Annotated in this window: 44 protein-coding genes and 2 pseudogenes (1 of these 46 cut by a window edge); 34 read left to right on the top strand and 12 right to left on the bottom strand. The window is 60.0% G+C overall.

Annotated elements, in window-relative coordinates; translation table 11 throughout:
* The 3 genes and pseudogenes from tnpA to AGR2A_RS16150 all read left to right on the top strand — a co-directional run.
* The coding region (gene tnpA / locus AGR2A_RS16160; RefSeq protein WP_353615850.1) for an IS66-like element accessory protein TnpA at nucleotides 1-393 on the top strand (393 nt) is incomplete at its 5' end.
* The gene (tnpB, locus tag AGR2A_RS16155) at nucleotides 390-743 is read left to right on the top strand and encodes an IS66 family insertion sequence element accessory protein TnpB (protein ID WP_080823176.1); all 354 of its coding nucleotides are present in this window, start codon (nucleotides 390-392) and stop codon (nucleotides 741-743) included. The genes tnpA and tnpB, both read left to right, overlap by 4 nt.
* 69 nt (nucleotides 744-812) lie before the next feature.
* Nucleotides 813-1,286, top strand: a pseudogene (locus tag AGR2A_RS16150) (IS66 family transposase zinc-finger binding domain-containing protein); the annotation flags it as partial.
* 37 nt (nucleotides 1,287-1,323) lie between these two features.
* Here AGR2A_RS16150 and AGR2A_RS16145 read toward each other — a convergent pair.
* On the bottom strand, nucleotides 1,324-3,390 hold the full coding sequence (locus AGR2A_RS16145; RefSeq protein WP_080823175.1) for an ATP-dependent helicase: 2,067 nt from the start codon (nucleotides 3,388-3,390) through the stop codon (nucleotides 1,324-1,326).
* 412 nt (nucleotides 3,391-3,802) lie between these two features.
* Here AGR2A_RS16145 and AGR2A_RS16140 point away from each other — a divergent pair, with 412 nt between their 5' ends.
* The 7 genes from AGR2A_RS16140 (at nucleotide 3,803) to AGR2A_RS16110 (ending at nucleotide 11,583) form a co-directional block, all read left to right on the top strand.
* Nucleotides 3,803-4,540 carry a prolyl oligopeptidase family serine peptidase gene (locus tag AGR2A_RS16140; RefSeq protein ID WP_080823174.1) on the top strand — a complete coding sequence of 246 codons (738 nt, stop codon included), beginning with the start codon at nucleotides 3,803-3,805 and terminating at the stop codon, nucleotides 4,538-4,540.
* A 199-nt stretch (nucleotides 4,541-4,739) separates the two neighbouring features.
* Nucleotides 4,740-5,810: a LacI family DNA-binding transcriptional regulator gene (locus AGR2A_RS16135; protein ID WP_080823173.1), complete on the top strand. Its 1,071-nt coding sequence runs from the start codon at nucleotides 4,740-4,742 to the stop codon at nucleotides 5,808-5,810.
* A 5-nt stretch (nucleotides 5,811-5,815) separates the two neighbouring features.
* Nucleotides 5,816-7,417, top strand: coding sequence for an FAD-dependent oxidoreductase (locus AGR2A_RS16130; protein ID WP_080823172.1), 1,602 nt, complete (start codon nucleotides 5,816-5,818; stop codon nucleotides 7,415-7,417).
* A gap of 49 nt (nucleotides 7,418-7,466) precedes the next feature.
* Nucleotides 7,467-8,738: an ABC transporter substrate-binding protein gene (locus AGR2A_RS16125; protein ID WP_080823171.1), complete on the top strand. Its 1,272-nt coding sequence runs from the start codon at nucleotides 7,467-7,469 to the stop codon at nucleotides 8,736-8,738.
* A gap of 10 nt (nucleotides 8,739-8,748) precedes the next feature.
* Nucleotides 8,749-9,681 (top strand): carbohydrate ABC transporter permease, encoded by a 933-nt coding sequence (locus AGR2A_RS16120; RefSeq protein ID WP_080823170.1) that lies wholly within the window; start codon nucleotides 8,749-8,751, stop codon nucleotides 9,679-9,681.
* Nucleotides 9,671-10,513: a carbohydrate ABC transporter permease gene (locus tag AGR2A_RS16115; RefSeq protein WP_006697331.1), complete on the top strand. Its 843-nt coding sequence runs from the start codon at nucleotides 9,671-9,673 to the stop codon at nucleotides 10,511-10,513. The genes AGR2A_RS16120 and AGR2A_RS16115 overlap by 11 nt, the downstream gene beginning before the upstream one ends.
* Before the next feature lie 17 nt (nucleotides 10,514-10,530).
* Nucleotides 10,531-11,583 carry an ABC transporter ATP-binding protein gene (locus AGR2A_RS16110; protein ID WP_080823169.1) on the top strand — a complete coding sequence of 351 codons (1,053 nt, stop codon included), beginning with the start codon at nucleotides 10,531-10,533 and terminating at the stop codon, nucleotides 11,581-11,583.
* Between the two features lie 60 nt (nucleotides 11,584-11,643).
* On the opposite strand, the gene AGR2A_RS16105 is transcribed toward AGR2A_RS16110, so the two are convergent.
* From AGR2A_RS16105 to AGR2A_RS16090, 4 genes are read right to left on the bottom strand one after another with little or no spacing between them, the layout of a single operon-like run.
* The gene (locus AGR2A_RS16105) at nucleotides 11,644-12,381 is read right to left on the bottom strand and encodes an ABC transporter ATP-binding protein (RefSeq protein WP_080823168.1); all 738 of its coding nucleotides are present in this window, start codon (nucleotides 12,379-12,381) and stop codon (nucleotides 11,644-11,646) included.
* Complete coding sequence (locus AGR2A_RS16100; RefSeq protein ID WP_080823167.1) at nucleotides 12,378-13,223, bottom strand: ABC transporter ATP-binding protein; 846 nt, start codon at nucleotides 13,221-13,223, stop codon at nucleotides 12,378-12,380. Before AGR2A_RS16100 ends, AGR2A_RS16105 begins: the two co-directional genes overlap by 4 nt.
* Nucleotides 13,210-14,109, bottom strand: a complete 900-nt coding sequence (locus tag AGR2A_RS16095) for an ABC transporter permease (protein ID WP_080823166.1) — start codon at nucleotides 14,107-14,109, stop codon at nucleotides 13,210-13,212. Before AGR2A_RS16095 ends, AGR2A_RS16100 begins: the two co-directional genes overlap by 14 nt.
* On the bottom strand, nucleotides 14,106-15,134 hold the full coding sequence (locus tag AGR2A_RS16090) for an ABC transporter permease (protein WP_080823165.1): 1,029 nt from the start codon (nucleotides 15,132-15,134) through the stop codon (nucleotides 14,106-14,108). The genes AGR2A_RS16095 and AGR2A_RS16090 overlap by 4 nt, the downstream gene beginning before the upstream one ends.
* 206 nt (nucleotides 15,135-15,340) lie before the next feature.
* Between AGR2A_RS16090 and AGR2A_RS16085 the strand changes: the two genes are divergently transcribed.
* The 9 genes and pseudogenes from AGR2A_RS16085 to ligD all read left to right on the top strand — a co-directional run.
* Complete coding sequence (locus tag AGR2A_RS16085; protein WP_080823164.1) at nucleotides 15,341-16,054, top strand: FadR/GntR family transcriptional regulator; 714 nt, start codon at nucleotides 15,341-15,343, stop codon at nucleotides 16,052-16,054.
* 67 nt (nucleotides 16,055-16,121) lie between these two features.
* The gene (locus AGR2A_RS16080) at nucleotides 16,122-17,102 is read left to right on the top strand and encodes a mannonate dehydratase (RefSeq protein ID WP_004444768.1); all 981 of its coding nucleotides are present in this window, start codon (nucleotides 16,122-16,124) and stop codon (nucleotides 17,100-17,102) included.
* 124 nt (nucleotides 17,103-17,226) lie between these two features.
* A complete protein-coding gene (locus AGR2A_RS16075) occupies nucleotides 17,227-18,765 on the top strand; it encodes an ABC transporter substrate-binding protein (protein WP_286079595.1) in 1,539 nt (512 codons plus the stop codon).
* 262 nt (nucleotides 18,766-19,027) lie between these two features.
* The gene (locus AGR2A_RS16070) at nucleotides 19,028-20,131 is read left to right on the top strand and encodes a hypothetical protein (protein WP_139786405.1); all 1,104 of its coding nucleotides are present in this window, start codon (nucleotides 19,028-19,030) and stop codon (nucleotides 20,129-20,131) included.
* Between the two features lie 185 nt (nucleotides 20,132-20,316).
* Nucleotides 20,317-22,656, top strand: coding sequence for a bifunctional diguanylate cyclase/phosphodiesterase (locus tag AGR2A_RS16065; RefSeq protein ID WP_080823162.1), 2,340 nt, complete (start codon nucleotides 20,317-20,319; stop codon nucleotides 22,654-22,656).
* A 245-nt stretch (nucleotides 22,657-22,901) separates the two neighbouring features.
* Entirely contained in the window at nucleotides 22,902-23,795 is an 894-nt protein-coding gene (locus AGR2A_RS16060; RefSeq protein WP_080823161.1) for an SDR family oxidoreductase, read from the top strand.
* A 41-nt stretch (nucleotides 23,796-23,836) separates the two neighbouring features.
* Nucleotides 23,837-24,124, top strand: a complete 288-nt coding sequence (locus AGR2A_RS16055; protein ID WP_004444758.1) for a hypothetical protein — start codon at nucleotides 23,837-23,839, stop codon at nucleotides 24,122-24,124.
* A complete protein-coding gene (locus tag AGR2A_RS16050; protein WP_034497990.1) occupies nucleotides 24,121-24,948 on the top strand; it encodes a Ku protein in 828 nt (275 codons plus the stop codon). Before AGR2A_RS16055 ends, AGR2A_RS16050 begins: the two co-directional genes overlap by 4 nt.
* A gap of 64 nt (nucleotides 24,949-25,012) precedes the next feature.
* Nucleotides 25,013-25,942, top strand: a pseudogene (gene ligD, locus AGR2A_RS16045) (non-homologous end-joining DNA ligase); the annotation flags it as partial.
* Nucleotides 25,943-25,951: 9 nt separating this feature from the next.
* Here the strand turns inward: ligD and AGR2A_RS16040 are convergent.
* The 3 genes from AGR2A_RS16040 to AGR2A_RS16030 all read right to left on the bottom strand — a co-directional run bounded on the left by AGR2A_RS16040 (nucleotide 25,952) and on the right by AGR2A_RS16030 (nucleotide 28,479).
* A complete protein-coding gene (locus tag AGR2A_RS16040) occupies nucleotides 25,952-26,743 on the bottom strand; it encodes a Ku protein (protein ID WP_080823159.1) in 792 nt (263 codons plus the stop codon).
* An 87-nt stretch (nucleotides 26,744-26,830) separates the two neighbouring features.
* A complete protein-coding gene (locus AGR2A_RS16035; RefSeq protein WP_080823158.1) occupies nucleotides 26,831-27,835 on the bottom strand; it encodes an inorganic phosphate transporter in 1,005 nt (334 codons plus the stop codon).
* Nucleotides 27,835-28,479, bottom strand: coding sequence for a DUF47 domain-containing protein (locus AGR2A_RS16030; protein ID WP_080823157.1), 645 nt, complete (start codon nucleotides 28,477-28,479; stop codon nucleotides 27,835-27,837). The genes AGR2A_RS16035 and AGR2A_RS16030 overlap by 1 nt, the downstream gene beginning before the upstream one ends.
* Nucleotides 28,480-28,592: 113 nt before the next feature.
* On the opposite strand from AGR2A_RS16030, the gene AGR2A_RS16025 reads away from it, so the two are divergent.
* Nucleotides 28,593-29,135, top strand: a complete 543-nt coding sequence (locus AGR2A_RS16025) for an NUDIX hydrolase (protein WP_022563806.1) — start codon at nucleotides 28,593-28,595, stop codon at nucleotides 29,133-29,135.
* A 19-nt stretch (nucleotides 29,136-29,154) separates the two neighbouring features.
* Here AGR2A_RS16025 and AGR2A_RS16020 read toward each other — a convergent pair whose 3' ends face one another.
* Nucleotides 29,155-30,063 carry a hydrogen peroxide-inducible genes activator gene (locus AGR2A_RS16020; RefSeq protein WP_037092575.1) on the bottom strand — a complete coding sequence of 303 codons (909 nt, stop codon included), beginning with the start codon at nucleotides 30,061-30,063 and terminating at the stop codon, nucleotides 29,155-29,157.
* A gap of 205 nt (nucleotides 30,064-30,268) precedes the next feature.
* Between AGR2A_RS16020 and katG the strand changes: the two genes are divergently transcribed.
* Nucleotides 30,269-32,440: a catalase/peroxidase HPI gene (katG, locus tag AGR2A_RS16015; protein WP_080823156.1), complete on the top strand. Its 2,172-nt coding sequence runs from the start codon at nucleotides 30,269-30,271 to the stop codon at nucleotides 32,438-32,440.
* A 126-nt stretch (nucleotides 32,441-32,566) separates the two neighbouring features.
* On the opposite strand, the gene AGR2A_RS16010 is transcribed toward katG, so the two are convergent.
* The gene (locus AGR2A_RS16010) at nucleotides 32,567-32,743 is read right to left on the bottom strand and encodes a hypothetical protein (RefSeq protein ID WP_004444725.1); all 177 of its coding nucleotides are present in this window, start codon (nucleotides 32,741-32,743) and stop codon (nucleotides 32,567-32,569) included.
* A 222-nt stretch (nucleotides 32,744-32,965) separates the two neighbouring features.
* Here AGR2A_RS16010 and AGR2A_RS16005 point away from each other — a divergent pair, with 222 nt between their 5' ends.
* Nucleotides 32,966-33,859, top strand: coding sequence for a helix-turn-helix domain-containing protein (locus tag AGR2A_RS16005; protein WP_022563809.1), 894 nt, complete (start codon nucleotides 32,966-32,968; stop codon nucleotides 33,857-33,859).
* 132 nt (nucleotides 33,860-33,991) lie between these two features.
* Here the strand turns inward: AGR2A_RS16005 and AGR2A_RS16000 are convergent, their stop codons facing one another.
* Nucleotides 33,992-36,112, bottom strand: a complete 2,121-nt coding sequence (locus tag AGR2A_RS16000; protein WP_080823155.1) for a TonB-dependent siderophore receptor — start codon at nucleotides 36,110-36,112, stop codon at nucleotides 33,992-33,994.
* A 221-nt stretch (nucleotides 36,113-36,333) separates the two neighbouring features.
* On the opposite strand from AGR2A_RS16000, the gene AGR2A_RS15995 reads away from it, so the two are divergent.
* The 6 genes from AGR2A_RS15995 (at nucleotide 36,334) to AGR2A_RS15970 (ending at nucleotide 40,935) form a co-directional block, all read left to right on the top strand.
* Nucleotides 36,334-37,341, top strand: coding sequence for an iron-siderophore ABC transporter substrate-binding protein (locus tag AGR2A_RS15995; RefSeq protein WP_080823412.1), 1,008 nt, complete (start codon nucleotides 36,334-36,336; stop codon nucleotides 37,339-37,341).
* A gap of 62 nt (nucleotides 37,342-37,403) precedes the next feature.
* Complete coding sequence (locus AGR2A_RS15990; RefSeq protein WP_435653675.1) at nucleotides 37,404-38,381, top strand: FecCD family ABC transporter permease; 978 nt, start codon at nucleotides 37,404-37,406, stop codon at nucleotides 38,379-38,381.
* A 2-nt stretch (nucleotides 38,382-38,383) separates the two neighbouring features.
* On the top strand, nucleotides 38,384-39,418 hold the full coding sequence (locus tag AGR2A_RS15985) for a FecCD family ABC transporter permease (protein WP_080823153.1): 1,035 nt from the start codon (nucleotides 38,384-38,386) through the stop codon (nucleotides 39,416-39,418).
* Entirely contained in the window at nucleotides 39,415-40,221 is an 807-nt protein-coding gene (locus tag AGR2A_RS15980) for an ABC transporter ATP-binding protein (protein WP_080823152.1), read from the top strand. Before AGR2A_RS15985 ends, AGR2A_RS15980 begins: the two co-directional genes overlap by 4 nt.
* Nucleotides 40,222-40,298: 77 nt before the next feature.
* Nucleotides 40,299-40,580 (top strand): type II toxin-antitoxin system RelE/ParE family toxin, encoded by a 282-nt coding sequence (locus AGR2A_RS15975; RefSeq protein WP_004444715.1) that lies wholly within the window; start codon nucleotides 40,299-40,301, stop codon nucleotides 40,578-40,580.
* A 55-nt stretch (nucleotides 40,581-40,635) separates the two neighbouring features.
* Nucleotides 40,636-40,935, top strand: a complete 300-nt coding sequence (locus AGR2A_RS15970) for a HigA family addiction module antitoxin (RefSeq protein WP_004444714.1) — start codon at nucleotides 40,636-40,638, stop codon at nucleotides 40,933-40,935.
* Nucleotides 40,936-40,954: 19 nt separating this feature from the next.
* On the opposite strand, the gene AGR2A_RS15965 is transcribed toward AGR2A_RS15970, so the two are convergent.
* Entirely contained in the window at nucleotides 40,955-41,827 is an 873-nt protein-coding gene (locus AGR2A_RS15965) for a helix-turn-helix transcriptional regulator (RefSeq protein ID WP_080823151.1), read from the bottom strand.
* 132 nt (nucleotides 41,828-41,959) lie between these two features.
* Here AGR2A_RS15965 and AGR2A_RS15960 point away from each other — a divergent pair, with 132 nt between their 5' ends.
* From AGR2A_RS15960 to AGR2A_RS15935, 6 genes are all read left to right on the top strand, one after another.
* The gene (locus AGR2A_RS15960) at nucleotides 41,960-43,174 is read left to right on the top strand and encodes an amino acid ABC transporter substrate-binding protein (RefSeq protein WP_080823150.1); all 1,215 of its coding nucleotides are present in this window, start codon (nucleotides 41,960-41,962) and stop codon (nucleotides 43,172-43,174) included.
* Between the two features lie 70 nt (nucleotides 43,175-43,244).
* Nucleotides 43,245-44,117, top strand: coding sequence for a branched-chain amino acid ABC transporter permease (locus AGR2A_RS15955; RefSeq protein ID WP_080823411.1), 873 nt, complete (start codon nucleotides 43,245-43,247; stop codon nucleotides 44,115-44,117).
* On the top strand, nucleotides 44,114-45,022 hold the full coding sequence (locus AGR2A_RS15950; RefSeq protein ID WP_080823149.1) for a branched-chain amino acid ABC transporter permease: 909 nt from the start codon (nucleotides 44,114-44,116) through the stop codon (nucleotides 45,020-45,022). Before AGR2A_RS15955 ends, AGR2A_RS15950 begins: the two co-directional genes overlap by 4 nt.
* A complete protein-coding gene (locus AGR2A_RS15945) occupies nucleotides 45,019-45,747 on the top strand; it encodes an ABC transporter ATP-binding protein (RefSeq protein WP_080823148.1) in 729 nt (242 codons plus the stop codon). The genes AGR2A_RS15950 and AGR2A_RS15945 overlap by 4 nt, the downstream gene beginning before the upstream one ends.
* Nucleotides 45,740-46,462 carry an ABC transporter ATP-binding protein gene (locus tag AGR2A_RS15940; RefSeq protein ID WP_080823147.1) on the top strand — a complete coding sequence of 241 codons (723 nt, stop codon included), beginning with the start codon at nucleotides 45,740-45,742 and terminating at the stop codon, nucleotides 46,460-46,462. Before AGR2A_RS15945 ends, AGR2A_RS15940 begins: the two co-directional genes overlap by 8 nt.
* A 16-nt stretch (nucleotides 46,463-46,478) precedes the next feature.
* Nucleotides 46,479-47,793: the 5' portion of an aldehyde dehydrogenase gene (locus AGR2A_RS15935; protein WP_080823146.1), read on the top strand. It continues 137 nt past the right edge of the window; 1,315 of the gene's 1,452 nt are visible here — the first part of the coding sequence; its start codon is at nucleotides 46,479-46,481; the stop codon falls past the right edge of the window.

Raw genomic sequence — 47,793 nt, 5'->3', positions numbered from 1 at the left:
TCCATGGAGACTACGTTGGAGGTTCTCACGACGCGGCGGAGCCGACGTGATGCTCACCGCCAATGGCCGGATGAGGTCAAGGCACGGATCGTGTCGGAAAGTTTGCGGCCGGGTGTGACGGTGAATGAGGTCGCGGCCCGCCATGGGCTGAAGGCCAATCACCTGTCGACCTGGCGAACGCTGGCACGAGATGGCAAGCTGGTTTTGCCTGAGCCGGAAGACGCCGTCGAATTCGCGGCCATGGTCGTTGAGACACCCCCGCCGGAGCCGCTGAGTGTCAAGACCGCCACGCGCGCCGAGATTGTTGTCGGCCCGGTCACAATCCGTCTTGAGGAGGGTGCGTCTGCTGCCAGGATCGCTGCCATCGCTCGGGCCCTGGCGGCAGCGACATGATCTTCCCCTCGAACCGCGTGCGGATCATGGTGGCGACCAAACCCGTAGACTTCCGCAAGGGGCATGACGGATTGGCGGCACTGGTGAAGAACGAACTGCACAAGGACCCGTTCACAGGAGCGGTCTTCGTGTTCCGGTCCCGCAAGGCGGATCGGCTGAAGCTGATCTACTGGGATGGCACCGGTATCGTCATGGCCTACAAACGGCTTGAAGAGCACAGCTTTACCTGGCCGGGCATCAAGGATGGACTGATGACGCTGACCCACGCCCAGTTCGAAGCCCTGTTTGCGGGCCTTGATTGGCGGCGGGTTCGGGCGGTCGAAACGAGAGCGCCGGTCGCTATCGAATAGCTGCGACACGATGACTCAGCACAATAGATTCCGAGGGTAAATCGGCACAGAATTTGGTAAGTTCCAGTCATGCTGGACACCGCTGATCTTCCCGATGATGTTGCTGCGCTGAAGGCGATGCTGATCGCAGCCCAGGCACGCGAGACGGCCAAGGACGTCGCGATAGCAAGTAAGGACGAGCATATCGCCCGCAAGGATGAGCGGATCGAACGGCTTGAGAAGCTCGTCGCGGCCTTCAAGCAGGCAGCCTTCGGACGCAAATCTGAGAAGACCGATCCCGAGCAATTCGACCTGGCGCTGGAGGACCTGGAGACGGCGATGGCCGCGATCCATGCCGAGGACGAGGCGGACGCTCCTGCTGGCAACAGGGCCACCAAGCCACGGGCGATCAATCGCGGCTCCCTTCCAAAACATCTTCCGCGTGTCGAAGAGGTGATTGAGCCAGAAAGCCTGATCTGCGGCTGCGGCGGTTGCCTGCATTGCATTGGCGAGGATGTCTCAGAGCGACTGGACATCATCCCGGCGCAGTTCCGCGTGATCGTCTTACTTCAACGGGGCAACCTAGGACTTTCGTCACTGACTACTTCCACATCGCCCGCATTCGCGCACCCACATCGATGCGGATCTGCTGCGCGCTGCGTTCGGAAGCGGCAGCCGATACCAGTGGCCAGGTCATCGTTTCGAAAAATTGCAACAGCGTCGCCGGGATGAAGCGGGTTCTGGCGGCGTAAACATGCCGGTCACCCTGCTGACTCTGCCCACCAGTGAAGAAGCGTTGGGGCGTGATCAGCGACAGGCTGTCCTTGGCGCGCGTCATGGCGACGTAGAGCAGCCGGCGTTCCTCCTCCAGTTCCTGGGTGGTGCCGACGCCGAGGTCGGAGGGGATGCAGCCGTCGACCACATTGAGGATGAAGACGGCGCGCCACTCTTGGCCTTTGGCGGAATGGATGGTCGAGAGGCTGAGATAATCCTCGTCAAGCAGCGGCACGCCGGCCTGATCGCTGGTGGCGTCCGGCGGATCGAGCGTCAGTTCAGTCAGAAAGCGCTCGCGCGATGGGTAGCCTCCAGCGATCTGCTCTAGCTGCAGCAGATCGGCCTTGCGGGTGTCCGCATCTTCGTGGATGCGTTCCAGATGCGGCTCATACCACATCCGAGCCTGCCCGATCTGGCCGGGCCAGTCATTCGGCGCCTGCCGCAGGCCCACAAGCATTTGTGTAAAGGCTGCCCAGTCATCGCCGGTCTTCGGCGGCGACGGAATTTCGGCGAGGGCAAGCAGCGGCTCGGGGTCTGTCGCAATCGCATCGAGAATGTTGCCAGCCTTCTTCGGTCCGATGCCTGGCAGCATCTGCAGCAGCCGGAAACCGGCGACGCGGTCGCGCGGGTTCTGTGCGAAACGCAGCACGGCCAGCATGTCTTTCACATGGGCGCTGTCCAGGAATTTCAGGCCGCCGAATTTGACGAAGGGGATGTTGCGGCGGGTCAGTTCCACCTCGAGCGGGCCGCTATGGCTGGAGGTGCGGAACAGCACGGCGTGCTGTTTCAAAGTCATGCCGGTTTCGCGATTGGCGAGGATCTGGTCGATGATGAAGTTCGCCTGCTCGGTTTCATCCTTCACCGTTACGAGCCTTGGGCGCTCGAGCGACACCCGCTCGGTCCAGAGGTTCTTGGTGAAGCGCTCGCGCGCGAGATCGATGACCCCGTTGGCGGCAGCAAGGATCGGCTGCGTCGAGCGATAGTTGCGGTCCAGCGTGATGATATCGGCCGCCGGGCTGAAGGAAGCCGGAAAATCGAGGATGTTGCGAACCGTCGCCGCACGGAAAGAATAAATCGACTGCGCATCGTCACCCACCACGGTCAACCCGCGGCCACCGGGCTTCAGCGCCATCAGCACCGATGCCTGCAACCGGTTGGTATCTTGATATTCATCCACCATCACATGGTCGAAGCGGTTGCCTATATCGTCAGCCAGAACGGGGTCGCTGACCATCTGGGCCCAGTAGAGCAGAAGATCGTCGTAATCGAGCACGTTCTGGATCTGTTTGGCCTCGACATAGGCAGCGAACAATTCCCTGAGTTCGCTTTCCCAGTTGGCAACCCATGGATAGTGCTGGCGCAAGATGTCCTTGAGTGGTGTCTGGGAATTCACGACGCGCGAATAGATCGCAAGACAGGTGCCCTTTGTCGGAAAGCGGCTTTCGGTTTTGGAGAAACCCAGCTCGTGCCGGGAAAGATTCATCAGGTCGGCGCTGTCTTCGCGGTCGTGGATGGTGAAATCGATGTTGAGGCCGATCTGCTCAGCGTAGATGCGCAACAGCCGTGCACCAATGCCGTGAAACGTGCCGGACCACGCCAATGCATCTGTCATGATTGCCGAATTTGCCCCTAGGACCTGCTTGCATATCCGTTCGACACGGCGCGCCATCTCGGAGGCTGCGCGCCTTGAGAACGTCATCAGCAGGATGCGGCGGGGATCGGCGCCATTCACGATCAGATGCGCAACACGGTGAGCCAGCGTATTGGTCTTTCCCGAGCCGGCGCCGGCGATGATCAGAAGCGGACCGGCGACATGTCCATCCACCAGTCCAACACCATGTTCCACAGCCTTGCGCTGCTGCTCGTTCAGTTTTTCCAGATAGGCAACCGCCATCCTGCATTAATCCTCGATATTTGCCCCAGGCGAAGTTGCCTGCCCGAAAACGGCGGGCGACTGAGCCTGCGCCGCCATGTCGCCTTCGTGCCGCAATGATTAGCAAAGACTCAAACAGCAAGCCAGAACAAATGCTGAACGCAAAAGCCTTGCTGCGCAAGTCCGGTTGGAGCCATCACCTGACAGCTCGATTTCTGCAGTCTCTTCCTCGAATGTTGCCTCAGGAGCGGAAGCGGATATGCTGTCGTCGCATCGCCGGAAATCGGATGAGGCAGTTGTCTCATTGGTTTGAAATGATGAGATATTTCATGTGTTCCGAGGCGCTTTTTCTGCTTTTTCCGGGAGCGTTGAACCCGATCGGGTTTAACGGTCATTACCACGGAAGAGCCTTATTCACTGGGAGGAAAAAATCATGAGACGACTTAAATTCTGCCTGATCGCTCTGGCTGCAATCACTGCCTCGACATTTGCACAGGCCGAACAGAAAGCGATGAAATCCGATGTCACCATCGCTTCTGACCTCAACTACCTGCTTTATACGCCCAAGGATTACGCGGGCTCAAACAAGACCTATCCCCTTGTCGTCTGGCTGCATGGCGGCGATCAGGGCGGTAGCGACGTCGAAAAGCTACGGTCGAGCGGCTTACCGAAAATGATTGAGGACGGACGTGAGTTTCCCTTCCTGGTGTTTTCACCGCAAAATCCGAGTGAGGAACTACTTTACCCGATCGAGCGTGTTGCAAGCGTTCTTGAGGCGGTGGTGGCCAACCATCGGGTCGACCGGGAACGGATCTATCTGATCGGCTATAGCCGGGGAGGGTTCGGCGCATGGTCCATGGCAGAGCAGTTTCCTCAAACTTTCGCCGCAGTGATTCCGATTGCCGGCGGCGGCATTCGGCACTACCTCAATCGAACAAACGAGAAGGCGGCTTTCTGGGCCTTTCATGGTGCAAATGACGAGGTTATCCCGCTGTCCGATACGGTGGTGCTTGTGCAACGTCTTAAGGAGCTGAAGCGCAATGTCCGGCTCACCGTGCTTGAGGACACGGACCATCAGGCGGTCGAGGGAAAGGTGCTGAACGAAGAGGCGATGTGGACTTGGTTGCTTGAGCAGAAGCTTGCGGGCGAAAAAGCATCCTCGAATCCGTAAATACGGGCCGACCGCTGCTTTTTACAGCTGCCATTGCCGTTTCTGCCGCGTTTTGCCATTGCAGCGCAGGCTTTCGATAATCTGCGACCTTCGTCAGCGAACGCACTTTATCGCTTGACTCCCTACGTGGAGATGGTGCTAATACGCATTAGCTGTTAATGCGTATTAGCAGGGAGCGAATGCTGGAGGAGGGCATGGCGTGTCCAGTCACAGACGTCTCACGCAGAACGATATTGCCAAGCTTGCCGGCGTCAGCCAGGCAACGGTGTCTCTTGTTCTGAACGGCGCGCCGGCAGCGGTCGCGCGCATCCCGGACGAAACCCGGGAAAGGGTGCAGGCCGTCATTCGCCAGACCGGTTATGTTGCCGATCCGATTGCGCGGCGCATGGCCAAGGGGCTGAACCGGATCCTCGGCGTTTTCACCTATGAACCAGCTTTTCCGAGCGCTCAGGCTGACTTCTTCACGCCCTTCCTGCTGGGCATCGAAGAAGAGGCACAGCAGCAGGCTTATGATCTTCTGCTGCTGACGAGCGCCGGTGTCGGCGATAACCGCAAGATTTTCTCGGAAGGCAACAGGCTTCGGATTGCGGACGGCTGTCTGGTTCTCGGCCGCGAGTTCGATCGCAAGGAACTCGCCCGGCTGGTTTCGGAAGACTATCCCTTCGTCGCGATCGGCCGGCGTGAAGATGCCGGTGGGCCGGTTCCCTATGTCGGCGGTGACTACGCCGCGGGAACGCGTCAGCTTGTCGAAGACGCCATCGCGCTGGGACACACCAGGCTCGCCTATATCGGCCCTCAGGGTCCGGCAGAATCGATTGCCGATCGCTGGCAAGGTTTCAGCGCGGCGCTCGCAGATGCGGCCACGATTGCCCTGCATATCAAGGCGGTCAACCGCCCGGCCGAGAAAATACTTGATGCCATCATTGAGAGCGGGGCCACAGTCGCCTTCTTCATAGAATTGGCCGATGCCGTGCGCGTCGAGGCGCTGGCGCGGGCGAGGGGACTTGTCGTACCCGACGCATTTTCGATGATCGTGCTTGGCAGCCATATCAGGGCCGCTCGCAGCCCCGTGCGCTTCACCTCCTATGAAATTCCGCGCGAGGAGATGGGGCGGCAGGCAACCGCCATGCTGGTCAACCGCATCGAGACCGGCAGCGCCGGTGGGCAGATCCTTCTCAAATGTGAACCCGTCAAGGGAGAGACGTTGGGGCCGGCCCCGACCGGCTCGGCAAACAAGTCCTCAGTCAACAAAACGGATGTGACGTCGTGAAAGACATGAAAGCAGATATTCTCGTGGTCGGTGGCGGCCTTGGCGGCGTAGCGGCGGCACTGGCGGCCGCACGAGCGGGCAAACGCGTGATCATGACCGAAGAATACGACTGGATCGGCGGCCAATTGACCAGTCAGGCCGTTCCCTCGGACGAGCATACATGGGTTGAACAGTTCGGCATCACCCGGTCCTACCGGGCGCTGCGCAACGGTGTGCGGCAATATTATCGAGACCATTATCCGCTGACGGAAGGCGCGCGCGCTTGGGGCGACCTTAATCCGGGCGGCGGATGGGTGAGCCGCATCTGCGCCGAGCCGCGTGTCAGCCTCGCGGTCATGGAAAGCATGCTGGTGCCCTATATTGGCGCAGGTCGCCTGACGATACTCAAGCCCTGGCGTCCCGTCGGGGCCGATGTGGACGGCGACTTGGTTCGCTCCGTGACCCTCCGCCATCGCGACGGCGGCGCTGAAATCGTCATATCCGCCGATTACGTACTCGACGCCACCGAACTTGGCGATCTGCTGCCGATGACCGGCACGGAATATGCCAAGGGTTTTGAGGCGCAGTCGGACACGGAAGAACCGAGCGCGCCGGAGCACGCTCAACCGGACAATGTGCAGGCTGTCTCAATCTGCTTTGCCATTGACCATGTCGATGGCGACCAGACGATCGACAAGCCTGAGAACTACGACTATTGGCGCTCTTACCAGCCGCATTTCTGGGGTGGTCCGCTCCTCGGCTTCACCGCGCCCCATCCGCGCACGCTGGAGCATACCACCCGCTCCTTCACGCCAAATCCTGATGATAATCCGCTGCTGGTCGATGCCGACCAGCGCAAGGGCGGCGGTGATGAGAATCTTTGGATCTTTCGGCGCATCGCGGCGCGGAAAAACTTTGCGCCCGGCTTCTATCAGTCGGATATCTGCCTCGTGAATTGGCCGATGATCGATTACATGGATGGCACGATCATCGATGTGACCGAGGGAGAAAAGGCGCGCCACCTGAAGGCGGCGGCAGATCTTTCTTATTCGGTCTTTTACTGGCTGCAGACGGAAGCGCCGCGTCTTGATGGCGGGCAGGGGTTCCGCGGGCTTCGGCTGCGTGGCGATATCACCGGTACCGACCATGGGCTCGCCATGGCGCCCTACATTCGCGAGAGCCGCCGTATCAAGCCGGTGACGCGCATCGTTGAGCAGGATCTTTCCTACACGGTTCGCGGTGAAAGGGGCGCGGTCCGCTATCGCGACAGCATCGGTATCGGCATGTACCGCATCGACCTGCATCCATCCACCGGCGGCGACAACTACATCGACGTGCCATCCTGTCCGTTTGAAATTCCGCTCGGTGCGCTGATCCCGCAGCGGGTGAAAAATCTCATCCCGGCCGGCAAGAACATCGGCACGACGCATATTACCAATGGTTGCTACCGCCTGCATCCGGTCGAATGGAACATCGGCGAAGTGGCCGGGATGCTTGCGGCGCACTGCCTGGAAAATGGCGTCACGCCGCATCAGGTGCAGGAAGACGATGACCGCCTGGAAGCCTTCCAGACGCAGCTGACCCGTGAGGGCATCGAAATACGCTGGCCTGATATCGCGGCCTATTAGGACGGCGGTTTGCCGTCTCATCGAACCCATCTTTGGAGGAGGACCGGGAATGAACAATCATTTTAAACTGAAATCCATGGCCTGTGCGCTTGCCCTGGTCGGCTCGCTTGCGCTTGCGGGCGGAGCGGTTGCGCAGGATGCGGTTAATCTGCGCATGACGATCTGGAGCGCCAACGAGGCGCATCTCAAGCTCTTCAACGAGATCGCAGCCGGTTTCAAGAAGGATCATCCAAATGTCAGCGTGGCTTATGAGTCGCTGCCTTTTGATACCTACACGACTGCACTCACCACACAGATCGCGGGCGGCAACGCACCTGACATGGCCTGGATTTTCGAGACGTCGGCTTATGATTTCGTCAAGTCCGGGGCGCTCTACCCGCTGACGGACACACTGAAGGCTGCGCCGGGATATAATCTTGAAGAGGTGGGTGCCGGCGCCACGGAACGCTGGTCGCAGGACGGTACGCTTTACGCCTATCCGTTTTCGACCTCGCCCTTCGCCGTCTTCGTCAACAACGACCTTATCAAGGCTGCCGGTGCCAAAACCCCTGCCGACATGATCGCTGCCGGCGAATGGACGTGGGACAACGCCATCGCAACCGCGTCGGCTGTCGCCAAGACCGGAAAGGGCGGGCTTGTCGTCCGCGATTTCAATTACCAGAACTGGCAATATCTCACTTCCGTCTGGAATGGCTGGGGGGCTTCACCCTGGAGTGCTGACGGCGCCACCTGCACCATGGCGGAAAAGCCGATGGCGGATGCCATTTCGTTCATCCACGACGCCATCTTCGACAAGAAGGCCATTCCGGGCCCCGGCGAGACGGTCGATTTCTTCGCTGGCAATGGGGCGATGACGATTACGCAGATCAGCCGCGCCTCGCTTCTGCCGAAGGACAAGCCATTTGGCTGGGACCTCGTGCCTCTTCCGAAGGGCCCTGCCGGCGATTATGCGCTGATCGGCCAGGCGGGTATCGGCGTCATGCAATCAGGCAAGAATGCCGAGACCGCGGCGCAATTCGTGGCTTACATGACCAATCCGGAAAATTCCGCCAAACTCAGCCAGTTCTTCCCTTCAGCGCGCAAGTCTTTGCTGAATGCGCAGGTGCTGAAAAAGACGAACCCGCTCCTCAGCGAGGAGCAGATCGAAAAGGTTGTCATCTCCGGCATCGCGACCGGCAAGGTCATGCCCGGCCATACCGGTTTTGCCCAGATCCAGCAGATCGTGCGTTCGAACCTCGACGCCGTCTGGCGGCCGCAGGCCGATGTGGCCGGTGCGCTTCAAAAAATCTGCGGCCAGATCGGGCCGCTCTTGAAGCGCTGAGGAGAAAACCATGGCTGTCGCGCAGGATATTGCCCGTACTCAGGATCGTCCGGCCCCGGCGTTCTGGACCATCGCGCGGCGCGACAGCCTTGCGGGATTCCTGTTCATCGCCCCGCAGCTGATCGGCATCGTCATCTTCGTTCTGATCCCGCTCGGGCTGGTGTTCTGGTATTCGCTGCATGAATGGAATGTGCTCGCCAACACCTTCACCTATACGGGTGCGCAGAACTACCGGATGTTGGTCGAGGACAGCAATCTTCGCGACGTCCTTGGCGCGACGGCGATTTTTTCGGCCGGGCTCGTCGTGTTCAACCTGTCACTGGCGTTGCTTCTGGCCGTATTGCTGAACCAGAAACTGGCTGGCATTGCGATATTCAGGACGCTGTTCTTCTCGCCGGTTGTCGTTTCGCTGGTTGCCTGGACGATCGTCTGGGGGTTCCTGTTGCAGAAAAATGGCGGCATCAACGGCATGTTGCTGATGGTCGGCATCGAAGGCCCCAACTGGCTGCGCGAGGAAACGACCGCGATGATTTCAGTCATCGTCGTCCAGGTCTTCAAGAATGTCGGGCTTAACATGATCCTGTTTCTGGCAGCACTTCAGGGTGTGCCGAAAGAACTTTACGAAGCCGCCCGCATCGATGGCGCGCCCGCCTTCAAGCAGTTTCGTCGCATTACCCTGCCGCTGATCAGCCCGACGATCCTGTTAACCTCGATCATTACGATTGTTGGCTCGCTGCAGGTTTTTGCGCAGATCGCAGTTCTGACCCAGGGGGGGCCGGGTCTCTCGACCACGGTGCTGGTCTATTACCTCTATCAGCAGGCCTTCCAGTTTCATTTCTTTGGCTACGGCTCGACGCTGTCCATCCTGCTGTTTGTGATCGTCGCCGTACTGACCTTCGCCCAGTGGCAGATGCGCAAGAGGATCGTCTTTTATGAAAGCTGACCTTTCCCCCCGCATGCAGGTCGCTCTTTACGGGGTGTTGTGCGTGCTCCTGATCCCGTTCGTCTTTCCGACATGGTGGATGGTGACGTCATCGATCAAGCCGATCAGCGATATCTTCGCCTTCCCGCCGCAATTCTTCCCGCAAAACCAGGACTGGACGAGCTATTCCAAGGTCTTCGAGTTGCAGCCTTTCGTGCGGCAATACTGGAATTCCGCCTATATCGCAGCTGTCGTGACGGCAGGAACGATGATCATATCGTCCATGGCAGGCTATGCTTTTGCGCGGATCCGGTTTCCGGGCGCAAATCTCATTTTCATGGTCGTGCTGCTTGGCCTGCTCATTCCGTCGGAAGTCACGATCGTGCCGCTGTTTCAGATGTTTCTGAAGGCGGGCATGGTCAACACACACTGGCCGCTCATTCTGGTGCCGATCTTCGGTGCGCCCAGTGTTTTTGCCACTTTCGTCATGCGGCAGTTCTTCGTGACGCTGCCCGCCGAGCTTGAAGAGGCGGCGCGCGTCGATGGTCTCGGGCGCTTCAAGATATTCCGCAAGATCGCGCTGCCGCTGGCAAAACCGGCGCTGGCCTCGGTTGCGATCTTTACCTTCCTGCACTCCTGGAACCTGTTCCTTGAGCCCATCGTCTTTCTCTCCAGCGCAGAGATGTTCACGCTGCCACAGGCGCTGACCCAGTATACCGACGCCTATGGCGGACCGATGTGGAATATCCAGCTTGCCGCAGCGACGCTGACGGCGCTGCCCGTGCTCATCGTCTTCGTGATTGCCCAGAAGCAGTTCGTCGAAGGCCTCGCCCATACCGGCCTCAAGGGCTGAAGAACCGGATTTAATCGATGGCTAACGTAATTCTGTCCGACATCCGCAAAAGCTATGGCGCGGTAAAAACCATTCACGGCGTCGATCTCGATATCAGGGATGGCGAATTTGTCGTCCTCGTCGGACCCTCCGGCTGCGGCAAGTCGACCCTGCTGCGGATGGTCGCCGGTCTCGAAACGATCACGGGTGGCGAACTCAAGATCGGCGAGCGGATCGTCAACGATCTCGATCCCAAGGACCGCGACATCGCCATGGTGTTCCAGTCATACGCTCTTTATCCGCATATGACGGTCGCAACCAATATGGGCTTTTCGCTGGAACATCGCGGCTCAAGCAAACAGGAAATCGCCGAGAAGGTGAACTGGGCGGCGGAGATCCTTGGTCTCACCGCATTGCTCGACCGTTATCCCCGCCAGCTCTCAGGCGGTCAGCGCCAGCGTGTTGCAATGGGTCGCGCAATCGTTCGCAATCCGCAGGTGTTCCTGTTCGACGAGCCCCTCTCAAACCTTGATGCCAAACTGCGCGTCGTGATGCGTGGCGAGATCAAGGCCTTGCATCAGAAACTCAGGACCACCACGATCTATGTGACGCATGACCAGGTGGAGGCGATGACGATGGCTGACAGGGTCGTCGTGCTGAACGCCGGCCGTGTCGAGCAGGTCGGCACGCCGCTCGAACTTTACGACCGTCCGGCAAACCAGTTCGTTGCCGGCTTCATAGGCTCACCTTCCATGAATTTTCTGCCCGGCGTGATATCGCAAGCCGGTTTTGAAACCGGCGGTGTGGTCTTGCCATTGCCGGCCGCTGCCGCCGCTCTTGCGGGAAAAGGGGCGACTTATGGCATCCGGCCCGAGCACCTCGCCCTTGATCCCTCCGGCGTACCGGCCGAGATCCTGCTCGTCGAACCGCTGGGATCGGAAACGCAGGTCACCATGACACTGGGTGGTTCGCGGGTGCTCGGCGTTTTTCGCGAACGCATAGGCCAGGCGGTCGGCGAGGAGATAAGGATATCCCCGTCTTTGGACGGCATTCATCTGTTTTCGGACGAGAACGGCAATCGGCTGAACTGAGCCCCGGCGCGCGTCCAGACAGGTCCGGCCGCGGCATTGCCAACTCCGCGACCGATCATCTCAAAGAAAGCTGCTTTCGAACAGCTCGCCTGAATAGGCGGCATGGGTAACGCCTGCTTCAAGGTCGGCCTTGGTCAGCTCATCCACAAAAACGCCGTTCTGCATCACCAGCACGCGGTCGCACATATGGGCGATGACAGCCAGATCATGGCTGACGAGAACAAAGGTCAGATCGCGTTCTTCGCGCTGGTCGGCAAGAAGGTTGAGGATTTCGGCCTGAATGGAAACGTCGAGCGCAGAGGTCGGCTCGTCGAGCAGCAGGATAGGTGGTTCGAGGATCAGCGCGCGGGCGATTGCCACGCGCTGTCGCTGACCGCCGGAAAGTTCATGCGGGAACCGCTCGGCAAAATGCGCAGGCAGGCCAACCTGTTGCAGGGCGGCGGGAACCTTCGACCAGCCGTCGCCAAGCCCCATGGCGCGGATGGGCTCGGCCAGAGCCCGACCGATGCGGTGGCGAGGATGCAGCGAACCGTAGGGATCCTGAAACACCATCTGGGCCAGGTTCAGTTCGTCGCGGCTGCGGGTCTTGCCGACCGGTTTTCCATTAAAGCTTATCGAGCCGGTCCAGCCACCCTCCAGACCTGCCAGCGAGCGCAGCAAGGTCGATTTGCCGCAGCCGCTTTCGCCGACGATTCCGAGGGTTTCGCCTTTGTTGACCGTAAGGCTGACGCCGCGTACGACGTGGTTACGTTTTTCCTTGGCGCCGTAGACGACGTCGAGCTTGTCTACCGTGATCATCGCATCACCTCCGCATCGATTGCCTGACGATCCAACACCTTGAGGCGCCTGACCGGATTGCGGGGATCGGGCATGGCCGCGATCAGGCCGCGCGTATAGGGATGCCGCGCATCTTCAAGCTTCGTCAGCGTTTCCACGACGCGCCCGCCATACATGACCAGCACGCGTTCGCAGAACGCCGCCACCATGCGGATGTCGTGGCTGATGAGGATAAGGCCGGAATTGTTCTCGCGCACCATCTCGTCCAGAAGCAGAAGTACATCCTTGCGCACGCTGACATCGAGGGCCGCGGTCGGTTCGTCGGCGATGACAAGCTTCGGCTTGGCGAGCAGCATCATGGCGATCATCACCCGCTGCCCCATGCCACCCGATATCTGGTGTGGATAAAGCGCCATGACGCGGTCGGGATCGTTGATACGTACGCGCAGCAGCATGTCGCGCGCGGCAGCCCTTGCCCCCTGGCCGGTAAGCGCCAGATGCAGTTCGGCGGCTTCCGCCACCTGTTTGCCGATGGGCAGCACCGGGTTCAGCGAATAACGCGGGTCCTGCATGATCAGCGCCATCTCGCTGCCGCGGATCGCGCCCATCTGCCGTTCGGTTTTTGTGAGCAGCGGTTTGCCGAGAAAATCCATTTTCTCCGCCGTCACCGTCGCGCTCTTTGGCAAAAGGCGCATGGCGGCCCGGCCGGTGGTGGATTTGCCGGAACCGGACTCACCGACGATACCGACCCTTTCGCGGCCGACGTCGAAATTGACGTTGGAAACGGCGGAAATGGCATTGCGCCCAAAACGGACATTGAGGTCGCGTACCGAGAGTATGGGAGTGCTGTCAGGAACGGGCATGACGCGGATCCAGAAGGTCGCGCAGCGTATCGCCGGCGATGTTGAAGGCAAGGCTCGTCAGGAGGATGGCAATGCCGGGCATGACGGCGACCCACCAGTAATCGAGCATGAATTTGCGGCCGCTGGAGATCATCGCACCCCATTCAGGCAGCGGCGGCTGCGCCCCAAGGCCGAGAAAGCCGAGCGAAGCAGCCGTCAGGATGATGCCCGCCATGTTCAGCGTGAGGCGAACGATGACCGAGGGAATGCACATCGGCGCGATATAGAGAAACAGGATGCGCAGCGGCGAGGCACCGCAGAGGCGGGCGGCGGCCACATAATCGGTGTTTCGCACCACCAGTGCTTCCGCGCGGGCGAGACGCGCAATCGGTGGCCACGCCGTCAGCGAGATCGCGATGATCGCTGTTCCGAGACCGGCTCCCATCGCTGCCGCAAAGGCAAGTGCGAGCACGAGCGAGGGGAAGGAGAGGACGATATCGGTCGCGCGCATTAAGATGGCATCGGTGCGCCCGCCGAAGAAACCCGCCATGACACCAATCGCAAGGCCGATCGGACCAACGATGACCGAGACCGACAGGACGGTCTGGATGGTGATGCGGGTGCCGTAGACGAGCCGGCTGAAAATATCGCGGCCAAATTCGTCGGTTCCGGCCAGATGCGCCCAGCTTGGCGGCTGAAGCGCGTTTTCGAGCGCCTGACGGGCAGGATCGTAAGCCGCAATGAGCGGAGCGAAAATGGTGACCAGAACCAGAACCGCCAGAATGGCGAAGCCGAACATCCCAAGTGGCTCGTCTGCGAGCTTCCTAAGTGTCCGCACGGTTGTGGTCGACAGTCGCGACAGGACGCCGGGGCGATCGACGGTATTGTTTTGCGCGATATCGGTCATCGTGCGGCCTCCCGTGTACGGGGATCAAGCGTGGTGTAGGCCAGATCGGCGAGGAAGTTGAGCAACATGAATATGACGCCGATGACGATCGTGGCGGCGAGGATTGCATTCATGTCGCCGATGAGCAGCGCATTGGTCATATATTGGCCGATGCCCGGCCAGGAAAAGACGATCTCGGTCACCACGGCGCCTTCCAGCAGATTGCCGTAGGAAATTGCCAGAACGGTGATGAGCTGCACGGCGATATTGGGCAGTACATGGCGGGTTATGGTGCGTGCGGGGCTGACACCTTTGGCCCGCGCCGCGATAACATAGTCCTGGCTCAGCTGTTCGAGGGTGAAGGCCCTCGTCATGCGGGTGATATAGGCCATGGCCATATAGGCAAGGATTACGGCCGGCAGGATGATGTGTCCGAGCGCGTTCCAGAAGATTTCCGTCTCGCCCGCAAGCAGGCTGTCGACCAGCATCAGGCCGGTTCTGGGTTCCACAAGACCCTCGTAGAACACGTCCACCCGGCCGGGCCCTCCGACAAGATTGAGACTGGCATAAAAAATGACGAGCCCGACAATGCCGAACCAGAAGACAGGTATCGAATGTCCAACCAGCGCAAAGACGCGCGCGAACTTGTCGATGAACGTATCGCGAAACAGGGCTGCTGCAAGACCGAGGGGAACGCCGATGATCGTCGAGATGATGATCGCCAGCGTCGCGAGTTCGAAGGTTGCGGGGAAGGCCTGCGCCAGATCGCGCGTCACGGGATTGCCTGTCAGGATCGCGATACCGAAATCCCCATGCAGCAGACCACGCAAGTAAATGAAGAACTGCTGATAAAGTGGCAGATCAAGGCCAAGCCGCGCCCTCATGGCCTCATAGGCCTTTGGATCGGCAAGCTCGCCGACGATTGCTCCGACCGGATCGGTCGGCATCACACGGCCTATGATGAAGGTGATGCAGAGCAGGATGAAGAGGCTGACGATCAGTTGCAGAAAACGATGCCCAAGCCCGCGCAGTGAAATCTCCGTCATTGCTGGCCGCGCTTCCTTGAGAGAAATCCGTCAGGGGCCGGCCCTTTGCCCGCTGCTCGCCGCAGACGCGCAATTCTCTTTTGTAAAAACTCTTGATGGTACTTCATCCCAACCCCTCCCTGAGTTAACATGAAAACATATGACGTGCCGCCACGTCATCATATGAGTAACGAAGGGATTCGTATTCTGCAAGAGGGAAGACTGGCATGATTGGCGACAAAGCGAGGCCGCGGGAGAGGCGGGCGCAACAGATCATCGATAATCTCAGCGCAGAAATTCGCAGTGGAAAACTGAAAAATGGCGACCAGCTTCCCACGGAGCCGCAATTGGAACGCGCTTATGGCGTGAGCCGGACGGTGGTCCGCGAAGCGATTGCCGATTTGCGTTCTGCCGGTTACGTCGTGCCTATCCAGGGTAAGGGGGTTTTTGTCAGTAGCGACAGTGAATGGGCCGGCGTGAAACTGACGCAGTCTGATGTTGGAACCATTGCCGAGACGCTGGAAATGCTGGAGTTCCGCCTGGCAACGGAAGGGGAGGCGGCGGCGATCGCAGCCTATCGCCGGACGGCCCAGCAGGAAGCGGCAATCTCGGCGGCGCACCGGAAAATGGCCCGTGCCATCGGCGCTGGCGAATCGACCGTCGATGCGGATTACGAATTCCATTCGGCCATCGCGACCGCAACCAATAACCGCTTCTATCTGGAGGCATTGCGCCAGTTCGGTTCACGCTCGATACCGCGTGGGCAGTTCCCAACGCTGCCTGAAACCGGCGACGCGAATTATCTTCGCAAAGTCCAGGCCGAGCACGAGGCAATCCTGCGCGCCATCGTCGAGCAGGATCCCGATGCGGCCCGAAAAGCCATGCGTGAACACATGCTGGCTAGCCAGCGGCGATACAGGCTGCTCTCGGAGGCGCAATAGCATCTCGACACTCATCTTATTTCATGCGATGTCATATGATGACTTGTATGGAGAGAGGAGAGAATCGATGTATGTCGGCACCCAGGTTGCTGCGCGCGATGACGAGGATTACAAGGTCTGGGCGCAGCTCGGCGTCAAAAACATCAGCGCGGATCCGCCCGGAGCACCCGCGAGCTGGACTTTCGAGGATTTCGAGCGCCACCGTGACAAGGTCGAAAGCTTTGGCCTTGTCCTCGATATGGTGCAACTGCCGTTGCCGTCCCGGCCCATCGAGCAGGCGTCATATCCCGATATCCTGCTTGCCGGCCCGGACCGCGACCGGCAGATCGATGCCGTCTGCGCGATGATCGAAAATATCGCGAGGGCCGGAATTCCTGCCGCGAAATACAATCTCAACCTCATTGGCATTCCGCGCACGGAGATGGAGCGCGGCCGTGGCGGTTCGCTCAACGAGGCATGGCGCTGGGACAAGGCTGACCATGATGCCGCACCGGGCCTCGCCGGCGTTCTGTCAGAAGACGAGAACTGGGAACGCATCGACTACTTCCTCGAGCGCGTCGTGCCGGTTGCTGAAAGCAACAGGGTGCGTCTCGCCTGCCACCCCCATGATCCCTATACACCGCCAGGCTACAGGGGCGTCACCCGTGTGCTCGGCACAGTCGATGGGCTGAAGAAGTTCGTGCAGATGCGCGAGAGCCCCTATCACGGCCTGAATTTCTGCCAGGGGTCAATCGGCGAGATGCTTGATGATCCGCGCGAGGAGATCGACGACATCATCCGCTGGTTCGGCAGCCGCGACAAGATTTTCAACGTCCACTTCCGCAACATCAGCGGCGGGAAATTGTCCTTCATGGAGACTTTCCCCGATGAGGGGGACATGGACATGGTGCGCTCGCTGAAACTCTATCACGAACTCGGTTATCGCTACATGATCATGCCGGACCATGTGCCGACGATTGCCGGACGCGATCCCGTCGGCGTCGCTTTCGCGTTCTGCTACGGCTACATCGCAGCCTTGATCGAAGCACTTGATAACAAACATCTTTGACCGCTTTGGCCCGCGACGCCCCGCTGCGTCGCGGCTTTTCCCGAACATCAATTACCGATCTGTAGGAGGAGCAGGTATGAAAAAAACATTGATCCGTCTCGCATTCACCACCGTTCTTGGCGCTATGCTCGTGCAGGGATCGCCCGTCGCGGCCAAAACCCCCAACGACCAGCTGGTTATCGGCACGTCGCTGGCCCAGGTGCTGTCACTCGACGCCCATCAGGCCACCGAGGCAAAAGCCAACGAAATCATGGCCAATCTTTATGATCGCCTGATCTCGGTGGACGGTTCCGGCAAGGTTTCGCCACAGCTCGCCGAGCGCTGGGAAACGGATGAGAAAGGCATCACCTTTCATCTTCGCGAGGCGAATTTCGCCTCCGGTAACCCGGTGACCTCGGCCGATGTGGTTTATTCGCTCAGCCGCCTTCTGAAGATGAACCAGGCGGCCGCAGCTAACCTCAAGCGCGTGGGCTACAATGCCGACAATATCGACAAGCTGGTAAGTGCTCCGGATGAAAAAACGGTTCGCGTCGATCTTTCGGGTGAAACGACTTCGGAATTGCTGCTCTATCGCCTCGCCATGGTCATTGCCAGCGTGGTCGACAGCAAGGAACTGAAGTCCCACGAGGTCAATGATGACTGGGGGAATGCATGGCTGAGAACGAATTCGGCCGGCTCCGGCCCGTTCACCCTCAACCGCTGGTCGCCGAATGAGATCATCATTCTGGAGGCGAATAAGGACTATGTGGCCGGTAGCCCCAAAATGCGCCGCGTCATCGTGCGGCATGTGCCGGAAAGCCAGGTTGAGCGCCTGATGCTGGAGCGCGGCGATATCGACATCGCCAGCGCGCTGACGGCTGCGGATCTCGCGACCTTCAACAACAAGGACGGTTTCCAGATCCAGCGTGTGCCGACGGGCGGTTTTTACGTCCTGTCCATGAATGCCGGCAAGGAGCCCCTGTCCAACCCCAAGGTCCGCGAAGCGATCGCCTACGGCATCGACTACAAGGGCATGGAAAAAACCATCATGGGTCCCTACGGGCGGGCGCGCACGGTGCCGGTACCAGAGAATTTCGAATATGCCATTCCGAGCCCGGATTGGAAGCTCGACGTGGAGAAGGGAAAAGCGCTCCTCAAGGAGGCCGGCTACGAGAACGGTTTCACGCTCAATCTGAAGACGATCGCGCAGACGCCGCGCATCGACCTCGCCACTGCGATCCAGGCCACGCTCAGCCAGATTGGTATCAAGGTCAATATCCAGCAGGGTAACGGCTCGGACGTGATTGCCGCGCACCGCGCGCGGGATTTTGATCTGCTCATTCCGCAGACCGGAGCCTACATGCCGAATGTTCTGGGCTCGATGGAACAGTTCTCCAGCAACCCGGACAACTCGCTTGCCGCCAACAACGCCGGCAATTTCGTCTGGCGCTCGGCCTGGCATATTCCGGAACTGACCGCGCTCACGGCAAAGGCGTCGCTCGAGCCTGATGCCAAGAAGCGCGGGGAAATCTACACCCAGATGCAGGAAATGTTCGTCGCGCAGAAGCCGGCGGTGCTGCCGATGTTCGAGAGATTCGAGCCGATCGTGCTGAATGCACGCGTCAAGGATTATGTGGGCCACCCCAGCCAGACGACCCGGCTTGAAAAGGTCACGAAGGACTGACGGCAAAGCATAATTTGCGAAACAGGTGACGGGCGGTTTTACCGCCCGTTTTTATGCGTGACTGGGCCCATGCGCCAGAGTCTTCTCCCGCACATTGACCAGGAATACAGCGCCTGTACGGGAAATAGTCGCGCACCATCCCGTAATTTCAGGGGGTTTTCTCAAGGACTTCATCGGTTTAGACCGTGCGGCAACTTTTCCTTCCGTCGGGCGAGAGTCGCGAACTCCGCTCACCTACCTCCCGAAGAATGCGTTGACGACTATGAACCTTGCACAGATAAAACTTCCGTCTCGGCCACTCAGCCTCAAACGCGGCGTCATTTCGGTGCCGGCAGCCTATTATTTCTCCGTTCCCGTGCTTCTCGTAATCACGATTGTCATGCTGGTAGCCGAAGGCCCGGGCGTTGTGCGTGACTACAAGATCAGCCAGGATCCGCTGGAGATTGAAAACGGCGATATCAGCGGCAGCTGCAAGACACGCAAGGCGATCTTCACGACCTGCAAGGCCGATCTTTCCTACGACCATGCGGGCGTGAGCTACAAGAAGGATGTCGAGGTCATGTTCGTCGATCTCCATTCCGGCGATTACGAAACCGGGCTGGTCATCTCCGCGAAGAACCCGGAACTCGCAACGATTTCGCTGGGTCTGGACATGCTCTGGAACCGCATCATTACACTCGGCGTGTTCGTCTTTCTGCTTGGTTTCGGCAGTCTCGCCATGCTGTTCACACTTGTCCGCATGCTGCGGGTCCGCCTGCAGCTACGCAACCCGGCCCCTTTGACCGTTATTCCGGTGGCGCTGACGGCCGTTGCAGAAAAACGCAGCCGTCTTTTCGTGACCTATGCCGATACGGTCAGAGACGATAAAACCAAGCGGCAATCCTTCACGCATCTGGAACGGGGTCGCATTCCAGTTGTCATCGGCAATACCGGCAAACAGGATGTGGCACTTGCAGTCCTGCATGGTAACGGCGCCTTGCCTGTCCTGCTTGACGATCAGCTGGAGCGGATCGACCTGACGGAACAGGAGCGGGCGGAAGCTCTCGCATCGCTCGCCCCGATGGTCGCGCACGAGACACAGGAGGCTGCCGCCGCCCAGGCCGCGTCGATGAACAAGGGGCCCGGTCTCCTGCGCCGGCTCGGGACTTTCGTCGCCATCCTCGCCGTCATCATGGTGGCGGTGATGGGCTACTGGCTGTGGTATGTCACAAGCGCTCCGTCGCAATTCAATTCCCCCGGCATGGACATCAACAACATGCTGCCGGCGGCACTCAACGAGTGGGGCTGCGCCCGCCTGCAAGAACGCTTCTCTGACGGCCGGGCTCCGTTTGGCTGCGCCGCTGCGGATTATCAAAGCTGGAAATAAAGGGTTTTCCTTTTTGCCGTCGGGTCGGTTTGCCAAAAGCGTTACAGCCTGGCACACCGGCCCGGACTCTACTCAGGATTCTTGTTGAGAAGAGGCAGATATCAATAGTTGCATTAGAGATTTATAAATAAACCACTTTCATAGTGCCATCGTGAGCGGTTCTTCAGAGGCTGGGAGAGTGCATCATGTTCACGGTGCTGGAATGCGTTGCCGTCCAACACGATTGGGAGATCGTGCTTCTTGCGGCATTGATCTGTCTGCTGGGAATGCTCGCCTTTTTTCACCTCTTGTTGCGCGCTGAGGAAAGTCCTTCCGGCCGAAAGCCCTATTGGGTCCTGGTTGCCGCCTTTGCGGCGGGGCTCAGCGTCTGGGCCACCCATTTTGTCGCCATGCTCGCCTATAAGGGCACTGTTCCCATCGGTTTCGATTTTTCCTTCACCGCTCTCTCGGCCGTTCTTGCCGTACTCGGCTTCTGGCTGGCGCTCAATGCCCGCACGCAGGCAATCTACGGCCCGGTGATTTCTGCCACCCTGGTGACGCTGTCCGTTGCCGTCATGCATTTCGTCGGAATGGCGGGAATAGATGTCGCCGCCACGGTCAGCTACGAATGGGGGGCTGTTCTTGGCGGTTTTGCCGTCGCCTGGGCGTTTTTTCTTCTGTCCTCCTGTCTGTTTCACCGCCTCGGCTCCTGGAAGCGCATCGTTTTTCCCGCCGCAGCGTCGATCCTTGCAATCTGCGCGCTGCATTTCACTGCGGTGTCGGCCACCGTTCTCTCACCCGATCCCTCCATTTCCGGACCAGACCCCGACAATCTCGGCCGGCTGATCATGATCGGCGCGGTTTCCGGCGTGACATTCCTGATCCTTTCCGCAACGGCGACTGCGGCGCTCGTGGACCGGTATCTCGTCGACCTCAAGGGTCTCGTCGACGCGACACTGGACGGCCTTGCGGTCGTGCGCGATGGCCGCATCGTCGAGCTGAATACGCGTTTCGCAGGCCTGCTGGGGCGCGGTGAAACGTCGCTGGTCGGAAAGAATCCCGATGAACTTTTCCGGGCCGCGGATGGGCAACCCGTCTATGTACCCCGTAATGCGCCCGTAGAGGCCATACGTGAGCGCGCCGACCGCGCGCAGGTGTTCGAACTCGCCGTGCGCACCATCGAATACCGAGGTCGTCCCTGCGAGGTCATGGCCATTCGCGACCTGACGGAGAAGCGTGAGGCGCAGCGGGAGATCGAATATCTTGCCCGCCACGATGTGCTCACCGGCCTTTCCAATCGCACCATGTTCCAGACGCGGCTGCGCCAGCAGATCGAACATTGCGGCGAGGGCGACGAATTTGCGCTGCTCGCGCTCGATCTCGACCGCTTCAAGGCGGTCAACGATATATTCGGCCACGCCGAAGGCGACAGGGTTCTCAAGAAAGTCGCGGCGATTCTCGATGAATGCGCGAGATCTGGCGATGTGGTCGCCCGGCTCGGTGGTGATGAGTTCGTCATTCTGACCGCGCGGCATACCAAGGCGGAAGAAGCGCGCCTGCTTGCCGAGACGATCCTCGCCATGTTCGCCCTGAAAATGAATGCCGCCAATGATCCGACCGCCGTCGGTGTCAGCATCGGTATTGCCGTCTTTCCACGCGACGGAAAGGATGACGAAAGCATCCTGCATGCCGCCGATCTCGCGCTTTATCGGGCCAAGATGGGCGGCCGTGGCATATTGGCCTTTTATGACCCACTGATGGATCAGGAGGCGCGCGAGCGTCGCCAGCTCGAGACGGATCTGAGGCTGGCAATCAATCGTGATGAGCTCGTGCTGAATTACCAGCCGGTCCTTTCCGTCGAATGCGGTGAGGTCGTCGGTTATGAGGCGCTGGTGCGCTGGCAGCATCCCACAAGAGGCGTGGTGCCGCCGGACGTGTTCATCCCGATCGCCGAGGAAAGTGGTATCATCATCTCGCTCGGCGAATGGGTGCTGCGCGAGGCCTGCCGTCAGGCGAACACCTGGGCGCCGCATCTGAAAATCGCGGTCAATGTGTCGCCGCTGCAATTTTCCCTGGCCAATCTGGGCCATGTCGTCTGCACCATCCTGATGCAGACCGGCCTTTCGCCCAACCGGCTGGAGCTGGAGATCACCGAAGCTGCCCTGCTGAAAGACCGCAAGGCGACGCTGACAATTCTGACCCAGCTCAAAGCGCTTGGCGTTGCCATTGTCATGGACGATTTCGGTACGGGTTATTCTTCGCTCAGCAACCTGCAGAGCTTCCCTTTCGACAAGATCAAGATCGACCGCAGCTTCATTGCCGCCATGAGCGATGACGACAATGCCCGCGCCATCGTGCGCGCGGTTATCGGCCTCGGCCGCAGCCTCGATCTGCCGGTAACGGCGGAAGGAATCGAAACCGATGCGCAATATCGCATGGTCGTCGATGAAGGATGCGCGCAGGCTCAGGGCTATCTCTTTGGCAAGCCGGATGTGGCGCCGGCACAGGCCGCGGGCACAACCACCCGGAAGAAATATACCGTTTGAAGAAGGCGCGGCAGCGTGTGGGGCGCGCTGCCGGCCATCTCCATGTCGGCCTCCACGCTCGGCCATTCATCCTCCCAGCCTGATTTCATGGAACGAGAGCCTGCGCAGATCGTTAGGATTGCGTGTGGCGCGCCGTGTTGTCGCTGCCACTTCCGGCGCCGGACAACCGCCCGGACAAAGCTGTCGGATCAGCTTTTCCCGGGCCGCGCGCGACGAATAGACACCTTTTATTGGGAGAGCCCGCAATGACAGACCGCCTCGAGCCCCAGGATCCGCGCAGCCAGTATCCGCGCCCGCCTTTTTCCACGCCGGAGCAGGAGATGCCGGGTCTCGTGACCAACATGACGCCCCTGCCGGATCATGGGGAGAAGAGCTACAGGGGCTCGGGAAAACTTGCCGGTCGCAAGGCGCTGATAACGGGCGGCGATTCCGGCATCGGCCGTGCGGTGGCAATAGCTTTCGCACGAGAAGGAGCGGATGTCGCGATCTCCTACCTTCCTGAAGAGGAATCCGACGCCGAGGAGGTGGTCGCGCTCATCGAGGCAGAGGGCCGTCAGGCGGTGGCGTTACCCGGCGACATTACCGATGAAGGGTGGTGTCGCGAACTGGTCGAAAAAGCGGCTGGCGATCTGAACGGCCTGGATATTCTGGTAATCAATGCCGCAAGACAGCAATATCGCGAGAATATCGAGGAGCTGTCGACCGAAGATTTCGACCGCACAATGAAGACCAATCTCTATGCTCTTCATTGGATTGCGCAGGCCGCCGTTCCTCATCTCAAGCCAGGCGCTTCCGTTATCACCACGGCCTCGATACAGGCCTACGAGCCTTCTGCAATCCTGCTGGATTATGCGACCACAAAAGCGGGCATCGTGGCCTACACCAAAGCGCTCGCGAAGCAGCTGATAGACAAGGGTGTGCGCGCCAACGCTGTCGCACCGGGCCCGTTCTGGACGGCGCTGCAACCGAGCGGCGGCCAGCCCACCGAAAAGGTGCGCAATTTTGGCAAGGATAGCGATTTTGGCCGCCCCGGCCAGCCGGTGGAGCTTGCGCCGGTCTATGTCCTGCTCGCATCGCAGGACGGCAGTTTTATCAATGGCGAGGTTTACGGCGTGACCGGCGGCAAGGGTATTGCCTGAGGCAATGACTTTGTCGCCAGCTGGCTGGTCGAGGAGCAGACATGAAAAGGCACGAACGACGTTCACAAACGGACGCAAAACCCTTCGATGTACGCGACCGGCTGATACTGGCCCTTTACGCGCAGCTGAAGGCGGAGAGGCAGACGAGGGAAGCCATGGAATGGGTCATTCGCAATGGCGGCCTTTCCCCTGAAGTGCTGGAGGCCATGGCCTCCGACCCTGTGCCGGTCCTTGCGGAAGCGGACGTTCCTGCCATCGAGCGCATTCTTGCCGCAGACCGGAATGGCGGGCGCTCGTCGCGTAACGACAATCACGGGCGGGCGTCATGACCAGGAGGGCAAGCTGGAAAGGCCATTTGGTCTTTGGTGATTTGAATTGTGAAATCGGTCTTTATTCCGCGCTCACCTCGTCGGAGAAAATCTCGTTCAACATCGTCAACCGCAAGACGGGGCACCGCGTGGAGCGGCAATATGTGGATAGTGATACCGGCGAGGCGGTCGAACGGGACGAGCAGGTCAAGGGCTACGAACGCGATAATGGCGATTACATCGTCATCGAGGGTGACGAAATCTCAAAGCTGATGCCGGAAAATGACAAGGTCATCCGCATCCGGCATTTCCTCCAGTGCGACGACATAGACAAGCTCTTCTTCGATAGGTCCTATTATCTAGCGCCGACACAGGAAGGTGGCGAGGAGGCGCTGACGCTTCTCGCCAGAGCGATGGAAGACGAAAATGTTGCTGCCCTCGGAGAGGCCGTGCTGTTCCGGCGTAACCGCGTGGTCCTCATCCGGCCGAGCGGCAGGGCGCTCGTCGCAACCACGCTGAACTTTGGTTACGAGGTTCGGGCAGAGAACACCGTCTTCAAATCCATCCCGGACATCGAGTTCGATGACGAAATGCTGGAACTTGCCGGTCATATCATCGAAACGCGGGCCGGCACCTTCGATCCCTCCGATTATAGCGACCGTTACAACGATGCCCTTGCGGAGCTGGTGAAAGCCAAGATTGAAGGCCGGGAAATCCGCAAGCGGGCGCCGCAGAAACATGACAATGTGATTGATCTCAAGGAGGCGCTTCGTCGCAGCGCAAGGGAAGACGCTGGAAAAAAAGCGAAGCCGTCAGGCCGCAAGACGTCGCGGAAAGCGAGCTGATCCATGGATTGCAGACCCATAACGCCAAAGGCAGCTTCGATAAGACCCTGAGCCCAAAAGGACGAAGGATAAGCCTGCTCAAGAAATTGAACGCGAGGAGAAGGCCGTGAACGACACCAGGCCGCCGCAGTCTGCCATCCAGTTCACTCACCCGGAGCGCCTCTACTGGCCGGATGACGGCGTGACGAAGGAAGGTCTTGCCGATTATTATGCCCAGGTCTGGAAGCAGATGGCGCCCTTCGTGGTCAACAGGCCGCTGGCGCTGCTGCGCTGCCCGGAGGGTATAGAAGGGCAGCGGTTTTTCCAGAAACACGCCTGGCGCGGCATCAACAAGGCCATAGAACAGATCAGGGATCCAAAGGACAAGGCCGGTGAGCCCCTGATCCGCATCACCGATTTTGACGGCATGATGGCGCTCGTGCAGTCTGCGGCGCTTGAAATCCACCCGTGGGGAGCGACCACCGCGAGCTGGGAAAAGCCGGATATGATCACCATGGATATAGATCCCGCCGAGGATGTCTCCTGGGAGAATGTGATAGAGGCGGCGCTCGAACTGAAGCGGCGTTTTGAAGCGGCGGGTCTGGCAGCTTTCGTCAAGACATCAGGCGGCAAGGGGCTTCATGTAGTTGCCCCGCTGAAGCCGCAGGCGGGCTGGACGGCAGTCAAGGCATTTGCCAAAGCCATGGCCGCAGAGATGTCGAAGGCCGAGCCGGACAGGTATCTCTCGGTCGCAACCAAGGCAAAACGCAAAGGCCGGATTTTCATCGACTATCTGCGCAACGGTCGCGGCAATACCGCGGTGGCGCCTTATTCGACCCGGGCGCGGCCGGGTGCGGCGGTCTCCGCCCCCCTCGAATGGTCCGAACTCACGGCCGATATCGGTCCTGCCCACTTCACGGTCAACAATATCGGGGCACGTCTTTCCGCACTGAAGAATGATCCCTGGGAGGGCTTTTTTGCCGCCGCGGAGGTTTTGCCGAAAAAGGCGCGCTAAGACCGCGTCTCAGCGCTTCTTTTCGGCCGCGATGCTTTTCTTCAAAGCGTCCATGATGTTGATGACGTTGCCGCCGGTTCGGGCCTTGGTGCCGGCCTTCTTGTTCGAGGCGGGCGCTTCATTGCCTTTGCTCTTGAGCAGCGACTTGATCTTTTTCTGGATCGGGTCCTGAACCAACGTCGGTTTCCACTCCGTCATCTGGCTGGAAATGCGTTTTTCCATGGCCTGCAGCAGCGGCTTTTCAAGTTTCATCTTCGGATCGAGAGCGTCGATGCTTTCGCGCACCTCCTCGCCGTAGTGCAATGTCCACAGGATGATGCCCTTGCCGGAAGGTTCCAGCAGCACGGCCCGTTCCCGCCGGTAGAGCACAAGCCGGGCAATGCCGAAAACGCCGTTTGCCGTCATGGCCTCGCGAATGACGCTGAAGGCTTCGGCGCCTATCTTGTCTTCCGGGCGAAGAAAGTGCGGTCGGTCGTACCAGATCCAGTCTATGGAGCCTTTTGGCACGAAGGTCTTGATATCGATGGTGCGGGTACTTTCGAGCGCTACGGCATCGATCTCGTCATCCTCGAGCAGCACATAATCGTCCTCGCCACGGGGAAAACCCTTCACCTGGTCTTTCGCCGCAACGGGGCGATGGGTGACGCTGTCGACATAACGGCTTTCGACGCGATTGCCGGTCTTGCGATTGAGAACGTGGAAGCGGTATTTGTTGCCTTCTGTCGTTGCAGGTGTCACCGATACGGAAGCCGTCACCAGCGACAGCTTCAGATAACCCTTCCAGAAAACCTGACGTGCCATTTCCCGCGATCCGCTTGCCCGTTGATCTCCCGGATCAAACAGCCACGGTGTGGTTTTTGTTCCGGGAGGGGCCGATGGAGCAGGGAGTCAGCCGAACAGCGATGTCAGCCAGTAAACGGAAGCGGAAATCAGTGCCGCGGCCGGCATGGTCACGATCCAGGCGATGACGATGTTGCCGGCCAGTCCCCAACGCACCGCGGAGACGCGCCGTGCGGCCCCGACGCCGACGATGGCACCGGTGATGGTATGCGTGGTGGAGACCGGGATGCCGAGCCACGTGGCGCCGAACAGTGTCAATGCGCCGCCGGTTTCAGCGCAGAAACCTTGCATCGGGTTGAGCCGCGTGATCTTTGAACCCATCGTATGCACGATGCGCCAGCCGCCGAACAAGGTGCCGAGCGCCATGGCAGACTGGCAGGAAATCACCACCCAGAAAGGCACGTAGAAACTCTCCCCGAGATGTCCCTGGCTGAACAGCAGCACGGCGATGATGCCCATGGTCTTCTGCGCGTCATTGCCGCCATGGCCCAGCGAATATAGCGAGGCGGAGATGAACTGCATGACGCGGAAGGTGCGATCGACTGCAAAGGGCGTCTGCCGCACGAAAAGCCACGATACCGCAAGCACCAGAAGCAGCGCGAGGAAAAAGCCGATTGCCGGTGACAGGAAGATTGCGCCGACTGTCTTCAGCAGCCCCGACCAGACGATGGAATTGAAGCCGACCTTTGCCAGACCTGCGCCAACGAGGCCGCCGATCAAGGCGTGCGACGAACTGGAGGGGATGCCGAAAATCCAGGTGACGATGTTCCAGACGATCGCGCCGATCAGCGCCGCGAAAATCACCTGCGGAGATACGATGGCCGGATCGATGATGCCGGTGCCGAGCGTTTCCGCCACATGCAGGCCGAAGAAGAGGAAGGCAATGAAATTGAAGAAGGCAGCCCACGCAACGGCATATTGCGGCCGCAACACCCGGGTGGAAACGATCGTCGCAATGGAATTTGCGGCGTCGTGAAGACCGTTCAGAAAATCGAAGAACAGTGCAATGGCGATCAGGCCGACAAGCAGCGGCAGTGCAAGTGCGACATCCATCAGACGTTCTCGATAACGATGCCGCTGATCTCGTTGGCCACATCCTCGAAGCGGTCAACCACCTTTTCGAGTTCGCCGTAGATCTCGCTGCCGATCATGTAGGCCATGGCATTGCCGGCGGCGCCATGGCGGCGGAACAGGTCTTTCAGTCCCTGGTCGTGCAGGTCGTCGGAGCGCCCCTCGACGCGGGTGATCTCTTCGGCGATCGATGACAGGCGCTGGGCATTGGTGCCGACCTTTTCGAGAAGCGGAATGGCCTCTGCGATCAGGCTAGCCGCGCGCACGATCTCATGGCCCATCTCCTTCATCAGCGGGTCGAATTCGCTCTGCTCGAAGAGACGGATGGTTTTGACCGTTTTGTGCATCATGTCGATGGCGTCATCCATGGACTGGATAAGGTCCTTGATATCGCCGCGGTCGAAAGGCGTAATGAAACTGCGTCGCACCGCAAGTAACACGTCGCGGGTGATGTCGTCCCCGTGATGTTCGAGGGCAACGATGAGATCGCAGTTTTTTTCGACATCGACGCCGCTCAACAGGCTGTCCAGGGCTTCGGCCGCTTTGATGACGGTTTCGGAATGTTTGCTGAACAGGTCGAAGAAACGATCCTCGCGCGGCATCAGTTTGCGGAAAAAGCTCATCATGCGAATTGGCCCTCAGTGGCGCTTTTAATGTTGTGGGGGGTAATTGTCATAAAACTGTCATAAATGCACGCGGGGCATTGATGCAACCCGGAAAATCAGCACTATCAACGGATATGAAATCGACGAAAAAAAGCCGGAAATCCCGCCCGGCCCGCCCCCTGACATTGCTTCAGCAGCTTGCTGCGGTTCCGGAAAAGCTCTTCACAGGCGCTTTCAGGCAGCAATATGCTGCGCTGTGCTTTAGATATGGCGGGGGCGATGACAATGTCGAAATCCTGCTCGTTACCTCACGCACCAGCGGTCGCTGGATCATTCCGCGCGGCTGGCCGATGAAGCGCAAGAAGCCCCATGAGGCCGCGGCAATTGAGGCTTGGGAGGAGGCCGGTGTTCGTGGCCGGGTCAGAAAGGAAGCGGTCGGCCGCTATACCTATCTCAAGATGCTCGATGATGGCGAAGTCGTGCCCTGCGTCGTGGACGTGTTTCAGATCGAGGTGACGGGCGCGGAAACCAAATTCAAGGAGCGTGGCGAGCGCCTGGTGGAATGGGTTCGCCCGGACGAGGCCGCAAGAAGGGTCAGGGATATCGAGCTGAAATCGCTGCTGGTCGATTTCAGGCCAAAGGGCAAACGGAAGGGCCCGCAAGGCCGAAGTGCATGAAGACCTGAGATCGTAGCCATCAGGATGTGAGGCCGAGCTTCTGAAGACCACAATCTCGGACGATCTCCGAAATATGAGCGAACTGCGCCGAAAGCGGGTTACTCTTCCGCCACACGATACCGATGGTGCGGGACGGTCGCGGTTCCGCCAGACGGAAGACCGAGACCGTGGACTGCCTTGTCTCCATGTCGACGGCCATTTGTGGAATGAGTGTGACGCCGATGCCGGCGCCGACCATTTGCACCAGGGTAGATAGTGAGCTGCCCTCCATCAGCACGCGGGGCGGCGCATTCGTGGTGCTGCAGAAGGATAGCGCCTGATTGCGGAAACAGTGGCCTTCCTCCAGAAGCAGCAGGCGCATTTCGCCGAGCTTGTCGGCGCTCGGCACGGGCATGCCCGCATCCTCCATCGGCCGCACCAGGATGAATTCCTCGGAAAACAGCGGGATTTCCTCCAGCGACGGTTCCGAGACGGGGAGGGCGACGATGGCCATGTCCAGTCGGGCCTCCAGAAGGTCTTCGATGAGCTTCTGTGTCACCGCCTCGCGCGGGCGTGCTTCCAGTCCGGGATAATGCCGGGTGAGCGTCTTGATGACCTGCGGCAGGAGATAGGGGGCAACGGTCGGAATGACGCCGATGCGCAGGCGGCCGCTGAGCGGCCCGTGCCGAGCCCGCGCCAGATCCTGCAGCTCATCGACCGATTGAAGGATCGCGCGGGTGCGGTCGGCAAACTCCTCGCCAAGAGCGGTCAACCTGATCTGCCGGTTGCCTCTTTCGACCAGCGGTGCGCCGATCAGTTCTTCCAGTTCACGGATCTGGAGCGAAAGGGCGGGCTGCGAAATGGCGCAGGCCTCGGCAGCACGCCCGAAATGGCCGATCTTGGCCAGAGCGTCGAAATAACGGAGATGTTTCATGGAGAGCGCAATCATAAGCTCAGCATATCGCCCCCTTTAGAATATACAATTGGAAATTATGGAACCCGCCTGCTAGTCATCGTCCTGACAGAAAGAGGCTGTAGCTGTGAAAGGCCGTCGGTGTCGCTGCGGTTGGCAGTAACCCGTTGCGAACGCTGATTCATACCGCTGCCCGTGTCGAACTTATTTTGTTTAATTGCTAAACCCATCGGAGGGCGAAATGGACGCAACTTCAAAACCGGCTGGCAAATGTCCCGTCATGCACGGAGGCAATACGGCTTCCGGCAAATCGGTGACCGACTGGTGGCCGAACGCGCTGAACCTCGATATTCTTCATCAGCACGACACCAAGACCAATCCGCTTGGCACCTCCTTCAACTATCGCGACGCGCTGAAGACGCTTGATGTCGAGGCCCTCAAGGCCGATCTTCGGGCCCTGATGACCGACAGCCAGGACTGGTGGCCGGCTGACTGGGGCAGCTATGTGGGTATGATGGCCCGTGTCACCTGGCATGCCGCCGGCTCTTATCGCGTAACGGACGGCCGCGGCGGCGCCAACACCGGCAACCAGCGTTTTGCGCCGCTGAATTCCTGGCCTGATAACGTCAACACCGACAAGGGCCGCCGCCTGCTGTGGCCAATCAAGAAGAAGTACGGCAACAAGATTTCCTGGGCAGACCTGATCGCGCTCGCGGGCACCATTGCCTACGACGTTGCAGGCCTGAAGACCTTCGGCTTCGCCTTCGGCCGTGAAGACATATGGGCTCCGGAAAAGGACACCTATTGGGGTGATGAAAAGGAATGGCTGGCGCCGAGCGACGGTCGTTACGGCGACGTGACAAAGCCGGAAACGCTGGAAAACCCGCTTGCCGCCGTGCAGATGGGTCTCATATACGTCAATCCCGAAGGCGTGAACGGCAAGTCCGATCCGCTGGCGACGGCCGCGCAGATGCGCGAGACCTTCGCGCGCATGGGCATGAACGACGAGGAAACCGTGGCGCTCACCGCCGGCGGCCACACGATCGGCAAGTCGCACGGCAATGGCAGCGCGGCCAATCTCAGCCCTGATCCCGAAGCCGCAGGCCCGGAATATCAGGGCCTCGGCTGGATCAACACCAAGGGCCGCGGCATCGGTCGTGATACGGTCGTCTCGGGTATTGAAGGCGCGTGGACGAGCCATCCGACCAAGTGGGACAATGGCTTCTTCGACATGCTGTTCAAGCATGAGTGGACGTTGACGCACAGCCCCGCCGGTGCATCGCAATGGGCGCCGATCACCATTGCCGAAGAAGACAAGCCTGTTGACGTCGAGGATGCCTCGATCCGCACCATCCCGATGATGACCGATGCCGACATGGCACTGAAGGTCGATCCGATCTACCGTGAGATTTCGCTAAAGTTCAAGGATGATCAGGATCATTTCTCCGAAGTCTTCGCCCGCGCCTGGTTCAAGCTGACGCACCGTGACATGGGGCCGAAATCCCGGTATTTCGGACCGGACGTTCCCGCAGAAGACCTGATCTGGCAGGACCCGGTGCCTGAAGGCTCCACGAGCTACAATGTGGCTGCCGTACAGGCCAAGATCGCCGCTTCGGGTCTTCCGGTCGCAGATCTGGTTGCCACCGCCTGGGACAGTGCCCGCACCTTCCGCGGTTCGGACAAGCGCGGCGGCGCCAATGGTGCACGTATCCGTCTTGCCCCGCAGAAGGATTGGGAAGGCAACGAGCCCGCCCGTCTTTCCCATGTGCTTTCGGTTCTCGAGCCGATTGCCCGTGAAACCGGTGCGAGCATCGCGGATGTCATCGTTCTGGCCGGCAATTACGGCGTGGAACAGGCCGCGAAAGCGGCTGGCTTCGATATCGCCGTGCCGTTTGCACCGGGCCGCGGCGACGCTTCCGCCGAGCAGACGGATGCTGACAGCTTCGCTCCGCTCGAGCCGCTGGCGGATGGTTTCCGCAACTGGATCAAGAAGGGCTATGTTGTCAGCCCCGAAGAACTGCTGCTGGACCGCGCCCAGCTTCTCGGCCTGACTGCGCCGGAACTGACAGTGCTGATCGGCGGCCTGCGCGTCATCGGCGCCAATTATGGCGGTGCGGCACATGGCGTGTTCACTGACAAGCCCGGCGCCCTGACGACCGACTTCTTCACGACGCTGACGGATATGGCCTATTCCTGGGTCCCGACCGGCAACAATCTCTATGAGATTCGTGACCGCAGGACTGGCGTGGCACGATACTCCGCCACTCGTGTCGATCTCGTGATCGGCTCGAACTCGATCCTGCGTGCCTATGCGGAAGTCTACGCACAGGACGACAACAGGGAAAAATTCGTCCGCGACTTCATCGCCGCCTGGACGAAGGTGATGAACGCGGACCGTTTCGATCTTCTGTAACGAGCCTGTTTGCCATTAAGAAGCGCCTCCCTGAGTGATCGGGGAGGCGCTTTTGTTTTCGACTTCTCGTAGATCGGCTTGGCGCCCTCACACGCGTTGCGCAACTGTGCTGGACGCGGCGGCGGCTCACCGACGGTCGGAAGACGGCACCGGACGCTCCGGGGATGATTTCTCCGCCCCTTGCGACGGCGTTCTGCCGCTCTTTTCATTCTCGTGGGCATCCGGTCCGGCGACGATGACGCCGCGGCCCTGTTCCTCGCGCTTCTTCTCTGCGAAGTCGCCGGGTTCCTTGTTGCGGTCCATGAATAATCTCCCTCGTTTGGTTCCTGTCAGGAATTCAACGGTCGTCCCGGGCAGAGGTTCCAGCCATTTGGGGGGAGAATGTTTCTATTCATAATGATCTTTGCTATTAACATGAATAGATAAGTCATGTTATGGCGGCGTGCAGGGTGATCGCCACGACTACCCTGTGCCACGTTTGTTTCCACGCCTCGGCCTCGGCTCGACAACCGGACGGTAATTGCATTGGGTTTCTGGCATTCCATGACCTGGTACACGGAAGGGATCAGCGTCACCGCGCCGGTCAAGTGGCGCCAGTTCGACGGGCTGGTCAGCGCTTTCTGGGAGGCGGAGAGCCAAGTGGGGGCGAAAGGGTATTATCTCGCCGCCGATCCGCGCATCATGATTTTCTTCAACGACGTCTCGTCACGGATCCGCATATCAAATCGCGACGGCGAGCTTTCGCAGCATTCGCGGCCGATGACGCGGGCGGTTTACGTGCCGGCAGGCGTGCCCATGTGGACGGGCAGCAACGCCACGCATCGTTTTTCCCATCTCAACCTGCATATTCACAAGGACCGGCTCCTGCGCTTCCTGTCCCCGGCGGTCGGCGGTTCGGCGGCCATGACCGCGTTACGCCGTCCGGTCGAGATACAGGATATCGGCGGAGTGGAAACCTTGGCGCGCCTGATGGTGGATGAACTGGCCGAGCCGCAGAAACATCCGCTTTATGCCGAAAGCCTCGTCGGCAGTATTGTTGCCGGCTTGCTGGATATTCCCGAACCAACGCCCGAGCAGGCCAATGGCAGGCTGACGCAGGCGCAAATGAACCGGTTACTCGCCCGCGTGGAAAAGCGCGGTGATGACCGCATGACGGTCGCCGAGATGGCCGATATTGTCGGGCTGTCGGAAAGCTGGTTCGCCACGGTGTTTCGCCAGACAACCGGCAAAACACCTCTGCAATGGCAACTTGAGCGGCGTATCGATGCCGCACAGAAACTTCTGCTGGAAGGCGATCTGACGGTGGCCGATATTGCTGCCCAGCTCGGTTTTTCCGATCAGGCTCATCTCACCAAGGCTTTCCGTCAGTCCGTGGGTAACACGCCCGCTGCCTGGCGACGTCTGCACAGGCTGCTTTGAAAAGGCGGGATTTGCGTCCTGATGCGTAGGCCGTGGTGGGCGACCGCCTGTTTGAATCTCGGGCAAGCCAGAGCATGACATCGTGCATCTGGAAATATCCACAATATATTGAAATTTTGTGGATATCTTACATCACCATGTCTTGCGCAGGGTAACCGAAAACGCCCTGCCTGGATTGTAGAAGTCTGCTCCGAACCCGCCATAAGAAACGTGTTTTTCGTTGAAAAGGTTGGAGACATTGACATCCAGCGAGGCGGTTTCCTGGATCTTGTAGCTGAATGCCGCATCCACGGTCACACTGCTTCCGGTTTCGACCTTGTTGGCGTTGTCGAAATAATAGGCGCCGGTATAGCGGCCGCCGAGACCGAACGTCATGTCACCGAAATGGTCGTTGCCCGCAAGCGTATAGTTGACCCATAGTGAGGCCTGATGTTCGGGCACAAACTGCGGCCTGTTGCCGACATTGCCGCCAGTGCCGTTTTCGGTGATTTCCGCATCGAGATAGGAATAGGCTGCCGTCAGGCTGAGACTGTCTGTGACCTCAGCCTTGGCCTCGAGGTCGAGACCACGCACACGCACCTCGCCGATCGTTGTGGGCAGGCTGGTGATCGGGCTTGTGACGGTGATGTTGTTCTTTTTCAGATCGTAGATCGAGGCAGTGAAGAGAGCCGGGAAAGCGTCCGGCCGGTACTTCACGCCGAGTTCGATCTGTTCGCCGCGCTCCGGCTCGACGGTGAGACCGGAGGCGGGCACTACCGATTCAGCATAGCTGATATAGGGCGCGATCTCGTTGGTTATCTTGTAGGACACACCAATGCGCTTCGTGAGTTCGCTGATGTCGCCGCTCGCCGTCGTGCGGTTCAGCCGGTTTGTCTGGTCGGTGTCGATCCAGTCGTTTCTAAGGCCGGCGCTGATGGTGAGCCTGTCGAAGAAGGTCAGGTCCTGCTGCAGATAGAGCGCTCTTGTCTTCTGGTCCGTCAGGGAGTCCGCATAGAGCGGCACGGAAGAGGGCGCGCCGGTATAGATCGGGTTCATCCAGTTGATGCTCGGTGCAGCGCCAAAGTAGCTTTTGCTGCCGGAGGTGTAGTCATTGTAGAAAACACCGACCAGGCTGCGGCTTTCGACGTTGTCGAACCGCGTGTCATATTGCAGGCGCGTGTCGATCAGGAAGTTTTCGGTCTCGGTGTCGTTGCCGAAATACGAACGATTGGCGATGGTCGAACCGTTGGTCGGCGTCGACGATATATAGGCATAACCGAAGTCCGTATTCGCCTTGCTGTAGCGGGCGTTGGAACTCAGGGTCAGGCCGGATCCGAAATCGTGATCGAACATCACGCTCAGCGAGTTGCGGTTCGTGCCGCGATAGTTGTAGTCGGGTTCTCCGAAGAAGCGGCTCCGGTCGAAATGCGAGCCGACGGGATGGCCGCCGCCACCGGGAACGCCATCCTTGTTAAGATGGTCGTAAACGACAGTCAGGCTGGTGGCGTCGGTTGGACGCCAGGTAAGACCGCCCATGAAGAATTTCTCGTCGTCGCGGGAATAGTCATATTCCGCATCGGCGTTGCGAAGCTTGCCGGTCAGACGATAGGACAGAGTGTCGTCCCCGGTGATGTTGTCGCCGAAATCGAAGCCGGTCTCGGCGCGGCCATAAGAACCGCCGGTCACATATGCTTCGCCGAAGCGCGCATGTTTCGGCACTTTTGTGGCGTAATTTACCGAACCGCCGGGGTCCGAAACGCCGAAGGTGGTAGAATTGCCGCCCTTTAAGACTTCGACGCGCTCATAGGCATAGGTTTCTTCGCGTAGCGCGCCGAAGGGGCGGCCGAGCGTCAGGCCGTCGCGGTACATGTAAGCGTCGAAACCGCGAATCTTGAAATAGTCGAAACGGTCGTCGGAGCCGTAAAAATCCGTGGTGACGCCGGCGGTATACTGCAGTGCTTCTTCCACCGTCTGCACGCCGCGCTGCTGCATTTCCTTGGCGGTGATGACAGAGACAGAGGCAGGTGTGTCGAGAATATCGGTCGCCATCTTGCTGCCGCTCGTCGTGCGGGTGGCGACGATCGATTTCTGATCATTGTCGCCGCTGTCGATGGTGATGGTCTCCAGAACCGTGCTGCCGCCCGTGTTGGCAGCCTCCTGCGCCACGAGAAGGCCGGGCGTGGATGCGGCAAGCGCCGTGCAGGCCAGCAGCGCCGCTTTCCCGTGGAGACGTCGCGCGGTTTTGCGGTTTCTGCCTTGGATTTCGATATTCATTGGTAGGTTCCAGAAATTAATGCCCCGATCGCCGTTTCCACGGACCACTCTCAATGCGCCCAATAACTTGAGAAAGTTTGTCCGGTATTGTAGATTTTTGCGATTTTGTACAAAACCCCGGAAATTTCACCGCTGTTGCGGAAGCATTTCCTCACCGGACTTGACGGGGGCAATTGAAGCTGAGAATTCAAGTCCACTTTTGAACTTTGAAAGCCTCGCTCATGCCCCGCCTGTTTTGTGGTCTTCTACCGGTCTTCGTGTTTTTTCTGTCCGTGATCGCACAGAATACAGCTGTGGCGGAGGAGACGGCACCCTATCCCGTCATCATCAAACACGCGTTCGGCACGACGACGATTGCGAAGAAGCCCGAGCGGGTCGCTACCGTCGCCTTGGCCAATCATGAGGTGCCGCTGGCGCTCGGCATCGTGCCCGTCGGCTTTGCCACCGCCAACTTCGGCGATGATGACGGTGACGGGCTGCTGCCCTGGGTGGCGAAGCGGCTAGCCGAGCTCGACGCGCCAAAGCCTGTGCTGTTCGACGAGGGTGACGGCATCGATTTCGAGGCTGTGGCGGCAACGCAGCCGGATGTCATCCTCGCGGCCTATTCCGGCCTCAGCCAGTCGGATTACGACACGCTCAGCCAGATCGCGCCGGTGGTCGCTTATCCTGTCTCGCCATGGGCGACGGACTGGCGCGACATGATCCGGCTGAATAGCGCCGGTCTTGGAATGGCCGCAGAAGGGGAGGCGCTCATCAGGCGCATCGAGGGTGAAATAGCCGAGGTCGTTGCCGGCCACCCGCAACTGAAGGGCAAGTCGGCCATGTTTGTCACCCATCTCGACGCCACAAATCTCAGCGTTGTCAATTTCTATACGGCCAATGATACCAGAGTGAAGTTCTTCAAAGATCTTGGCCTTGCGTCCCCCAAAAGCGTCGCGGAGGCAACGAGGCCTGGGCAATTCGCTGCCGGTATCAGCGCCGAGCGCGTCGATGCCTTCGACGATGTCGATATCATCGTGACCTATGGTAGCGAGCCGCTGCTGAATGCCATGCGCGCTGATCCGCTTCTCGCCCGGATGCCCGCCGTCTCAAACGATGCTGTCGTTATGCTGGGGCGCGATCCGCTCGGCACGGCTTCTAATCCAACGCCTCTGTCGATTTCATGGGTGTTGAAGGACTATGCCGATCTTCTGGCAAGGGCCGCCGGTAAGTCCGGGAAATCACAGTGACAGTGTCCGGATCCGGCAAAGCGGCTGCCGTGCTTTTGGCCGGGCGCTCGAACCGCGTGCGGATGGCGTGGCTTGGCGCGGTGCTGGCGCTTCTCGGGCTGCTATGTGCGTTGTCGGTTGCCATCGGCACGCGTGAGGTCTCATTTGCGGATATTCTTGGTGGGGTGAGTGGCCGTGTCGAAACGGTTGCAGAAGCGACGGTTGCTGTGCGCCTGCCGCGCACCGTGCTTGCGCTTATAGCCGGTGCCGCGCTGGGGCTGGCCGGCGCGATCATGCAGGGGGTCACGCGCAATCCGCTTGCTGACCCCGGTATTCTCGGCGTGAACATGGGGGCGTCGCTTGCCGTTGTCATCGGCATCGTCTGGTTCGGCATCGCTTCGGCTCAGGCCTTCATCGTCACGGCAATTGCCGGGGCGGGGGCATCCGCGATCTTCGTTTATGTTGTCGGTTCGCTCGGGCGAGGCGGGGCCACGCCGCTGAAACTCGCACTTGCGGGTGCCGCCACCTCCGTCGCCTTCTCGTCGCTCGTCATCGCCGTGGTGTTGCCGCGTAGCGATATCGCCGGCGGCGTCCGCGCCTGGCAGGTCGGTGGTGTCGGCGGGGCGACCTTCGAACGTATCGAGACCGTGTTGCCCTTTCTGGCTGCCGGTTTCGTCGTAAGCCTGCTTTCGGCGCGGAAGTTGAATTCACTGGCGCTTGGCGACGAGCTGGCCGCCGGCCTTGGAGAAAACGTTGCCGTCGCCAGAGCCATGGCATCCTTCGGTGCCATTCTTCTGTGCGGCGCTGCCACCGCCATTTGCGGCCCGATCGGTTTTGTCGGTCTGGTGGTGCCTCACCTCTGCCGCTCGCTGGTCGGGGTGGACAATCGCTGGCTCCTCCCGTTTTCTGCACTTGGAGGCGCCTGCCTGCTGCTGGCCGCCGATGTTGTCGGCCGCATCGTCGCGCGGCCCTCCGAACTCGATGTCGGTATCGTCACGGCGCTGGTCGGCGCACCCTTTTTCATCTGGATCGTCAGACGGCAGAGGGTGCGTGAGCTGTGAGCATGTTTCCGTCAGTCGTCGAAACGCTGGGTTTCAACCGCCACCGTCGGCAGGGCCGGCGCCGTGTCGTCATCTTTTGCCTGCTGACGCTTCTCATCGCATCTTTTGGGCTTACGCTGACGCTCGGCCAATCATTCACCCCGCCCGGTCAGGTGATCCGCGTGCTGCTCGGCGAGGACATCGCCGGCGTCAGCTTCACCGTCGGACAATTGCGCCTGCCACGCGCGCTGCTGTCGGTGCTGGCGGGGCTGAGCTTCGGCCTTGGCGGCGTCGCCTTTCAGATCATGCTACGCAACCCGCTCGCCAGCCCCGACATTATCGGCATTAGCTCCGGCGCCAGCGCCGCCGCCGTCTTTGCCATCGTCGTATTGCAGATGAACGGACCGCTGGTCTCGGTTGTCGCCGTCGTCGCCGGCCTTGGCATCGCCCTGCTGGTCTATCTCCTCTCCTTCCGCAACGGCGTGGCCGGAACGCGTCTGATCCTTGTCGGCATCGGTGTTTCCGCCATGCTGGAAAGCATCATCGCCTATATTCTCTCCGTCGCGCCAGCCTGGACATTGCAGGAGGCGATGCGCTGGCTGACCGGCAGTGTCAATGGCGCCAAACTTGCCCAGACACTGCCGCTTGCCATCGCGCTGGTTTTCTTCGGCGGCCTGCTTCTCAGCCGTGCACGGGATCTCGAGACGCTCAGGCTCGGTGATGATGCCGCCGCGGCACTCGGCGTTCGGGTCGGGGCAACACGCATCATCGTCATCGTCGCAGCCGTTGGCATGATCGCCTTTGCTACGGCCGTCTCGGGGCCGATCGCCTTCGTTGCGTTCCTGTCCGGACCAATTGCAGCGCGTATCGTTGGCAGCAATGGATCGCTGCTCCTTCCCGCCGCACTGGTCGGTGCGGTGCTGGTGCTGGCGGGTGACTATTGCGGCCAGTTCCTGCTGCCCGGCCGTTACCCGGTCGGCGTCGTCACCGGTGCGCTCGGTGCGCCCTATCTGATTTATCTGATCGTGCGGGTCAACCGCAGCGGAGGCTCGTTATGACCGGCCACTCTCTTTCCCTAAGCAGGCTCTCGGCCGGCTATGGCGACAGCCTCGTCATAGAAGAGCTGGACCTCACCGTCCCGCGCGGGAAGATCACGGTTATCGTCGGCGCGAATGCCTGCGGCAAGTCCACTCTGCTACGCAGCATGTCGCGGCTCATCACACCGCGCGCCGGTCAGGTCCTGCTTGACGGCAAGTCGATCCATCGTCTGCCTTCCCGCGAACTGGCTCAGCGGATGGGTCTCCTGCCGCAATCGCCGATAGCGCCTGAAGGTATCGTGGTTGCGGATCTCGTCAGCCGTGGACGACATCCGCATCACGGCCTGTTCGCACGCTGGACACGTGAGGATGACGAAGCGGTTGCCGCAGCACTCGTCGCCACCGACACGGTCGAGCTTGCCGAACGGCCGGTGGATGAATTATCGGGCGGTCAGCGGCAACGCGTGTGGATCGCCATGGCGCTTGCCCAGCAGACCGACATATTGCTCTTGGATGAGCCGACCACCTTCCTCGATATCAGCCATCAGGTCGAGGTGCTGGACCTTCTCACAGACCTCAACCAGTCGCGTGAGACCACCATCGTCATGGTCTTGCACGATCTCAATCTCGCAGCCCGTTATGCCGATCATCTCGTCGCCATGAGCGAGGGAAAGATGCATGTCTTCGGCACGCCGGAAGACGTGTTGACGGAAGAAAATGTCCGCCACGTTTTTGGTATTGAAAGCCGTGTCATCACGGACCCGACGTCGGGCAAGCCGATGATGCTGCCTATCGGGCGGCATCGGACCGTGCAGGGGAAATAATAACGTATCTCTTTGAGATACGGTTTCGTTGACTTCTGCGCGTATCTATTTATGATACGAACATCAAGAGGCAGGCGATGATCCGTTCTTTCAAAAACAAGCTGACTGCTTCGATTGACGACGGATCTGTGAAGAAGGGATTTCCCTCCGATATGCTACGCCGCGCCCAGCAACTGCTCACAATCTTGGATGCGGCAAACACGGTTGAAGACCTTCGGTCACCGCCCGGTAATCGTTTGGAAAAGCTTTCCGGCGACCGTGAGGGCCAATATTCGATCCGGATCAACAAGCAGTGGCGCATCTGTTTCGTCTGGACGCAAGCAGGGCCGGAAAGCGTGGAAATAACCGACTATCACTAGTCGGTTATTCTCGTGGAGAGGCTCATGACAAATCGGCCAAGGAGGGCCAGCGAGCATGACAATCAGTAAATCGCCTCCGATCCATCCGGGCGAAATCCTGCGGGAACTCTATCTTGAGCCGCTGGGGATGTCGGCATACGCGCTCGCAAGGCACCTCAATGTTCCGCGCACCCGCATAGAACGGATTGCGGGAGAGAAACTTGGTATCACCGCGGACACCGCCTTGCGTCTGGCAAAGTTTTTCAAGACCACCCCGGAATATTGGCTGAACTTGCAGAACGCTTTTGACATTAAGGCGGCTGCAGCGAGGCTGGAAACGGACCTTGCGAATATCAAGGAACTGGAAGCCGCGTAGTTGTCAGCCTCCTGTCCCATCACGGCCAAGCCGCATAGGATGGCGGCGGCATGTTCTGCTTCTGCCTTGCCGTTCTTCTGAAACGGCCAGGAGAGATCCCCTCGTTGCGGGTGAAGAAGCGATTGAAGTAGCCGGGGTCCTGAAACCCCAGTCGAAACGCGATTTCAGCGACTTGCAGCGAAGAGTTCAGAAGAAGATCGCGCGCCTCTGACAGGAGTTCCCGGTGGATATAGGCCTGTGGCGAAAGCCCCGTGGCCTTGCGGACCGCGAATCCCAGTCGCTCGCGGGTAACGCCGAGATGGTGTGCATAATCTTCGACGGCCCATTGATCGTGCTTGTGCTGGCTCACCAGAAGGACGAAACGTTCGGTGAGGCCGCCCGGGGTGGAGACGGCGGCAGCAACATCGGCGATGGCGTGCTGACAGACCCGGACAAGGGTGACGCAGAGCAGGCTGGCGATGATCGTGTCGGAACCGGTCGCTGCGCGGACATTTTCGCTCGCGATTGTCTGGAGATAAGCCTCCAGTTCCTTTTGGTCTTGTTCTTCGGGTGTCTGTACCAGAATACGCTGCAGTATCGCGCGTACGGCGTTTGCGCTCGTGCCCGTCGGCATCGCGTGAGCCAGCCCGATTTCGGTGGTCGTCAACAGCGATCCGCGGCTTCCGGCGCTCAGTCTCACGCGGCCGGCCGGGCCTATGGGCAGCCAGATGAGCCCCGGCGAAGGGACATCCAGCCTCTTATCGCCCTGCGTGATCTCCGCTTCCCCGACAGAAAGCAAAAGCATGTGGGCGCTGTCTGCTTCCAGCCGGAATTCCGATACGCGCAGCGAGGAGGCGAAGGTGCGTGCCGTGATCTCCACGCGATTGGCGGCAAACTGGCTGTGCAGCGGCATTCAACCTCCAAAAGTGCAATAATGCACTACACTAGTGCATTTTATATGCAACTGTCATTGCTAAACTTCGATCTGCGCGTGGGGAGTCTTGAGGAGAAGGGCTGCCCGATCGAGCGCTTTGGGAGGAACATCATGAACAATTTGAAGCGCAGAACGCTGTTCTGCCTGCTCTCCGGTGCTGCCCTGTCTGCAGTGTCTTTCAGTCATGCCACTGCGCAGGACCGCACTTCCGTAAAGATTGGCTATGCTGTGTCAAAAAGCGGCGCCAATGCCACCGGCGCGGGTATCACGACCATTCCGAACTACAAATTATGGGTGAAGGAGGTCAACGATGCCGGCGGCCTCACGCTGCCCGATGGTAAGCGCTTGCCAGTTGATGTGGTCGAATATGACGACCGTTCCTCGGCCGAGGACGCGGTGCGGTTCACCGAGCGGCTGGCCAGCCAGGACAAGGTGGATTTCATCCTGCCGCCCTGGGGCACGGGGTTTAATCTGGCGGTTGCGCCGCTCTATGACCGTTTCGGTTATCCGCAGCTCGCGGTCACCGGCGTCACCGACAAGGCGCCCGATTTCGCCAAGCGCTGGAAGAAGAGCTTCTGGATGCTGGGCGGGGGGCACGACTATGCCGTTGCACTGGCCGATGTTTTGAAAGCCGCCCGCGAAGCAGGCCAGATCAATGACAAGGTGGCCGTGATATCTGTCGCGGACGGTTTCGGCATCGATCTCATCAAGGCCGCGCGACCCGCGCTGAAGGAAGCAGGTTTTACGCTTGCTTATGACAAGACCTATCCGGTCGGCACCTCGGATTTTGCCGCGCTTGTGAACGAGGCCGCGGCAAGCGGTGCGGACAGTTTCATCGCCTTCTCCTACCCGCCGGACAGTTTCGCGGTAACGAAGCAGGCGCAGACTGCACGATATAATCCGAAGGTGTTCTACGTCGGTGTCGGCGGTGCTTTCCCGATTTTCCCGAAGGTTTCCGATGGCAAGCAGGAAGGTGTCATCAGCATCGGCGGCGTCGATGGAAGCAGCGACAGGATCGAGGATTATTTCAAGCGTCACGAAGCCTTCATCGGCACCAAGCCGGACAGCTGGGCAAGCGCCATCACCTATGCGAGCCTCGAAATGCTGGCCCAGTCAATCCAGCGTGTCGGGCTCGACAGGGCAGCGGTGGCGGGCGAGCTTTCGACGGGAAGCTTCGACACCGTTATTGGCCCGGTCAAACTTGAAGACAACCAGCTTCGTCAGCTGTGGTGGGCGGGGCAATGGCAGGGCGAGCGTTTCGTCGCGATTGCGCCTGCGGAACGTCCAGGTGCGGCCAAGCCCCTTGTCCCGAAGCCGCAATGGTAAGCCCTTTCCGGCCGGGACCTGTGAACCCGGCCGGAAGGCTTCGGCCATGTTCCAGACTGGAGACATTTCCTTGTTCTTATCCACCCTCATCTTCGGCTTGATGCTGGGAGGGACCTATGCGCTGATCGCGCTTGGACTTTCGCTGCAATATGGCATCGCCCGCATCATGAACCTCGCTTATGGCGAAGTGCTGATCGCGGCTGCCTTCATCACCTTCGTTCTGTTTTCCGGTTACGGGCTTTCGCCGCTCTGGTCGCTTTTCATCATCGTACCGCTCGGTTACGGCCTTTCTTTCGCGATCTACCGCGTCATGATGCGGCCGCTGGTGCGCCGTTCGGGCGGCTCTGGCCGTCTGGAAGTCGATTCCATTCTGGCAACCTTCGGACTGCTCTTCGTTATCCAGGGCATCATGCTCGTGGCGTTCGGCGGCAATTACCATTCCTATTCCTATCTCGCCGATGGAGTCGATATATTCGGCACGACGGTGGCAATGAACCGGCTTCTGTCTTTCGGCTTGTCCGTCCTGATTGGCGGTGGGCTTTATCTGGCGCTCACCCACAGCCGCTGGGGTCTTAACCTGCGGGCAGTGGCGCTGTCGCCCCGTTCCGCGCCGCTGGTCGGCATCGATGTGAACCGTGTGGCTTCCCTCGGCTTTGCTCTCGGTGGCGCACTCGCCGTGGCGGGCGGGGTGATGATCTCGATGTACCAGACCTTTTCCGCCTCCTATGGCGTGGTCTTCACCATGAAGGCGCTTGTCGTCGTCATCATGGGCGGTATCGGCAATCTGCTCGGCGCGCTGGTCGCCGGGCTGCTGCTCGGTCTCGTGGAAACCTTTGTGCTGGTTTATGTCGATCCCGGCCTCACACTTGCCGCCACCTACCTGCTCTTTCTCATGGTCCTGCTTTGGCGTCCGGAAGGCATCTTCGCAAGGAGGGGCAAATGATTCCGCTTCTGATCGGCCTCGCCGCAGCCGCGCTGCTGGCGCTTTCCCCCTTCTTCTTCGATGCCTATGGTGTCGGCGTCATCATCGGCCTTCTCGGTTATGCCACGCTTGCTTCCGCCTGGGCCATGTTCTCCGGTCCGACCCGCTATATATCGCTCGCCACCGTCGCCTTTTTCGGTGTCGGGGCCTATACGGTCGCGGTGCTGAGCGAGGTCTTGCCCTGGCCGCTCGTCCTCCTGTGCTCCGCCCTTGTCGGCGCGGCGCTTGCCTTCGTCGTCGGGCTTTCCACGCTGCGCGTCGCTGGCATTTATTTCGTGATCTTTTCCTTCGGCCTTGCCGAACTCATCCGCCAGCTCATCACATGGTATGAAGTGAATGTGACCGGAACGCTCGGGCGCTATATCTTCCTGCCGCTGGAGCCGCAGCATGTCCTCTGGCAATTGCTGGCGCTGGCCGCCGTTACTCTTGTCCTGTCGACTCTCATCGACCGCAGCAAGCTCGGCCTGGCGCTGAAGGCAATCGGCGATGATGAGGTGGTGGCCGCCCACGCAGGAATTAATCTTGCCCGCACCAAGCTGGCGCTCTTCGTGCTGTCCGCCACCATCATCACGCTTGTTGGCGCCATCCAGGCCCCGCGCTGGGTCTATATCGAGCCGGCCATCGTCTTCAATCCTCAGGTTTCCTTCCTCACCGTGATCATGGCCCTGCTTGGCGGAGCGACGCGCCGCTGGGGACCCATCCTCGGTGCTGTGCCGCTGTTCCTGCTGTTCGAATGGCTGGGCGCCAATTTCCCCAACCATTTTTCCATCATTCTCGGCGCTCTCTTCATCCTCATCGTCTTTGTGTTGCCGGATGGCGTGCTGGCGGCGCTGGAGAAGTTGCGCAAAAAGGAGAAGATGGCATGAGCACGGTTCTCGAAATTGCTGATATCCGCAAGACCTTCGGCGGGCTGAAGGCAGTGGACGGTCTGGGCCTGACTATCAAGGCTGGCGAGGTCGTGGGGCTGCTCGGGCCGAACGGTTCCGGAAAGACGACGCTGATGAACCTGATTTCGGGCGCGCTGAAGCCGACGGAGGGATCAATCCGGCTGGAAGGGCAGGAGATTGCCGGCCGGCGGCCGGATGCGATTGCGCGCGCCGGCGTGGCGCGCACCTTCCAGCTCGTGCGGCTTTTGCCTTCGCTCTCCCTGCTGGACAATGTCGCGGTTTCGGCCATGTTCGGGCCGCAGCGGTTGTCCCGCCCAGCGGCGGAGAAGGTCGCGCGCACCTGTCTGCAAAGAATAGGGCTGGCGGGGCGGGAAGTCATGCCGGCCGGCGATCTCACCTATATCAATCAGAAGCGCCTCGAACTGGCGCGTGCGCTTGCGGGCGAACCGAAGCTTCTGCTTCTTGACGAATGGCTCGCAGGCCTCAACCCCACGGAGCTGCAAGAGGGGATCGCGCTGATCCGGCGGCTGGCATCGGAAGGGACGACCATCCTGCTGGTGGAACATATCATGGCGGCCGTGCGCGCCCTTTGCCCGCGCTCCGTGGTCATGGCGGCCGGCCGCAAGATCGCCGACGGGCCGACGGCAGCGGTGCTTGATGATCCGCAGGTTATCTCCGCATATCTGGGAGCGGCACATGCTTGAAATAGATGCGTTAACAATCCGCTACGGCAAACATCTCGCTGTTGATGGCATATCGCTCAATGTTGCGAAGGGCGAAACCGTGGTTCTGCTTGGCGCCAATGGCGCCGGCAAGTCGTCGCTGCTGAAAGCCGTCGGCGGCATGGTTGTGCCGGCGTCCGGCGAAGTGCGCGTCGACGGTGCGTCGCTTGCCGCTGTTACTCCTCATCGGATCGTGGACTGCGGCGTGGCGCTGGTGCCAGAAGGACGCGGAATTTTCCCGGCGCTGACGGTGGAGGATAATCTTCGCCTCGGCGCTAATCCCCGCCATGCCCGTTCAGCAGAGAAAGTGACACGGGAGCATATTTTCTCGCTGTTTCCGCGTCTCGCCGAACGCCGGCAGCAGCTTGCCGGCACCATGTCCGGCGGCGAACAGCAGATGGTCGCCATCGGGCGGGCGCTGATGTCGGCACCGGATTATCTCTTGCTGGACGAGCCGAGCCTGGGTCTTGCGCCCATCGTCACGCAGGAACTTTTTGCCGCCCTGGCCGAGATCAAGAAGAGCGGCCTTTCCCTTCTGCTCGTGGAGCAGAATGTGCGCGAAAGCCTGGCGCTGGCCGACCGGGGTTATTTGCTGGAAGCGGGGCGTATCGTCGGGACAGGTTCAGCTGAAGCCCTCTCCGCCGATGCCGCCGTGCAACGGGCGTTTCTCGGCGGCACCACCGCCGCCATTGTCTGAATTCAGGAGGAAGACCATGCAGACTGTCAATCTTTTCATCGGTGGCGACCATTGCCCGGCCGCGAACGGAAAGCGCTTCGAGCGTCACAATCCGATCACCGGCGACGTCGCGACCAGCGCGGCGGCGGCAACGGTGGAGGACGCTACCCGTGCGGCCGATGCTGCCGCGGCCGCCTTTCCCGTCTGGTCGGCCACATCGCCCGGCGAGCGCCGCCGCCTGCTGCTGGCGGCGGCTCAGGCGCTGCTCGCCGCCGGGCCTGACATTACCCAGGCGATGAAGGAAGAAATCGGCGCGACCGATGCCTGGGCTGGTTTCAATGTAAAGCTCGCAAGCGATATGCTGGTGGAGGCCGCAAGCCTGACCACCCAGATCAAGGGCGAGATCATTCCCTCCAACCGTCCCGGCACCATGGCGATGGCGCTGCGCCAGCCGGCGGGCGTTGTGCTGTCCATCGCGCCGTGGAATGCGCCGGTCATTCTCGGCGTGCGCTCCATCGCCACGCCGCTGGCTTGCGGCAATACGGTGGTGATGAAGACTTCGGAGCTTTGCCCTCGTACCCATGCGCTGATCATCGAGGCGGTGGCGTCGGCAGGTCTGCCGAAGGGCGTGCTCAATGCCGTCTCCAATGCGCCGGAGGATGCAGCAAAGATCGTCGACACGCTGATTGCGCACTCCGCTGTCAGACGCGTCAACTTCACCGGGTCAACCCGCGTTGGCCGCGTGATTGCCGAAACGGCCGGCCGTTACCTGAAACCGGCGCTGCTGGAACTCGGCGGCAAGGCGCCGTTCATCGTGCTTGATGATGCCGATATCGACGCCGCTGTCGCGGCGGCCGCCTTCGGCGCCTACATGAACCAGGGCCAGATCTGCATGTCGACGGAGCGCATCATCGTGCTCGACAGCGTTGCCGATACATTCGTGCAGGCCTTCGCCAAAAAAGCGTCCAACCTCACGGCCGGGGACCCTCGCGAGGGAAAAACACCGCTCGGCTCACTGGTCAGCGCCGAAGCGACGTCACGCATAAGGGCGCTGGTGGACGACGCCGTGTCCAAAGGCGCAAAGCTGGTCGCGGGCGGTGGCGGTACCGGCACCATGCTCGATGCCATCGCCATCGATGGCGTCACTCCCGCAATGCGGATTTATTCCGAGGAAAGTTTCGGTCCGGTCGTTTCCATCATCAGGGCCGGCAGCGTCGATGAGGCGGTAAGCATAGCCAATGAAACAGAGTTTGGTCTTTCCGCCGCGATTTTCGGCAGGGACCAGGCGCGGGCGCTTGCCATTGCCGCGCGGATCGAAAGCGGCATATGCCACATCAACGGGCCGACTGTTC

This window comes from Agrobacterium genomosp. 2 str. CFBP 5494, from assembly GCF_900013495.1.
GTDB lineage: Bacteria > Pseudomonadota > Alphaproteobacteria > Rhizobiales > Rhizobiaceae > Agrobacterium > Agrobacterium pusense.
Note: the sequence above shows the minus strand (reverse complement) of the source record. Positions and strands in the feature narration are given on the sequence as shown.

Excerpts from the sequence above, each read along its gene's own strand:
- AGR2A_RS16085 (WP_080823164.1), top strand. The coding sequence starts at position 15,341 with ATGATTGGCGACAAAGCGAGGCCGCGGGAGAGGCGGGCGCAACAGATC.
- AGR2A_RS15965 (WP_080823151.1), bottom strand. The coding sequence starts at position 41,827 with ATGCCGCTGCACAGCCAGTTTGCCGCCAATCGCGTGGAGATCACGGCA.
- katG (WP_080823156.1), top strand. The coding sequence starts at position 30,269 with ATGGACGCAACTTCAAAACCGGCTGGCAAATGTCCCGTCATGCACGGA.
- AGR2A_RS16115 (WP_006697331.1), top strand. The coding sequence starts at position 9,671 with ATGAAAGCTGACCTTTCCCCCCGCATGCAGGTCGCTCTTTACGGGGTG.
- AGR2A_RS15980 (WP_080823152.1), top strand. The coding sequence starts at position 39,415 with ATGACCGGCCACTCTCTTTCCCTAAGCAGGCTCTCGGCCGGCTATGGC.
- AGR2A_RS15960 (WP_080823150.1), top strand. The coding sequence starts at position 41,960 with ATGAACAATTTGAAGCGCAGAACGCTGTTCTGCCTGCTCTCCGGTGCT.
- AGR2A_RS15985 (WP_080823153.1), top strand. The coding sequence starts at position 38,384 with ATGTTTCCGTCAGTCGTCGAAACGCTGGGTTTCAACCGCCACCGTCGG.
- AGR2A_RS16060 (WP_080823161.1), top strand. The coding sequence starts at position 22,902 with ATGACAGACCGCCTCGAGCCCCAGGATCCGCGCAGCCAGTATCCGCGC.
- AGR2A_RS16105 (WP_080823168.1), bottom strand. The coding sequence starts at position 12,381 with ATGATCACGGTAGACAAGCTCGACGTCGTCTACGGCGCCAAGGAAAAA.
- AGR2A_RS16140 (WP_080823174.1), top strand. The coding sequence starts at position 3,803 with ATGAGACGACTTAAATTCTGCCTGATCGCTCTGGCTGCAATCACTGCC.
- AGR2A_RS16130 (WP_080823172.1), top strand. The coding sequence starts at position 5,816 with ATGAAAGCAGATATTCTCGTGGTCGGTGGCGGCCTTGGCGGCGTAGCG.
- AGR2A_RS16050 (WP_034497990.1), top strand. The coding sequence starts at position 24,121 with ATGACCAGGAGGGCAAGCTGGAAAGGCCATTTGGTCTTTGGTGATTTG.
- AGR2A_RS15940 (WP_080823147.1), top strand. The coding sequence starts at position 45,740 with ATGCTTGAAATAGATGCGTTAACAATCCGCTACGGCAAACATCTCGCT.
- AGR2A_RS16090 (WP_080823165.1), bottom strand. The coding sequence starts at position 15,134 with ATGACGGAGATTTCACTGCGCGGGCTTGGGCATCGTTTTCTGCAACTG.
- AGR2A_RS16145 (WP_080823175.1), bottom strand. The coding sequence starts at position 3,390 with ATGGCGGTTGCCTATCTGGAAAAACTGAACGAGCAGCAGCGCAAGGCT.
- AGR2A_RS16120 (WP_080823170.1), top strand. The coding sequence starts at position 8,749 with ATGGCTGTCGCGCAGGATATTGCCCGTACTCAGGATCGTCCGGCCCCG.
- AGR2A_RS16080 (WP_004444768.1), top strand. The coding sequence starts at position 16,122 with ATGTATGTCGGCACCCAGGTTGCTGCGCGCGATGACGAGGATTACAAG.
- AGR2A_RS16100 (WP_080823167.1), bottom strand. The coding sequence starts at position 13,223 with ATGCCCGTTCCTGACAGCACTCCCATACTCTCGGTACGCGACCTCAAT.
- tnpB (WP_080823176.1), top strand. The coding sequence starts at position 390 with ATGATCTTCCCCTCGAACCGCGTGCGGATCATGGTGGCGACCAAACCC.
- AGR2A_RS15945 (WP_080823148.1), top strand. The coding sequence starts at position 45,019 with ATGAGCACGGTTCTCGAAATTGCTGATATCCGCAAGACCTTCGGCGGG.
- AGR2A_RS16110 (WP_080823169.1), top strand. The coding sequence starts at position 10,531 with ATGGCTAACGTAATTCTGTCCGACATCCGCAAAAGCTATGGCGCGGTA.
- AGR2A_RS16095 (WP_080823166.1), bottom strand. The coding sequence starts at position 14,109 with ATGACCGATATCGCGCAAAACAATACCGTCGATCGCCCCGGCGTCCTG.
- AGR2A_RS16125 (WP_080823171.1), top strand. The coding sequence starts at position 7,467 with ATGAACAATCATTTTAAACTGAAATCCATGGCCTGTGCGCTTGCCCTG.
- AGR2A_RS16075 (WP_286079595.1), top strand. The coding sequence starts at position 17,227 with ATGCTCGTGCAGGGATCGCCCGTCGCGGCCAAAACCCCCAACGACCAG.
- AGR2A_RS16010 (WP_004444725.1), bottom strand. The coding sequence starts at position 32,743 with ATGGACCGCAACAAGGAACCCGGCGACTTCGCAGAGAAGAAGCGCGAG.
- AGR2A_RS15950 (WP_080823149.1), top strand. The coding sequence starts at position 44,114 with ATGATTCCGCTTCTGATCGGCCTCGCCGCAGCCGCGCTGCTGGCGCTT.
- AGR2A_RS16065 (WP_080823162.1), top strand. The coding sequence starts at position 20,317 with ATGTTCACGGTGCTGGAATGCGTTGCCGTCCAACACGATTGGGAGATC.
- AGR2A_RS16070 (WP_139786405.1), top strand. The coding sequence starts at position 19,028 with ATGAACCTTGCACAGATAAAACTTCCGTCTCGGCCACTCAGCCTCAAA.
- AGR2A_RS16000 (WP_080823155.1), bottom strand. The coding sequence starts at position 36,112 with ATGAATATCGAAATCCAAGGCAGAAACCGCAAAACCGCGCGACGTCTC.
- AGR2A_RS16035 (WP_080823158.1), bottom strand. The coding sequence starts at position 27,835 with ATGGATGTCGCACTTGCACTGCCGCTGCTTGTCGGCCTGATCGCCATT.
- AGR2A_RS16025 (WP_022563806.1), top strand. The coding sequence starts at position 28,593 with ATGAAATCGACGAAAAAAAGCCGGAAATCCCGCCCGGCCCGCCCCCTG.
- AGR2A_RS15995 (WP_080823412.1), top strand. The coding sequence starts at position 36,334 with ATGCCCCGCCTGTTTTGTGGTCTTCTACCGGTCTTCGTGTTTTTTCTG.
- AGR2A_RS16040 (WP_080823159.1), bottom strand. The coding sequence starts at position 26,743 with ATGGCACGTCAGGTTTTCTGGAAGGGTTATCTGAAGCTGTCGCTGGTG.
- AGR2A_RS16020 (WP_037092575.1), bottom strand. The coding sequence starts at position 30,063 with ATGATTGCGCTCTCCATGAAACATCTCCGTTATTTCGACGCTCTGGCC.
- AGR2A_RS16055 (WP_004444758.1), top strand. The coding sequence starts at position 23,837 with ATGAAAAGGCACGAACGACGTTCACAAACGGACGCAAAACCCTTCGAT.
- AGR2A_RS15975 (WP_004444715.1), top strand. The coding sequence starts at position 40,299 with ATGATCCGTTCTTTCAAAAACAAGCTGACTGCTTCGATTGACGACGGA.
- AGR2A_RS15970 (WP_004444714.1), top strand. The coding sequence starts at position 40,636 with ATGACAATCAGTAAATCGCCTCCGATCCATCCGGGCGAAATCCTGCGG.
- AGR2A_RS16030 (WP_080823157.1), bottom strand. The coding sequence starts at position 28,479 with ATGATGAGCTTTTTCCGCAAACTGATGCCGCGCGAGGATCGTTTCTTC.
- AGR2A_RS15990 (WP_435653675.1), top strand. The coding sequence starts at position 37,404 with ATGGCGTGGCTTGGCGCGGTGCTGGCGCTTCTCGGGCTGCTATGTGCG.